The sequence below is a fragment of the Desulfoplanes sp. PS50 genome, from assembly GCF_053851535.1.
On record NZ_JBSPZA010000026.1, the window covers coordinates 1 to 57,313 of the forward strand.

Sequence of the window (57,313 nt, forward strand, 5' to 3'; positions counted from 1 at the left end):
AGAACGTGCCCACATGACCAACGTTGCCCGATCCTCTGGCGTTAATTCTATATGTACTGACCTGCCCATTTCGCCTCCTTGATTTGGAGGCTATGATAGTATAATTATTTAACGGACGCAACACTAGTCGGTTCAAAGGGAATTTTTGCTCCTCACGATTGGCTCCTTTGACCACGAGCATCCCATTTCTTATTCCCAAAAAGTTTCCAAATTCAGCAACAACCAGATGTTTCATTCGGGTTTGTCCACTTCAATGGCGGTTTTGAGAGCACGTTTGCGTAACTTTGTATAACCCTTACTTCCTTTGTACTGAATTATTTCTCCTTGTAACAGATTAAGATAATTATCCTTCCAAAATTCACGCATTACCTCATCTGCGGACAAGGCTGGTCTATCTGGTTGACCATTTTTTCCTTTTTTTGCTTTTCGAGGCCGGAATCCATGACGGCATAGTTCTTCAGTCAACACGTCAGGATTAATCTCAACGGCGTCACGGTCTATTTTAATAGCCACGGAGGGGGCTGTCTTGTCGTCGATTCTCAGCCAAATTTGTGCGATTCCGTCTGGCATTACAAATTCTTCTACGTTGATTTTCCACCAGCTATAAGGGCTTACAGGCCTTCCTTCAGTGTATTGTTCTTTAGAAAGCTTGACTAAGTTTCTAGATTTGGCCCAGTCAGCCAATGTGTACGCAAATTCACCTTGTTCGTTAAATATGAGAGAAATCGGTTTGTTGTTTACACTTGTTGAGTCTGAATCGTTAATTAAGTGGTGGGTAGTAACTCCATTCCACCCCTTTCTTCTTAAAATAAATTTACCTTCTGATGTCGTTACGGGCAACGAAAATGTTTTTCTAGCGCGCTGATGGGATATGTGAGTTTTATTTTTCAAGAAAAAATCATATAGCATTTTATCGAATTTATTGTTTTTGCTTTGTTTTTTTTCTTTCCATAAATTCTGCAGTTTTTTCCAATGTTGAAGATACGGTAATTCAATAGGTTTATTTTTAAATTTAACAAATAATTTGCTTTCGATTTCTGATTCCCATTTGCTGGTTAATAATTCTGGAGTTATTTTCTTTTTTTCGGTTTTGTATCCAAGCTCAGCAAAGCAGAATGTGAAAAATTCATCAAAAGGCTTACCCTCTTTAGTGTTGAAATTTTCTATCCAATAGTTATGTAATGCCTTTCTATCGATAGTCAGGTATATATATCCACGTTGCTTTTCCTGCGTTTGAAAAAAATCTGAGCGAAACAACAATTCATATAGACCCAAATCCGGTCTTTGTAGATCAAAAACGCTCATGTAGTTTTTCGGATAATGTGCAACTTGATTACACAGCGGGAGCATTTCTTTTAGGTTATTAAGCGCTTTTTCATCTTTGATTATCTTCTTATTTCTTTTTTTGAAGAGTGGCCACTGTGCGGAATTCTCCCAGTCAAATCCTGCCCGGAATTCCACTTGGTCGTGCCCCGTTTTTTTGATGAGAACCGGTAAATAACGATCGGCGTAAAAACTATCCCGAGTGAATGACCTGTGCTCTATAAATCCATCGTGGGGTTTTCTGCGTTCCAGATCAACGGGCGTGTCCATTTTTTCAGGCGCTACGTATATATCGTAGAATATTACCTGGGGCGACTTGTGCCCCGATTGTCCTTTTGGAACCGGCAGAAAGGTTCTGTCCTCAGGAATATCCAGCAGAAAAGATCCCTGCTTCTGGTGTTTTTCCAAGGCGATCATGAATGCAAACTGTGCGTCCAAAATATGCGAATAAGGTTTTTGGGGTTCTCCATATTTTTTGATAAACTCAGCAAAGTTAGTGTGGTCTTGTTCATAGATATACCGGTAATCCCTGATGCCGTTTCCTTTGGAGCTGCTTACCGCCTCCACCGCAAAGAAATCGAAATCAATGCGGTCCTGCCATCCTCTGGCCAAGGCTTTTTTGTGCAGTTCATCGGCAAGGGCTTGAGCAAAATAGCGTTGAGTCCCATTAACAAAGGACCGTGTTCGGTTGGTGACGGCCTTGATGACTGCCTGGCGGATTTCCGAACTGCTATCCAAAAACAGGGCATGGCGGAATGCTTTTTGTTCATCTGGCTGTAAATTGATGAAGCTCAAATAGTTTCCGAACTTGAAACGCTTATTCTCTTTGTCCCAAATTGTTTTCTCTATCATATTTGTTATTTCGGTATCGTCGTCTGTTGCAAAATGCTGTTTTTTATAACCTTTTGACAGATTATCAAGGCCGTATGTCTTTTCTCCTTTACGTTCATTTCCATTTTTCGAAGCATAGATCAGATTGGCTTCATCATTGAGTGTACCGTATTGGGATGTTCGCGGGATGATATGGTCGATTTCACCATTCGTTATTGTTTCACCCGTATATGGACATAGCTGTCCACAAGCGTTCTTTATCCGTGTTTTCTTATCCTCAAGAAAGTTTTCAGTTTGGGTATTTTTAACAACCTTTCCAGTTTTCAGTTCCTTGAGCTTTGGCTCGAATTCGAACCTGTTGGACTCCGTAACAATAGGCACACGTACCTGATCTCCACTTTTCAGGGCCGACTCTATAGCCGGCCATCTATCCTGGGTGATACGTTTGGACAGTATCCGAGTCATCTTCTTTACTGCACCGTCGATTATTCGGGTAGGGATTGCCGGCAGACGTTGAGCCTTCGCGCCTTTAAGAATGTCCTCTGTGCTTTCCATGCGACGGCTATTGTCCATGCTGCATATAGGACACGATCGGGCGTTTCCGCTTCTCTCTGTAAAGGCGATGTTGTGTAGCTGGACAAAAGAAAAAACCGTTGCGAATTTTTTTGCCTTTTCCTCGAAATTACCACTAAAGAGCTCCTGGGCAATTTTTTGACTCATTGCTGTTGCTCGCTCTTTCAGCTTGTTCAAATCGTTGTTTTTGCCGGTTTGCAAAAGCAAATTGAGTTGACCTCTGTGATTTTTCTGTTTTGTGGCGGCATCTTTGCACAATGTCTGTAATCCTCTGAAAGTTTTGAGCCATGCAATTATCTGGTCATCCTCATCAGATTGAATTGTGTCGCGCAATACCTTAGGGGATATTTGAAAAATTCCAGCTAGATCATGTAATGATTGGTACTTTTTTTGACGTGTTTTCAAATTACAAAATGTGAGCATCTGATCTTTATCGTCGAAACGTCTGCTGTTTTCAAATCCTCGTAATTTTGTTTTGTTATATTCAGGATGTATAAATATTCTTCCATCACGCGCCCTTTGGCGTAGCTTATAATAGTGACATATCATATGAAGAAAACTTCCATCGGGAAAAATGCCCTCATCGTCAAAATCAGGCTCATTTTTTAACATATCTGGAAGTTTACTTTTATTTAATGTATTTTGAAGAGCAACAATGGTTTCATTGTCATGCCTATCTTTGCATTGTTGGCGAAGTTTTTTTGCATGGCTATAAATTTTATTCAGACATGCGGGATCATAATCTCTCCTGATATCGAGGATAAATTGTAACATGCGGGCATCAAGATGGGCACTGGTCCGTTTCTGGGAATCTGTTTTCAATTCTCCGGTAACTGTCTGATCAAAATATCGATTGCCCTTGCTGCTTGTTAATTTCTTAAAGGCCGTTCTCAGATCACCCAGATATTCCTTATGTAGGTTTTCAAGAATCGCTGTCCATGTTTGCCATTCAGGATAATGGACATCAAGGAATGCGGGATTGAGAACAAGGCTTTGGCACCTGGGAGGGCGACGGTTGTTCTGGCTTTGATAGGGGGGAAGCGTTTGTGCAGGATTTTGTTCAAGCCAGAATTCAATGATCCCTTTTTGGGATTTCCGATGATTTTTCCAGCGAATACGCAATGCAGTGTAATCTTGTTTCCCGTCACGAGCTTTTTCCGGATTTTTTGAATAATCAACCCTCCACTCCTTGCACAGCCAACGGTCGAACAATTTCGTCAACCTTTCTTCATCCCAATAGTCTCCATCGCGGTGCTTTGTGTCATTAAAATATTTTCGAAGAGGCTTGAGTTCCAGATTGGAAATATGGCCGATAAGGCGAGTCAGGTTGTCCGGAGTCAATTTGTCGAATCCCCCTGATTGCAGAGTGGTACAAAAAATTTTCAAGTAGGTGTGTGTATGATCTGTTTTTGTCAAAACATCTGAGACCTGCTCAAAATATTTTTTTCGATGCACGGCTCCTGAAGCAAGCTCTGAGTTGACGCTTTGCAGGGCAAAAACAAGATGGTGTAGGTTGTCGTTGATTGTATCAAATTTGGCATTTTCAAGATCAAATTCTTTCTTTTTGAAAATCCAGGGCGATTGTGTTATTTTTTCTTGTTTTTCCTTGAACTCTATTAAATTATTCAAGATTTGATCTAGCTTAGAGGGGGATTTCGCCCAATCCTGAAGTCTGGCATTCAGATCAGGAGGATAACACCCCCCGGCCTCTTGCTGAAATGCCTTAGGCAGTTCATTCCAGGCGTCTTCAGGAAATGCGGCAAGGATTTCTTGGCTATACGCCCCTGAGAGATAGCTGAATCCCCTGCGGTTCAACAGAAAACCTACAACTTGAGCCGTGTCCTTGTTCCACGGGAGACCAAACTTTTTTTCCCAGATGAGCCGAAATAATCGTTTTGCCATTTGCCTGCGGTCATATCCTCGGCGTTGGTGGCGTTTTGCTGTGCGATCAGTCATCAGCAGGGTATAGCCTTGCTGATCGAGATTATAGACCACGCCGTGGCGTTCTATATTTTCGGGCCTGGAATGAGCTTTATAAAATGCTGCATAAACACCTGTGTGTTTTGCTCCCAGATCAACGGCAATCGGGGATATGAATTGTTGTGTCTTGCCCATTTTCAGGATCTCCTTGTGTGCTGGATATTCTGTTTGTTTTTTATGATGACGGGGGACTCTCAGGGCGTTGGCGAGTGATTGGTTAGAGGTGTTTCCGGTTTGCGAAAGCTGTTTTCTGACACCATAGTATGAATGTATGGTGACAAGGATGTCATCAAATTGAGATTTCGTTACTTCTTTTGGGAGTCACTAACAAGGAAAAAAAAGAAAGATTATTTCGATGGTGGGTAGTTGTCTCTCATTCCAGGAACGGTGAACTCAATACATTCGGGCTGCCAGCAAAAAATACATGCCTTCTTGCACGATGATCTCCTTTCCTGTGACAGGATCTCATGGTCGTACAGGAAGGCACGAATAACGAACATAACGGCTCGTATAAGCAAATATTCCCGCATCCGGGAGTGGATCAGAATCTGACAATCAACTCTCCGAGGCATATTAGTGTATATATATGGTGCCTTGAGTGCGTTTTGGAGGCTCTCTCATTTCTTGTTTGCTATGGCAGGATGTCCTGAGTAAGAGACTCATGGGCTTGGACTCGGCACGTGCTGACCGTGGTCAGCAAATGAGTCCTGCTGCCAGAAGCAGGCTGAAGATCAGGGAGAGTTTGGCGGTTTTTGCCAGGGTCTGGTTGAGGGGGGAGCCGGTCAGGGTGTTCATCTCCCGGATGCAGACAACGGCCAGGGGCAGGGAGAGCAGGGGGAGGAGTGCGGCCCAGAGAGAGACTGCGCCTGCTGCGGCCATGATAACGGGCAGGGCATAGGTCAGGGCCACGAGGATCTTGAATTCCATCCGGGTTTTTTCGGGGCCGAGGATTACGGCCAGGGAGCGTTTTCCCACGGCTGCATCGGTTGTGATATCCCTGTAGTTGTTGACCACCAGAATGGCCGTGATCACGAAGCCCACGGGAAAGGAAAGGAAAAAGACCGTCCATGTCAGGTCCAGGGCCTGGACATAATAGGTCCCGCACACGGCCACGATGCCGAAGAATATGAACACGAAGAAGTCGGCCAGTCCGTGGGAGGCCATGGGAAAGGGGCCGCCGCTGTAGGTCAGGGCCCCCAGGACCGAGGCCACGGCTATCCAGAAGATGGGCCAGCCTCCCACCCACATGAGGTACAGGGCGATCAGACCTGCCAGGATGAGGACAAGAATCATGGCCTTTTTCACGGTCTTTGGCCCCATGAGACCGCTCTGAGTGACCCGGACGGGTCCGACACGGTCCTTGCCGTCGATTCCCTTGATTCCGTCGAAATAGTCGTTGGCCAGATTCACCGCAATCTGGAGTAAAAGGCATCCTGCCAGGGCGCCCAATGCCGGGAACAGGGCAAATACGTTATCGGCAAAGGCCGCGGCTGTGCCGACAATGACCGGCCCACCGGCAGCGGGCAGTGTTTTGGGACGGATGGCCAGCATCCAGGTTTTCAAGGTAATGGCTGACATGGGTGCGTTTTGGTTACGGTGAACAATGGTGGAGCAAAGTACATTTCACGGTCGATGGGATATATCCGGGCACCCCTTGCGGGTGCCCTTGTGTCATGGAGCGAGAGTAAACTTTCGGACAGGAAGGAATATTTCTGCAGCATAGTCCATCCGCAAGAAGTGCCCCTTCCGGTACATCGCAGTTCGGACGAAGGTATCACTCCTGTTGCCGTTTGTCGGCCTCACCCTGCCGACGATCGAATCCCCGCTTTTCTCCGGCCATGTCTGCGGCTATGTTGCCGAGCCTTGCGATTCCTTTTTCCATGGCCTCGCTCCAGATTCCGTCACAGCTCAATCTGATAAAGGAGTTGTAATTGTCCTGGGTGGAAAAGATCGGGCCCGGGGCGATGCCGATGCCTTCTTTTTTGGCCCGGAAGAAATAGTCCACCGCATCGATATTTCCGGGAAGTTCGACCCAGAGCACGGCACCTCCAGAGGGTCGGGTGGCCCGGGTTCCCGAGGGAAAATGGTCGGTTATGGCCATCTGCAGGGTTTGCATCTGACTGGAGATCGCCTGCCTGAGCCGTCGCAGGTGGCGGTCGTACTGTCCTGATTCCAGGTAGCCTGCCACGACCATCTGGGTCGGGGTGGCCGAACAGACGCTCGATGTGGCTTTGATTTCCAGGGCCTGGTCATACCGTTTGCCCGGAATCATCCAGCCCACCCGGTATCCCGGGGCAATGGTCTTGGAAAAGGAGGAGCAGTAGATCACGTTGCCGGTCTGGTCATGTTGTTTGTACGTGCCCGGGCGGATCTTGCCGAAATGGAGTTCTCCCGAGACATCGTCCTCGATGAGCGGGATGGATCGTTTTGCAAAAAGCCGGGCGATTGCCTTTTTTGCCGGTTCAGGGGTCAGACTGCCGTCAGGATTATTGAAATTGGACGATAGAATACCGGCCCTGATATCAAAGGTGTCCAATGCCGTTGCGATATCCTCGGGATCGACGCCGGTTCGGGGATCGGAACCGATCTCAATGGCCCGAAGACCGCAATTTTCCAGGAGCTGCAAAAAACAGAAATAGGTAGGGGATTGAACGAGGACGGTGTCTCCGGGGCGGGTCACGGTGCGCAGCCCGATGCTCAGCGCCTCCATGGCTCCGAAGGTGACCAGGATGTCCTGGGGCAGGACAGAAAAACCGGCGTCTATGGATCGGAAGCAGATCTGACGGCGGAGTTCCACGTCCCCTTCACAGGGAGCATATCCCAGGGATCTGCCGTTGTCGCGCGTCATGATCTCGCGCATGATCCGCGAAAGCGATTTGCAGGGGAGCAGTTCCGTGGCCGGGGAAATGATGGCAAAGGGGAGGAGTGAGGTGTCCCCCACAGCCTCGAGTACCGTTCTGATGAGCTGGTTTCTGTTGACGGACGTTGGCTTGAGGACAGGGCGGGGATTGCCTGCGAATGGAAGAAGTTTTCTGGTTTTTGAGGCCACGAAGAATCCCGATCTGGGCCTGGCCGTGATCACTCCCTGTTCCTCCATCCGGACATAGGCCTGGGAGACCGTGGAGATACTCACCTTCATGTGGGAGCTCAGGGAGCGCAGGGAGGGGAGACGCTCGCCCGGGGCAAGGGCTCCCGAGGCGATCAGACCCTGGAGATGGTCCTGAACGGCCTGGTAACGGAAAATGCGGGATTCCTGATTTTTCATGATGCCGTCAAACTGTTATGGTTTGATTTTTCAAAATCTGTATCTGTACTGGAAACAGATTATCTGATTCACCCTGAAACAGCAACGGATAATCTCAACAGGCAGACGCAGACACGGGTCGTGACCGTGTCACGAACCAGCAAGGAATGGATCATGGAACGAATCATGGAAGCCCGACAGGGAGAGACAATGCAGGTTTTTATTCACGCATTCAGACAGACAGCACCCATTGTCATGGGATATATACCCGTGGGGTTCGCCTACGGGGTTCTGGCCCAGAAGGTGGGGCTCTCTCCGCTGAACACGGTACTCATGTCGGTCATGGTCTTTGCCGGATCGGCCCAGCTCATTGCCGTGGGGCTCATGGCCGCGGGTGTGCCGCCTCTTTCGGTCATTATGACCACCTTTGTGGTCAATCTCCGGCATCTGCTCATGTCCGCGTCCCTGTCCCCGTATCTCAGGACCTGGAAAAAATGGCAGTTGGCCTTGTTCTCCTTTGAACTCACGGACGAGACCTTTGCCCTGCACGCAACCCGGTATGCCGAGGGGGAGCAGCTCAAGAGGGAGACCTTTCTGATCAATGTCATTGCCCAGTCGGCGTGGGTCACGGGTACCGTCCTGGGCATGGTCGCCAGTACCCTGATTTCCGACGTGAAACCCATCGGGCTGGATTATGCCTTGCCGGCCATGTTCATTGCCCTGCTGGTGGCCCAGGTCAAGGAGCGGATGCACGTGCTGGTGGCCATTGTCGCGGGAGGCCTGTCCGTGGGACTGGCCCTGGTCGGAGTCGATCGTTTCAATGTCATTCTGGCAACAATCATTGCCGCAACCATTGGCCTGGGGGTGGAACGATGGATCAGAAGATAATTTTCATGACCATCTGCGGGATGCTCGCGGTCACCTATATCCCCAGGATGCTCCCGGTGGTCGCTCTGGCCTCCAGGAATATGCCGCCTGCCCTGATCCGCTGGCTGGGATTCATCCCCACGGCCGTGCTTTCGGCACTGCTGCTGCCCGACCTGGTAGTACGCGAGGGGGGGCTTGATTTTGGCAAGGAAAATATTTTCCTCTGGGTCGCCCTGCCCACCCTGGTTGTTGCCTGGCGCACCAGGAGTTTTTTCGGGGCCATCTTTACGGGCATGGGGCTTGTGGCCGTGGCCAGGTGGCTGTTTGGGGTTTGAATAAGAAGGATAGGCAAAGAGTGACTATTCAGGTCGAAAAGTAGCTGCTCAACCAGTCGGATCTTCAAGGATACATGCATCCTTTTGATTTTTTAGAATGGCCGTCTAAATACTTACTGCAAAGAGAGCGGAAAAATATGACTGCACAACGGTTTTCACAGCGGATCCAGTCGGTTCCCAGGTCGTTTATCAGGGAAATACTCAAGGTAACGGCCGATCCCTCCATCATCTCTTTTGCCGGGGGGCTTCCCAATCCCGAGCTCTTCCCGGTCCAGGCCTTGAGTCAGGCGGCCGGTGATGTTCTAAGCGATGTCGGGCCTACGGCGTTGCAGTATTCCACAACCGAAGGTTTTCCGGCTTTTCGCGAGGCCATTGCCGCCCGGTATGCGGCCAGGGGGGTGCAGGTCGATCCCGATCATATTCTCGTGACCACCGGATCCCAGCAATGCCTGGATATTCTGGGCAAGATTCTCATCGATCCCGGGGACAAGGTGGTCATGGAGCGACCCGGCTATCTCGGGGCCATCCAGTCCTTTGGCATGTTCGAACCGGTATTCGAGACCATCTCTCTGGAGGATGGCAGGCTGGATATGGGTGAGCTCGAGCGGATTTTTGCAACGTCCCATCCCAAGATATTCTACGCAGTTCCCAATTTTCAGAATCCCTCGGGCATGACCTATGATCTGCAGACCCGCACCGCCCTGGCCGAACTGCTGCAGCGCTACCCGGATGTCGTCTTCGTGGAAGACGATCCGTACGGTGAATTGCGGTTTGCCGGGACATCGCATCCCCCGGTGTTCTCGTTATGTAAAGGGCGGTCGATTCTTTTAGGCTCCTTTTCCAAAACAGTCTCGCCCGGCATGCGTCTGGGATGGATGGTCGTGACCGACGATGCGTTGCGGGACATGGCTGTTCGGGCCAAGCAGACTGCGGATCTGCATACCAGTACATTCACCCAGCAGGTCATGGCCAGGTATCTTGCCGACAACGACATTGACGAACATATCCAGACCATCTGCCAGCGCTACGGGGAACAATGTGCGGTGATGTGTGATACCCTCGATGCCGAAATGCCCAAGGGCATGCGATATACACGGCCGGAAGGCGGCATGTTCGTCTGGATCGAACTTCCCGAGGGATATCGGGCCATGGAACTTTTCGATCTGGCCATAGCGGCCAAGGTCGCTTTTGTTCCGGGCATGCCGTTTTATGTGGACGGTACGGGTGAAAATACCCTGCGTCTGAATTTTTCCAACTCCGAACCCAAACAGATACGAACGGGGGTGGGTCGGTTGGCTGCGTGTATGCAAACCTTTTTGCAAACTCCATAGGCTGTTGCCCGCAATATGGGCGCCTCAAGGCAATAAACCCGAAAAAGGCATTACCAGATAAGCGGTAATGCCTTTTTCGGGTTTATTTGATTTTGATGAAATTTTTTTGTCCCACCCGGGGACAATCATCATCCGGCTCAGGAGAAACCACTCGAACCACCACAGGATCCTCCCGAAGAAAAGGATGATCCCTTGCGGGTAACGATGGTTGCCGAGACAAGTTTTTTGACATCCTTTGATCCGCACTTGGGGCAGGTGATGTCTTTTTGTGTGGTCGATGAGGTGATTTCCTCGAATGTCTCGCCACATGCGTTGCAGGAAAATTCAAAAAGAGGCATGCCTAACTCCTTGGGAAGAATGTTTTAAATGGGTTGTCTGCAGGGTCAATATTTTTTCGAACACTTCAATGATCCCTTTTCTATAATCAGGGAGATGATTTTGTCCATGGCGCCTTCATCTGCTTTAAATTTTACTTGTTTGGGGATGATTTTTAGGCTACCCGGAAATAAAAATGGGTAATGGGCACAGAGTCCTTCTTTTAGCTGGATCACCTACTCATGACGTAGTTAGTTTTTCAAAAAACAAGGAGGTAGTATGGCAGAGATCAAAACAATCCTTTGCGCGGTCGATTTTTCCGAATACAGCGCTGAAGTGGCCTCGTATTCCCAGACCCTGGCCAAGGCCCTTGGGGCGACGGTTAAAGTACTTTATGTGGCCCCATCCCTGACACAATACGTTGGTTTTCATGTCCCCCCGACCTCCATCGAAAGTTTTGTCGGCGAAATTGTTTCCGGTGCGGAAAAGACCATGGATGCCTTTCTGGAAGAACGGTTTTCCGATTGCCCGGCCGAAGGCGCCGTTGTCACGGGTTACGCTGCCGAGGAAATATTGAATTATGCCAAGGAAAATCAGGTCGATATGATTGTGATGGGTACCCACGGACGCAAGGGAATCGACCGGATTCTTTTCGGCTCGGTTGCCGAAAAGGTCGTCCAGACATCCGCAGTTCCGGTTTTGACAATCAGGCCTTCTGCCAAGTAGGTGGTTGTCATACAAATTCCCTGAGTCGTTAGCCGTGAAGCCTCACGGTCAACAAATAATAATCTGACGAGACCGCCACAGGGCCCGCACTCTTTGCAAGGGAGGGGGCCCTGTGTGTCGCTTCCAGCAATCAACGGGTAGGTTGGCCGTGATTCCTTTTCTGCAAAAAAAGACCACTGCATGCGGCCTTGATCTGGGCACGTCATGGCTCAAAATGGTATGTCTGCGCAATGAAAAGCAGGGGATCAGGCTGGAACGGATGGGGCACATGGCACTGCCTTTTCAGTCAAAGGGTGATTCCAAGGCAATAGGGGATGCTGTCAAAACCCTGCAAGCCTCCCTGGCTTTCAAGGACAAAGTCGTCATTTCATCCCTGCGCGGGCACGAGATCATCGTCAAACACATGCAGCTTCCCCTTGCCAAGGATATGCGTGCGGTTGTCGAAAAGGAGGCCAGGGAGCAGATTCCCTTTGATCTGACAGATCTCTATCTCGATTTTCATGCCATCAATCCTGCCGAGAAAAAAGCCAAAAAAGCCGAAGTCATGGTCGTTGCCACCAAGAAGAAGGTGGTCATGAATCTCGAGGCGACCCTGGAACTCGGGGGACTTGCACTTTCCATGGTGGATGTGGATGCCTTCGCCCTGAGCAATTGTTTCGAGTTCAACTATCCGGAACAGACCGAACCGGTCTATCTGCTGGATATCGGGGCCAATCAGGGTATTCTCGGGATTTACGAACCCCGCCGTCCCTTTTATTTCCGCGAACTCGGGTTTGGGGGACAACAGCTCACCCAGTCTCTTGGCAGGCAGTTGGATGTTCCCCACAATGAGGCCGAGGCCCTCAAGCGCAAGGGGCCTGAAGGATTGCCCGTGGATCAACGCCAAGAGGCCGTTCGGGTCGTCAAGGATGTTTGCCGGAATTGGTGCCGGGAAATCCAGCGGATGGAGCAGTTTTTTCAAACCTCCACCACCATCTCCGCCATGCCCAGGAAACTCTGTATTTCAGGAGGTGGGAGTCTTTTGTCCGGACTGATTCCCCTGTTTGCCGAGGAGTTGGAAATGGAGGTGAGCCCTCTTGATCCCTGGCGGAAGATCCTGGTGGATTCGAATCAATTCGACACCCACTACCTCAAGGCGTGTGGTTCGCAATTCGTCGTACCCACGGGTCTGGCCCTGCGGGGATGTCTATGATCACCATCAATCTTCTGCCCCAGAAGCGACGAGCCAGAATCTCGCACATCCATCTGGAACTTTTTTGGGTCGGGGTGTTTTTTGTCTGTCTGTTCGTGGGTATGGGGGGTGGGTATTATTTCGTCAATTCCCACATAGCGAATCTCGAGGCGACCAAAAACCAGCGACAGGCCGTGAAGAGCGCATTGCTGGTCAAAGTCGGCAAGGTGAACAAACTCAAAAAGGAACTCGAGGGGCTGGAGGTCAATGTCGAAGCCATTCGGACAATCCGCGTCCGTCAGGGGTTGCCGGTTCGTTATACCGACGAAGTCGTTTCACATATGCCCGAAGAAAAGATCTGGTTGGAGTCCTTTACCCTGAACGACAAGGGCGGGATCGAGATGAAGGGTGTGGCCCTGGATAATCAGGCTTTTGCGCACTATGTCAATGCGTTGCGGCAATCCCCTTTTATCGCCAGTGTGATCACTCGTCGAACCCAGCTTCGTCCCATTCAGAACCTCGAACTTGTGGAGTTTCAATGTTCGGTCTCGGCCCAGGCTCCTGAAACCAAGGAGAACGGCGATGACTAGACAGGAATTGATCAAGTCATTGGAAAAGCTGACCCTCGTTCACAAAATCCTGATCGTGACCGGGTTGGTCGTCGTGCTTGGAGCCGGGTACTGGTATTTTTTTCTGAGTCCCCAGCTGGACAATATGATCAAACTGCACAAGGACATTGCCACGATCAACAAGGATATCGATCGGTTCACGAAAGTATCTCTGCAGCTGCCAGCACTTGAAAAGAAGGTCCAGGCCAAGCAAACCGAATTTCTCTTTGCCCAGACATTGTTGCCCGAGGATGCCCAGGCCCTGGAGAGTCTGCTGGCATCTTTCGAGATGGTGGCCCAGGAGATGGGCGTAAGCTTCATGTCCTTTACATCGGGAAAGCAAACCGTGACCGAATTGTATGCCTCCAGGAGCGTCAGCCTGCGTCTGCGGGGAAGTTTTCATAATCTGATGCGATTTTTCGATACGTTGTCCCGATTGGATCGTCTGGTCCAACTCGACTCCCTGCGGTTGCAGCCCGTTGGAAAGCAACAGGACAATCAGGTATCGGTGTTGACTGCAGACAGCATTCTGGTTGTTTTCAGGGCCCTGACCCCCCAGGAGCGAGCGGCCAACCAGGCCGGAAAGACAAAAAAATAGGTAACTGTTCAGGTCAAAATTTAGCAGGAGCAACAGGCTGGAATATATCGTTAGATTTGAGTGCCAGCCCGTAAATTTCAGAGATTTAAGGATTTCAGAAATTTTAGAAATTGAGGACCTGGACGCTAACCGCTTGTAATTTCTTAAATCTCTTAAATTTCTTAAATTCGTAATTCTGATTCTTGAGAAATGCACCTGAATAGTTACAAAAATAGATCAGTGAACATCTTTTCAGGGAGTTTATCCTGCCATGGGCAGAACATCGCCATTGCGACATGTAGTGTGGGTGGTACTCACCGTCTGGAGTATGGGGTCCTGGATTCCCGGAGCAGTTACCTGTGCCGGCGCCCAGACTCAAACGTCCGGTCAGGTCCGGGATGGTTCTTCGCAGCGACCGCAATGGATGGAGCCTTCTTCGTATAGATACGATCCCGCGCGTCGATCCGATCCCTTTGTCCCCTTCATCCGCAAGGAAGAGCCTGTCGTCTTTCAAGGCGAGGAGGATCAACCGGATCGCCCTTTGACTCCCTTGGAACAGGTCGAAGTCACCCAGCTCAAGGCCATTGGTATCTTGTGGTATCCCCGCGGGGAGAAGCAGACCATGGCCATGGTCCAACTCCCGGACGGCAAGGGATTTGTTCTGCACAAGGGGATGCGTGTTGGCCGGCATGGCGGGGTCGTGGAGGAGATCACCCCGGAGGCTATCGTTGTTCGGGAACAGGGCCGGGATATCCTGGGTAAGCCGATATCCAGGGATGTGCTCATCAAACTGCACAGAAAACAAGGGGTTCAAAATGATTGATACGCGTCGGGTGACGTGGGTTGTTCTGGGATGCACCCTGTTGATGTGGGCCGGTATCTCCATGATCACGGGATGTACACCCGCCGGCAAGGGGAAACAGCCCGCACAGCCACGTGTCCAGGAAGAACCGTCTTCCCTTGAACCCGTTTTGGTTGCCGACGATCCATCCAGGGAGGTCGTGGTTTCCTGGGTCAAGGAGGATACAACCTATGTCCGAATTCCCCTGGCCGGGAAAACAGACGTCACTCCAGAGCTCGAGGGGAATCGACTCTCTCTTTCCTTTTCTCCGCCTCTTTTGCCGGTTGACCAGCCCAAGACCCCGGTAGGCGTCATTGCCGGATGGACCGATATTTCAGATCCTGCCGGAGGATTGGCCCGGGTGGACCTGGAACTTTCCCAGACGGTTCAGTTTCTTCTTTCCCGCCCCTCTCCGAAGATGCTGCAACTCATGCTCGTTCCTACGACCCAAAAGACCGATCTCCAGCAGGCCCCGGCCGCCACCTCCACCGCTGGGGGCATCGATTTTTCACGGAACAAGAGTGGTAATCTGTTCATCACCCTGGACCTGGGTCCGGATGTTCGGTTCACCCCCAAGGCAGGGGAAGAGGGCAAGATGGTTTTTCTTTTTGAAAAGGCCCGCATTCCGGAACGGTTGGCCCGGCTCTACCGTCTTGAAAAATTTTCCACTGTCATCGATTCCGCCTTGTTTCGTAATGTCGAGGACGGGGTATTGCTGACCATGCTCGCGGCGCAGAGAGTGCCTTTTCAATTGGATACCGGGCCACAGGGAATTGTTCTTCAATTCATGACCCGGGAGATCGATCGAACCGAGCGTGATTTGCGATTGCGCAGCGCCGCTCGTCCTCAAGTCGAATCTGAGGCTGTTGCCGATGAGATCGAGTCCAGGGAACAGGACAATCTTCAGGAAATGAACACCCTGTTTCCCGGAATGAAAAAGGAATATTCCGGGCAGAAGATCTCCGTCGATCTCCAGGATGCCGATGTGGAGCTTGTGCTCCGGCTGATTGCCGAGGTGAGCGCGCACAATCTGATCATCGACGACAATGTCAAAGGGCAGATCTCACTCAAACTCCAGGATATCCCCTGGGATCAGGCCCTGGATCTCGTTCTTTTGCAAAAGGGTCTGGGCGTGGTCGTCAAGGGCAATATCATGCGCATCGCCACGACCCAACAGCTTGAAAGCGAACGGGATCAATTGCGCCGGGCCAGGGAGGCGGCCCTCCAGGCTCGGGAAAGTTTGAGCAATCTGGAGCCGCTGCAGACCAGATACATGCAGGTCAATTACAGCACCGCCGCGGAAATTGAACCCAAGATTCGGGAGTTTTTGTCCTCCCGGGGCAAGATCAGCCAGGATGCCCGAACCAACATGCTCATCATCCGGGATGCCGGGTCCCAGCTGGACAAGATCGAGGCGGTGATCGAACGATTGGATCGCCCCGAGCGTCAGGTCCTGATCGAGGCCAGGATCGTCTACGCCACGGACAATTTTCAACGCAGTCTGGGTATCAATTGGTCGGGTGCCTATAATCACAACGATGTCAATTCCAGATACACCCGGAGATTCAATGTCAATGGCGTGGCCTTGCCGACCCAGGTCGGTGGGATGAATGCCGGCGTGAACTTCGCCAAGATTGCCGGGCTGGATCTTTTCACCCTGGACGCCCAGCTGCGACTGGGTGAACTCAAAAACATCGCCAAGACCATCTCCTCGCCCCGAGTGGTCACCCTGAACAACAACCGGGCCGAGATCAAACAGGGGACCAAGGTGGCCTACCAGGCGGAGTCTGAAAGCGGCGGAACGACCACCGAATACAATGACGCCATTCTTTCACTCTCTGTCCAGCCACAGATCACCCCGGACGACAAACTCATCCTGGATCTGGATATAAGTGATGACGCACCCGCCGGGGACGACATTTCCACCCGGTCCACCAAAACCAAGATGATCGTCAGCAACAACGAGACCATTGTCATCGGCGGGGTCCAAAAGTCCACGGAATCAGAAACCGAAGATCGGATTCCCGGACTCGGTTCCATCCCCGGTATGGGCTGGTTGTTCAAGAACAAGAGCAATCAGGTGCAGAAGGAAGAACTGCTCATCTTTATCAGGCCCAAGATTCTCGATTGAATCGGGACTTGGCATCTGTTGACGGATTTTTTAGTACCTTACTCGTGAAAGTCTGCCATAAAAAACAAGAAAATTCTCTAACCGCTTGAACCTAAAACTCAACACCTAAAACTTAAAACTGCGGCTTGGCCGCATTATGCTATGCAGCTCAAGTGTAACGCACTCAAGGATTTTTCAGCCATCTGGAAGAGCGATTTTCTGGGCCAAAAGGGATTTTTGCTTCCTGGTCCCAAATCCTATGTCATGGGCGAAACCCTGCAGGTGGATGTGCTCGTCACGGGCGAGCACTGGGGGAGTGTCGAGGTGATGCCGGTATGGCACAACCTCTACGGTGTTGAAACCGAATTGACCCCCCGGGGCATCTTTTTGCGCCTTATCAAGAGTGATCAGACCTTTGAGCGAAAGCTCGCCGCCCTGGGCTAGACGGCCACCCCTGCGGTTCACAACGTGATCACCCATATCCGTTTTTGACGGGTATGGGTGTGCCTTTTATGTTCTGTGTTCACCATTTTGCATCAAGGAAAATCATCATCATGAGCAATCTGTGCATCCGTCCCGACATACGGGACTTCGAGCCCTATGTGGCGGGTCGATCCATCGACGAAATCAAGGCGGCCTTCAAACTGACCTCGGTCATCAAAATGGCCAGCAATGAAAATCCCCTGGGAACCTCCCCCCAGGTTCAGGAGGTCATCTGCAAAAACGCAGCCCTGGCCTTCAGATATGCCCAGGCGGGCAATCCTGTGCTGCGTCGTGGTATTGCCAATCATCTCGGCGTTCCGGACGAATGTATCGTCTGCGGCAACGGGTCCGATGAAATCATCGATCTGCTCATCCGGGTGACTGCCCGGCCCGGAACGGACAATGTGGTTGCCTTTGATCCCTGCTTCAGCATGTACAAGGTCCAGTCGAGGCTGTGCGGGGTCGATTTCAGACAGGTACCCCTGAATGAGGATTTTTCTTTTCCCTGGGACGGATTGCTTCGAAGTGTGGATGAGCATACCAGGCTCGTTTTTGTCACCAATCCGGACAACCCCTCGGGCTACGCGGTTCCCGCCGAAGAGATACGTGCCTTTGCCGAGGGTCTTCCCCAGGAAACGATACTGGTCGTGGACGAGGCCTATATCGATTTTGCCGAGCCTTTGGAAACCTATTCCATGCTCCCGCTTTTTGACCAGACACGCAATATCGTTTTGCTGCGAACCTTCTCCAAGATGTACGGACTGGCAGGGTTGCGCCTGGGTTACGGGATTATGCCCGCTCATCTGGCCGATTACCTCATGCGCACCCGGTCGCCCTTTAGCGTGAATATCCTGGCGGAAAAGGCCGGGATGGCGGCCATGAACGATACCTCGTTTGTGGAGGCAACCCGGCAAACCGTACTTGAGGGAAGGCGGCAGCTCGCCCAGGGCATGGAGGCCTGCGGGTGTGAGGTGTATCCTTCCCAGGCCAATTTTCTGCTGGTCAGGCCCCCCATGGACCCGGTCGTTGTGTGTGACACCCTGCTCAAACGGGGGATTATCATCCGATCTCTTGGCAGTTACAATCTGAACGCATGGTTCAGGGTTTCTGTGGGCAGTCCCGAGGAAAACACTATGTTTCTTCAGGCCCTGGCGGAGGTACTTCGTGGGAGCTGAAACCCCGGACCAGATCTTTGTGGTCACTCTCGACGGGCCCGCCGGTGTGGGCAAAACCACCCAGGCCCGGGCCGTGGCTGAAAAACTCGGGGTTGCCTATCTCGATACCGGGGCCATGTACCGCAGCGTTGCCTGGATACTCGGCGAGGGGTCCTGGGATTGGCCGGAGAAAAGATTGGCCCGGGGGCTTGCGGGTGTGTGTTTTTCCATTCGCGGAGCCGGATCTGCAACTCGACTGTTTGTCAATGATCATGAGGTGGGCCAGAATATCCGGACGGAAACCGTGGGATTGTGGGCATCTCATGTGGCCAGGCTGCCCCTGGTGCGGCAGCGGCTGACCGAGGTGCAGCGATCTTTGGGGGAGCATGTTTCCCTGGTTGCCGAAGGGCGGGACATGGGCACGGTGGTTTTTCCGGGGGCACGGTTCAAGTTTTTTCTGGACGCCTCTCCAGAGGTCCGCGCCAAGCGACGCTGGCTGCAGCTTCAGGAGGCCGGGATCACGGAAGATCTGGGCACATTGACCCGACAGATGCGCATTCGGGATGAACAGGACAGAAACCGGTCCCTCGCCCCCCTCAGGCCTGCCGAGGATGCGGTGATCATCGATACCGGGGTGCTTGATCCCGGAGAGGTTCTCGAAGAGATTATTCGACATATCGGATAGAAAGGAGGCTGGAGGCGGGAGACGGGAGGCGGGAGACAGAAAAAGTTTTGTCGTCATCCCGGACTTGATCCGGGATCTTGAGGGAGGAGGCCGATAGCCTGACGTCAGAAACTGCCTTCGTGTCGTTCAAGATCCCGGCCTGCGCCGGGATGACGGTGAAGGTTGATAATTTCTCAACAAAAGCAAAAGAGAAAAGGCCGCATTCCCGGAAAACAGGGAATGCGGCCTTGTGGTGTGGCGGGAATAATCGAGAAACTATTGATCGTCCGTTTTTGCCTCGACCAGGGGTTTGTGGCGGCTCAGGTCGTAGAGTCCTCTGATGGGGAAAGGCAGGGTGTAGTTGGGGATTTTGTCCAATTTGATGGTCCCGATGGTCTTTCCCTCGGAAAAAGAGGACAGGGGGACCAGCCCTTTTGGAATGGGGAATCCCAGAGGCGCGGCCGTGAGTTTGGTCAACCTGGAGGCATAGCGGTTGGCGAGATAGTCGATGACCTGATCCCGCTCTTTCCTGGTGAAGGCCTCCAGGAGAACCTTTTTACTCCCCTCGGGATCGACTGACTGACCGTCCTTACGCTCGATGGTTCCCCCGAGAAGTTTGTCCCATTCGTAATCGTTCATTTCAGCCTTGTCCCAGTTTGAGCGGTACAGATGGACCTCGACATCTCTGCGCCCCTTGAAGGTGCGGATGACCATGGAAAGAACATAGCCGCGTTCAGCGGGCAGTGGCTGGTTGGGTTCGATTGAATCTATGTGCATGATTATTCTCCTGTAGCGTTGGTTTCCAGGGGTTCGATGCCGATAATGTTGGGAATGGGCCACAATCGTTCGCTGATGGTTCCAAGGAGGGGATTTTCATACTGTCCCATCCACGAACGGCGTTTATTTTCCAGGTTCAGGTACATGGCGGCTTCGGGCCCTCCCTCGACATACATAGCCCCTGCCAGGTCCATGGGCAAGTCGAGAAGGGCTTCGTTAAAGGCATGGACTGTCAGGGGAGTCTGGCAATGGATGAAAAGAACATTGCCCGCATTGTCCATGGCTATGGCGGCGATGCTGTGTTCCTTGGCATTTTCAGGCCAGAGATTGGCTCCTGCCGGACTGATCAGCCGAAAATTTTGGATGACCGTATCATATCTGGTGATCAGGGTACGCCAATCATCTTTTTTCCGGTCGATGATCCTGACGGCAGGCAGAGACGGGTCTTTGGGGTCAAAGACGAAAAATGCTCCGAAACGGGGGTTGATATATCCGTTGTTCACCAATCCCCGGGTTTTCATGTACCCGGTGCTTTGCTGTCTGTCCTCCCGGTACATGCTCGCATTGATGGCTGCCACAAGCTGTTTTTCACGACACCATTCTTCGAGTGTGGCGACCTTGGTGAATCGGGTTTTCTGAGTTATCAGCCTGAAGGAAAACAGGGCCGGATCGATCCTGAGCACCGCGATCGTTGGTGGCGGAGAACTGATTGAAGGGACCTCAAACGAGGCTTCCTCCAGTCCCGGAACAAGCGTTTCCCACGCACAGGCCTGGCCAGGGTGAAGGCCGATGAGGATGATGAACAGGACCGCCACGGATCCCTTCCGGGGAATAGTGACGCTGAAGATGGTCATCAAGGAGCGGCAAAACGTGGTCATGGTACATCAATCCCCAATTGATGACCGTACAGGGACCGTTTCCGCTGGGAGAAAACAAAGCTGTCATCGGGAGGAAGTCCCATGGTCACCAGGTACTCTTGAAAGAGTCGATGGTAGGTGGCACTGGTTGCAGTGGACGGATCAAGCCCCAGAAGTTTCGCTGTTTCAAAAATATCCCGACCTGTTCCCTCGATTTCCACAAACGACCCAAAGCAGAGAATATCCAGACATACCCTGGTCTTCGCAACCTGCCAGGTGGATCTGAATTTTTCATATTCCAGGATTTTTTCATATCCCAATCCCTGAAGAATGGCGGCCATGGAATCTTTGTCCTCGACCCTGCATTCACGTTCTTCAAGCTGTTTGAGGCCGGGAATGTTCGTCAGGGTGTCAAGAGGGAGCTTCAGGGTCACGGTGGTGACCAGGGCCTTGCGCAGACGTAAAAGCACGCCCTTGGCGAGCAGATCCCTGTTCTGGGAGTCATGGACCTGATTCGCCTCAAAATACCATGGGGCTATGGGATCACCATGGTGCTGCAGGTTCATTTCCACCAGGGAAAAATCCCGAACCGGGAATTTGGCTTCTGTTTCAAGAGTCATGATCCTGCCCAACCTTCTTGGAAGACGTATTTTTTTTCCGATCCTCTTGTCAATGGTCTGGCCATAGATGGCAGGGCGATGTGTTCTCATGGCCGACTCACCCCGCATGGGCAAGATGTCAGGCAACGGCTCGATAAACGATGCCTGCTTGGTTCAGACAGTCAAGCCGCCTGAAACGGGGCAAACCGGCCATGAGATTTCACTCGCCTGGAAGGGAACGAAACCGCCCTGCAGGCTTCCCTCTTCTTTCTTGTGTTTTTACCCGTGAGAGTATAACTAGCTTTTTTTTCAAAGAGGACATCATGGACTTTTTCAAAAATCGATACAAGCGTGAGGCCGTGGAAGTTGTTTGCCCTGTCTGCAAGCATTCCCAGATTGTCTATTTTCCGGAAGAGGAAATGCCACTTTGTCCCAAATGCAAGAAGAAGATGATTGTCAAGGAAGTGCTTACCGAAGGCAAGTATTGAACACCCAGGAGCTCTCTTGCGTCCAGTGATGCAGGGAATGCCTCGAGGAAGGTCATGCAGCCGGTTCGTCATACAATTGATTTCTCGTCAACTCAATGGAGGAAGATCAGGATGTCTAAAAAGATTATTTTGCTGCTGGTTGGATTGTGTCTGATGCTCACCCAGGGAACGGCCCTTGCCGGCGATTCGGCATTGGATACCATCCAGAAGAACGGTGAGCTCAGGGTTGGATTTGATTCAGGCTACATCCCCTTTGAGATGACCTCCAAAAAGGGGAGGTTCATCGGTTTTGATATCGACCTCGCCAAGGCCATGGCCAAGGCCATGAAGGTCAAATTCGTCCCTGTGAACACGGATTTCGACGGGATCATTCCCGCCCTGCTGACCAACAAGTTCGATATCATCATCAGTGGAATGACCGCAACCCAGGAGCGCAATCTCCAGATCAATTTTGCCGATCCCTATTTTTACGCCGGTCAGGCTGTTCTCATGAACAGCAAGCACAAAGGCACGATCACCTCGTACAGGCAATTCAACGATCCCAAGTTCAAGATCGTTTCCAAGCTCGGAACCACCGGTGAAATGGCCGTGAAGCGTCTTCTGCCCAAGGCTCAGTACAAGAGCTTTGAAAAGGAAGCCGATGCCGCCCTCGAGGTGATGAATGGCAATGCCGACGCCTATATCTATGATTATCCTGTTCTCAAGCAGATCATGCAGAAACAGGGCTCCAACAATCTCGTCATGCTCGAGGAGCGGTTCACCTATGAACCCCTGGCCTTTGGCATCAAACGCGGTGATCCTGATTTTCTGAACTGGCTGAATAATTTCATGCGTCAGATCAGAAACGACGGCACCTACGACCGGATTTTCACCAAGTGGTTTGAAAGCAAGGATTGGTACGAGGACGTTGAATAACTCCATTTCATCGTTGTCCTTGCGCTGAGCGCATGTGAGGTCAGGGATGGGGCAGGCACACTGTCTCGTCCCTGACCCTGTTTTTGATACGGGTGTATTTCCCATAAGCAGCAGGTGGTTTGTATGGCGGTATTTTCCGGGCTCGATCGTCCTCGCGGGAAGGCGTATACATATATCTGGACCGGGGTGTTTTTTTTCCTTCTCGTGACGGGCTGCTGGCTCATGTACGTGGCCTCGCAGTCGGTGGACTATACATGGCGATGGTATAGGGTACCCCAGTATTTCTACTATACAGAAACCGTGGACGTCCGATCGGAAATCGAGGGCGAAGTCGCCTCGATCAGCTCCCAGGGAAGCGATGTGATCATCGAGGTTCAGGGATACGGGGAAACCCTTTCCTATGAACTGCCCCAAGGGGAGCCCCTTTTGGATAAAGGGGATTTCGTGAGCATGGGAGATGTGCTCGGAACCTATGAGCAAGGCAGTCCGGGGGTTCTTCTGACCGGCCTGTGGATGACCCTCAAGGTCAGCTTCCTGGCGATTATCATGGGTATTGTCATCGGGTTGTTGACCGGTCTGGCCCGGATTGCCGAAAATCCGGCCCTGCGATGGTCAGCCATCACCTATATTGAACTCATTCGTGGCTCACCCCTTCTGGTCCAGATCTTTCTCTGGTACTTTGTCATGGGGACGCTCATCAACACGGTGCTGACCAAGAACGGCATTCCCCAGATACCCTCCCTGTGGTTCGGGGTCATTTCCCTGGCTCTTTTTGCCGGGGCCTATATCGCTGAAATCGTTCGTGCCGGTATCCAGTCCGTGCATCATGGCCAGATGGAAGCGGCCCGATCGCTGGGGATGGATTATGCCCAGGCCATGCGCAAGGTCATCCTGCCCCAGGCGTTTCGGCGGATTCTACCTCCCCTGGCCGGGCAGTTCATCAGCCTGATCAAGGATTCCTCCCTGCTTGGGGTCATCGCCATCCGGGAATTGACCAAGGCAACACGGGAAACCGTCTCCACCTCGCTGCAGCCGTTTGAACTCTGGATTGTCTGTGCTGTGCTCTATCTGGTGCTGACATTTACATTGTCCATGTTTGTCCAATATCTTGAGCGCAGGGCCATCTGATTATGATACATGTCAAGAATCTGAATAAATATTTTTATGTCCCCCAGGAAATCCATGCCCTGCAGGATGTGAATGCGCATATCCATGAAGGGGAGGTGGTTGTGGTTATCGGCCCGTCCGGGTCCGGCAAGAGTACCTTTTTGCGCTGCCTGAACCGACTCGAGTATCCCCAGAGCGGAAGCATTGTCATCGACGAAATGGATATCCTGGAAAACAGGTGCAATATCAATCAGGTGCGGGCCGAAGTGGGCATGGTCTTCCAGTCCTTCAACCTTTTTCCCCACAAGACCGTGTTGGACAACCTGACCATGGCCCAGATGACCGTGCGCAAGCGAAGCCGAAACGAGGCGGAAGACAAGGCCATGCAGCTTTTGAAAAAGGTTGGAATAGCCGAAAAATACCATACCAAGCCGGACCAATTGTCCGGAGGTCAACAGCAGCGGGTGGCCATTGCCCGTGCCTTGTGCATGGACCCCAAGGTCATGCTTTTTGATGAACCCACATCGGCTCTCGATCCCGAGATGGTCGGCGAGGTTCTCGATGTCATGAAGACCTTGGCCAAATCCGGAATGACCATGGTCGTGGTCACCCATGAAATGGGATTCGCCCGGGAAGTCGCTGATCGGGTCATCTTCATGGATCAGGGCCAGATTCTGGAGGAGGGTACTCCGGAACATTTTTTTACAAACCCGGAAAACGACCGTACCAAGGATTTTTTGCGACAGATTTTATAATCGTGGAGACCGCATCACAATGCAACGATCATGAATCAAAAGGCCCGATCAGTCCCCGCCCGGGGAGTGCTCGGGCCTTTTGGCTGGTGACCGCGGCCGGCACGTCTGACAAACCTTGAAACACGCTGCTTCCGGGATCCACTCCAACATATTGGGGGATACGTATGAAAAGTCGCATCCACGAGCAACTCGCCCGAACCATCGAGGCCAAGAATGAAGAGGCCAAGGGACTGGCCCTTGAAGAGATCAAGGCCCTGAAAAAAGATCTTCTCGAGCTGGAAAAGGTGCTTGGCGGAAAAAAGAAGCATACCTCCATCGCCCTGATGGATATCACCTGCGGGGCCTTTGAGGTCTATAAAAACGCAGCCTTGATCTTCCAGAACATGGAAATGCTCGAGGCCCTGCAGCAGGGACGAGAAGAAGCCAAGATCGTCGATTACATGGAGAGGAGAGGGGCTCGACTGCTCAAAAAGCCGGAAGGCTGGCATTGGTTTTCTCCCCAGGGAGAGATGATTTTTCTTGGGGAGCCCGATGACCCGGTCAAGGCAGGTAACAAGCTCAAGTCGCTTGTCGCCAGAAAGTCCAGGAATACGTCGCGTCCCGGCAGGAAAAAGGCCGCTGGGGCCACGCCCCCACCCAAGGCTGACGCGGAATTACCCCCCAACGCCTAGGCGCGGGTGGTCGAATCCGGATTCTCTTTTGTGCAGAAAAGAACAATGTTTGTTCCCTGACCATCTTGGTCTATCCACGTACATCTTTTTTTCAGCAGGGCGACCGGTGTTGCTAATTGACACTTTTGTAGATTTCGGGATAACCGACCCTGTGGTTGCATGGACAGTATGAAGGTACGCCACACAAGGCAGGTCCGTCGGTCAATGCCGCGGATCGATGGGATGTATTCACATTCAGTCACATGTTAGGAGGGAGTACAATGAGACGTTCGATTCTGTTGCTGCTGTGCGCGGCTTTGCTTGCCCTTGGAAGCGGTCAGACAGTCCTGGCCGAAGATGTCATCAAGCTCGGCGTTGCCGGCTCTCACAGCGGTGACCTGGCCTCGTATGGTCTTCCAAGTCTCAATGCCGCCAAGCTGGTTGCCAAGAAGTACAACGCCAAGGGCGGCCTGCTCGGCAAGCAGGTTGTGGTCATTGCCCAGGACGACCAATGCAAACCCGAACTGGCCACCAATGCAGCCACCAAGCTGATTTCTGAAGATGTCGACGTGGTCATGGGTCATATCTGCAGTGGGGCCACCAAGGCTGCCATGGGTATCTACAAGGATGCCAATATCATTGCCATGTCACCTTCCGCAACCAACCCTCCCCTGACGCAGAGTGGAGACTATCCCAATTTTTTCAGGACCATCGCCTCGGATGATAACCAGGCTCGCGTGGAAACCGACTATGTCCTGAACGTCCTCGGTGCCAAGAAAATTGCCATCATTCATGACAAGGGCGACTACGGCAAGGGCTTTGCCACCTTTGTGCAGCAGTTTATCGAAGAAAGCGGCAAGGCAGAAGTGGTTCTTTTCGAAGGGGTTACCCCGGGTGCGGTGGACTATTCCGCCGTTGTCCAGAAAATGAGACGTTCCCGGCCGGATGCCGTTGTTTTCGGCGGGTATCACCCCGAGGCCTCCAAGATCGTTTCCACCATGCGCAAGAAGCGGATCGACAGCCCTTTTCTCTCCGAGGACGGAGTCAAGGACGACACCTTCATCAAGGTTGCCGGAAAGTATGCCGAGGGCGCCTATGCAACGGGTAACAAGGATGTTTCCAGCAATCCCCTCTACATAGAGGCCGTTGAAGAGCACCGGGCAGAGTTCGGAACCGATCCTGGTGCCTTTTTCCCCCAGGCCTATGCAGCCTGCGTTGCCTTGCTGAACGCTATTGAAACAGCTGGTTCCACCGACTCGGCAGCCATCGACAAGGCCCTGCGAACCACCTATGTCGACACCCCCATCGGCAAGATCAAGTTCGATGAACGCGGCGATGCAGAAGGGGTTGGCTTTTCGGTGTATCAGGTCCAGGATGGCCAATTCGTCGAGGTGACCAAGTAATCCTGACCTCTGCAAACAGCTTACAAATACGGGACGAACATGGTTCGTCCCGTATTTTACAATCCATGCCCAACGGATCGTGACCGGTTGACCTTCGGCCCGGTTTCACGTTCCACAACCAGCGCGACCGGTACTTATGGACTATTTTTGGGAACTCTTTTTCGGAGGGCTGACCAGAGGAAGCATTTACGCTCTGATTGCTCTTGGCTATACCATGGTCTATGGTATCATAGAGCTGATCAATTTTGCCCATGGCGAAATCTACATGATCGGCGCTTTCACAGGACTCATCGTCGCAGGTGTCCTCTCCATGGCCGGATTCAGCGGACTGTCACTGCTGGTTCTGGCCATTCTCATTGCCATTTTTTACGCGGCTGCCTACGGGTTTACCATCGAGAAGATTGCCTACAAGCCCCTTCGTGGCGCCAATCGTCTCGCACCGCTGATCAGTGCCATCGGCATGTCCATCTTTCTGCAGAATTACGTTCTTCTGGCCCAGACCTCGGACTTTCTTCCCTTTCCCGGTCTCATCCCGGAATTCGAATTCATGGAACCCTATGTCTGGTACCTGGGTTCATCCGATCTGGTGATCATCCTGACGACCATTGTCGTCATGATCGGCCTGACCTTTCTGATCAAGTTCAGCAAGATCGGCAAGGCCATGCGGGCTACCGCCCAGAACAAGAAGATGGCCATGCTCACCGGTGTGAATGTGGACAGGATCATCTCCACGACCTTTATCATCGGCTCGGGGCTAGCGGCCATAGGCGGTGTGCTCATTGCCACGCATATCGGCCAGATCAATTTCTACATCGGATTCATCGCTGGAATCAAGGCGTTCACTGCAGCCGTGCTCGGCGGGATCGGCAGCATTCCTGGTGCCGTGCTCGGCAGTCTGGTTCTCGGGTGGACGGAAAGTTTCGCCACCGGGTATATTTCCAGCGACTACGAGGACGTGTTCGCCTTCTGTCTCCTGGTTCTGATTCTGATTTTTAGACCTGCCGGCATTCTTGGACGATCCACGACCCAGAAAGTCTGATGCAGTCTCACCGTCAAATCCTGAAGGAAGAAGTATGTCCGGCTTGAAAAAATCTTTGCTTGTAGCCATCTGGTTCATGTTCCTGACCTTTCCCTTGATGGTCATCAGGGTGGACACCATTGAGAATACCATCCAATGGCGTTGGTTCAATCTGCTCTACATCGGGATCGGGGCGTTTGCCCTGTCCTTTGCATGGCGATTTATGATGGCCCGTAAGGAGCAGGGTGACGTGGCCGACGCCAATGGGAAAACCAGGACAACCTGGACCCAGCGCATCCTGACCGAACCCAAGATCTATCGTCCTGCCATGGGTGTTCTTTTTGCCTTGAGCGTGATTTTTCCCTTTGTTGGCGATACCTATCAGACCAACATCATGATTTCGGCCCTGATTTACGTTGTTCTCGGTCTTGGGTTGAATATCGTCGTGGGGTTGGCCGGTCTTCTCGATCTGGGATATGTGGCCTTTTACGCCGTCGGGGCCTATTCCTACGCGCTACTCAACTATCATTTCGGGTTTGGTTTCTGGACCGTGCTGCCCATTGGGGCCGGTCTCGGAGCCCTGCTGGGCATCATTCTCGGTTTTCCTGTCCTTCGTCTGCGCGGGGACTATCTGGCCATTGTCACCCTTGGTTTTGGAGAAATCATCCGGCTGGTTCTTGAGAACTGGAATGCATTTTCCTTCGGTCCCAGTGGAATCGCCAACATCCCCCGCCCCGGATTTTTTGGTATGGATCTGAGCATGGATTCGGCAACCCTTTATATCTACTATATCATGGTCGCCATGGTCATCTTTACCATTTTCGTGGTCAACCGGCTTCAGGATTCCCGGATCGGACGTGCCTGGATGGCCCTGCGCGAGGATGAGATCGCCTGTCAGGCCATGGGTATCGATCGGACCAGGACCAAGCTGACCGCCTTTGCCCTGGGTGCTACCTGGGCGGGAATGGTCGGCGTGGTTTTTGCGGCCAAGACCACGTTTATCAATCCGGCCAGTTTCACCTTCATGGAATCGGCGATTATTCTTTCCGTGGTCGTTCTCGGCGGCATGGGCTCCATTGTCGGGGTCATGCTGGCCGCGTTCATCCTCATCCTGTTGCCCGAATATCTGCGGGCCTTTTCCGAGTACAGGATGCTCATTTTCGGTGCGTCCATGGTCCTGATGATGGTTTTCAGACCCCAGGGACTCATTGCCAATGTTCGCAAGAAATATGCATACAAGCATTCATAAACAAACCTTTTTTTTCAAATCAAACATCATCCGACAAGCATGAGCACTCAAGCCTATCCCTTACTCGACGTATCCGATCTGACCATGGATTTTGGTGGATTGCGGGCCTTAAACAGTGTGGATCTCACTGTGGCATCTGGTGAGATCGTCGCCCTTATCGGCCCCAATGGGGCCGGAAAGACGACCTTTTTTAACTGTATCACAGGGATTTACAATCCCACCAAAGGGGACATCCACATCTCCCGCGACGGGGAGCATCGTCGTCGGATCAACGGATTGAAACCCAACAAGGTCACTGAACAGGGAATGGCCAGAACCTTTCAGAATATCAGGCTGTTTCCCAGCATGACCGTTTTGGAAAATGTCATTGTGGGCCGTCACTGCCGAACGCATGCAGGTATTTTAGGCGCGATCATGCGGAACAAAACCACACGCAAAGAGGAACAGGACACGGTTGACAGGAGTTATGAACTCCTGAAAAAGGTCGGCCTGCAGCAGGTTGCCGACGAACTGGCCATGAATCTGCCCTATGGGGCCCAGCGTCGGCTTGAGATTGCCAGGGCCATGGCCACGGACCCTTTTCTGCTCCTGCTCGATGAACCCGCTGCCGGGATGAACCCCCATGAGACATCCCAGCTTGGTGAATTGGTCCTGCGGATCCGGGATCGCGAAAAAATAGCCGTGCTGCTGATCGAACACGACATGAAGGTGGTCATGAGTCTGTCGGACAGAATCTATGTTGTTGAATACGGCCAGGGAATCGCCACGGGTACGCCCGACGAGGTGAGCAAGAATCCCAACGTGATCAAGGCCTATCTCGGGGAGGAGCACGATGCTTAAGATCGAGGGGATCAACACCTTTTACGGGAATATTCAGGCCCTCAAGGATGTGAGCATCGACATTGCCGAAGGTGAGATCATCACCCTGATCGGAGCCAACGGTGCCGGCAAGACCACTACCCTCATGTCCGTGTGCGGCGTGGTTCCAACCCGGTCCGGCCAGATCCTCTTCAATGGCCGGCCCATTCACAAACTCTCCCCTGACCGGATCGTGCCGCTGGGAATCTGCCAGGTTCCTGAGGGCCGGCTCATTTTTCCGTACATGACGGTCATGGAAAATCTGGATATGGGCGCGTATCTTCGCAAGGACAAGGAAGGGATAAAAAAGGATCTCGACTATGTCTTTGATCTTTTTCCCATTCTTTCTCAGCGTAAGAATCAGGCCGGCGGAACCTTGAGCGGTGGCGAGCAGCAGATGCTGGCTATTTCCCGAGCCCTGATGGCCCGTCCCAAACTGCTCCTCCTGGACGAACCTTCCCTGGGCCTGGCACCTCTGATCATCAAGCAGATTTTCGATATTATCGAGAAGATCAATGCTGAAAGCAACACCACTGTTTTTCTGGTCGAGCAGAATGCCAATCAGGCCCTCAAGGTCGCCCATCGAGGATATGTCATGGAAAACGGGGCGATCACATTGACAGATACCGCTTTGTCCCTGATGAACAATAACGAGGTGAAGCGAGCCTATCTCGGATTGTAGCGCGCTTGTTTGACCTTGTCATGTTTGTGGAATCAAACCTCTGGAGGATTTGAAGGTTTTTCGAATCCGTATTGCCAGAGGTTTTTCATAATATATACTATCAAGCAGATGGAGAATGCCCCATGGAAAAAATAGTCGGGACCGGACTCACATTTGATGATGTCCTGTTACTCCCAAAATACTCCGAAGTGCTCCCCGATCAGGTCGATTTGGCCACCTATCTGACTCCCTCCCTCAAGTTGAACATACCCATGATCAGTGCGGCCATGGATACGGTCACCGAGTCACGTATGGCCATTTCCCTGGCCAGAGCCGGTGGAATCGGGATCGTTCACAAGAATATGTCCATCGAGCGCCAGCGTCTCGAGGTGGAGAAGGTCAAGAAGTCGGAAAGCGGGATGATCGTGGATCCCATTGTCGTGGATCCCGATGAGCAGGTGGGCAAGGTACTCGATCTGATGACCGAGTTTCGCATCTCCGGATTGCCTGTTGTCCGGGATGGACAGCTTGTGGGGATCATCACCAACAGGGATGTTCGTTTTGTCACCAATATGACGACCACGGTCAAAGAGGTCATGACCAGCGAGAATTTGATCACTGTTCCCGTGGGCATTTCCCAGGACGAGGCCAAGCGGCTTCTGCACAAGAATCGTATTGAAAAGCTGCTTGTCGTGGATGATCAGAACAAACTCAAAGGGCTTTTGACCATCAAGGATATCGAAAAGGTCCGCAAATATCCCAATGCCTGTAAGGATACCCTTGGAAGACTTCGGGTCGGCGCGGCCATCGGAGTAGGTGCTGATCGCGACGACCGGGCCGCCGCCCTGATGGAGGCCGGTGTGGATGTGCTGGTGCTGGATTCAGCCCATGGTCATTCGGCCAATATCCTCAAGTCCGCTGCAGCCATCAAGACCACGTATCCCCATTGTCAGCTCATCGGCGGGAATATCGCCACCAGTGACGGGGCCAAGGCCCTCATGGATGCAGGGGTGGATGCCGTCAAGGTCGGTATTGGTCCGGGCTCCATCTGCACCACGCGGATGGTTGCCGGTGTGGGTGTTCCCCAGGTGACCGCGATCATGGAGGTTGTGGAGGTGTGTCATGCCCGGGGCACTCGGGTCATTGCAGACGGTGGGGTCAAATTTTCCGGCGACCTGGTCAAGGCCATTGCCTCGGGGGCCGATTCCGTGATGATGGGCAGTCTGTTCGCGGGAACCGACGAGAGTCCCGGCGAGGCCATCTTGTATCAGGGCCGTCGGTACAAGATCTATCGGGGCATGGGCTCCATCGATGCCATGCGCGAAGGCAGCAGCGACCGGTATTTTCAGGACAAGAAGGATTCTCACAAACTGGTTCCCGAGGGTATTGTCGGACGCGTTCCCTACAAGGGATCCGTGGTCGACAATATTGAACAGATGATTGGTGGACTTCGTTCGGGCATGGGATATCTCGGTTGTTCCGGCATACAGGATCTCCAGGAGAAATCACAATTTGTGCGTATCTCTCCAGCCGGTCTGCGGGAAAGTCATGTGCACGATGTGATCATCACCAAGGAAGCCCCGAACTACCGGATAGAATCCTACTGATTGTTGCAAGCGGGATAGGCAGGACTGCGTGCGGGCTCGGATTGTGCCGTGCACGCAGTTCACGAACACGCATAGAGGCGGCAATCTGCCGCGATGAAAGGACATTTAGGTATGGAACGACCAGATACCGTTATCATCCTCGACTTTGGTTCCCAATACACCCAGCTTATCGCCCGCAGGGTCCGTGAAGCAGGGGTTTACTCGGAGATCCATCCATGTACCATGGAATTGGATGCCCTCCGCGAGCTGGACCCCCAGGCGATTATTCTTTCCGGGGGGCCGGCATCGGTCACTGATCCCGATTCCCCGACCATCGATCAGGAAATCTTTGGCTGGGGCATACCCATTCTGGGTATCTGCTATGGGATGCAGCTTGCGGCCAAACTTCTTGGCGGAGAGATCGCCCCTGCCAGGGACCGGGAATACGGCCGCAGCGAAATTGAATTCTGCGAATCCTCTCCGCTTTGGGAGAATCTCGATCTGGACACCAAGCTCAAGGTCTGGATGTCCCACGGTGACAAGGTCCTTATGACCCCACCTGGATTCTCGGTAGTCGGAAAGACCGAGACCGTGGATGTCGCAGCCATGGCTGATGAGAAGCGTCAGATCTATTGTCTGCAATTTCATCCCGAGGTCATGCATACCGAGCGGGGTGACACCATTCTGGGCAACTTTCTTTTCCACATCGCCGGGCTCAAGGCCGAGTGGTCCATGGCCTCGTTTATCGATAGTGTCATTCCGGCCCTGCGCGATCAGATCGGGGACGCCCAGGTTGTCTGCGGCCTGAGTGGCGGCATTGACTCCACTGTGGTTGCGGCCCTGCTTCATCAGGCCATAGGCAAGCGGCTTCATTGTATCTTTGTGGATAACGGCCTGCTTAGAAAGAACGAGGCCGAAGAGGTCATCGGTTTTCTGCAGGAGCATTTCGATCTGAACCTCATCCACGTCAAGGCAGCCGATCTTTTCCTGAACCGCCTTGAAGGAATCAGCGACCCCGAGGAAAAACGCAAGATCATCGGGCACACCTTTATCGAGGTTTTCGACAAAGAGGCCAAGGCCATTCCCGGGGTGTCTTTTCTGGCCCAGGGAACCCTGTATCCCGATGTCATCGAGAGCGAATCCTTCAAAGGTCCCTCGGCAGTCATCAAGAGTCATCACAATGTGGGAGGGCTTCCGGAAACAATGAATCTTTCCCTGGTCGAACCCCTGCGTGAACTCTTCAAGGACGAGGTCCGCAAGGTCGCCCAGCAGCTTGGCATGCCTGACTCCATTGTCTGGCGGCATCCGTTTCCCGGGCCGGGGCTGGCCATCAGGATCATCGGTGAGATCACCAAGGAACGGCTGGATATTCTCAAGGATGCGGACAAGATCGTCACCTCGGAACTCAAGGCCACCAATTGGTATTACAAGGTCTGGCAGGGGTTTGCCGTATTGCTCCCCCTAAAGACCGTCGGGGTCATGGGAGATGAGCGAACCTACGAGAGCGTGATCGCCCTGCGTATCGTGGACAGCGTGGATGCCATGACCGCTGACTGGTCCAGGATTCCCTCGGAGGTGCTGGCCAGGATTTCCAATCGGATCATCAACGAGGTCAGGGGAGTCAATCGCGTGGTTTTGGACATTTCTTCCAAGCCACCGAGCACCATTGAGTGGGAGTAGAAAATCGGGCTGGAAAGACTGGTTTTTTGATCGGTAATTTTGTACACGTCAAAACCGCAGGATGTGGAGCATGCACCAACACCGGCGCAAGCGCCCCGGCCTGCGGTTTTGACGTCAGATTGTCTGATCCGTCCATGAATGGACGGATCTTCGGCCATCCACTTCAGCAACGGTTGGAACATGTTTGGAATAGGTACCACTGAAATACTCATAATTCTGGTCGTGGCCCTCATTGTCATTGGCCCCACGAAGCTTCCCGAGGTCGCCAAAACGCTTGGCAAGGCCCTGGGGGAATTCAAACGGATGAGTTCCGACGTCAAGCGAACCATCGATCTGGAGGCGGAACAGGCCGAAGAAGCCGCACGGACCAAGGCGGCGGACAAAGAGCTTTCTGCCCAAAAAAAGAGTGCTTCCTCAGAAGAAGCTGCGGCCAAGGCCAAGGCCGAGGTCGTTGACGATGAAGATGGTTCCAAGGACGTTGCGGACAGCGGTGCGACCGGCAAGGAGGCCTGATCCCTCATGGCTGAAGAACAAACGACCACAGCTTCCTCTTCGACCTCGACCGCAACGGAATCCGAACCCAAGACCGACAAGGGAGATGAGATGACCTTTACCGGTCATCTCAACGAGCTGAGAAAACGTCTGGTTCGGTGCATCGTTGCCGCGATCATCGGCTTTCTGGCATGTTATGCCTTTGCAGAGAGATTGTTTGATCTGCTCATGGCCCCGCTTATCAAGGTCCTTCCCCCTACAAGCACCCTTATTTTCACCTCCCTGCCCGAGGCCTTTTTCACCTATCTGAAGGTTGCTTTTGTGGCCGGTCTTTTTGCCGTCAGCCCGTATATCTTCTACCAGATATGGAAATTCGTGGCCCCGGGACTCTACGATACAGAACGCCGGTATTTCATCCCCATGGCGTTTTTTTCAGCCCTTTTTTTTGTCAGTGGGGCCCTGTTCGGCTATTTTGTCGTCTTTCCCTTCGGGTTCAAGTTCTTCATGGGCTTTGCCACGGAACTCATCCGGCCCATGCCCACCATCCGTGAATATCTCGGCTTTTCCCTGAAGTTGCTCATCGCCTTCGGGGTCATTTTCGAACTTCCCCTGTTCATCTTTTTTCTGGCCCGACTGGGCATGGTCACGGCCGACGGATTGAGAAAGAAACGCAAGTACGCAATCCTGTGTTCCTTTGTCGTTTCCGCCCTGCTCACCCCTCCGGATATCGTTTCCCAGACACTCATGGCCGGGCCTTTGATCATCCTGTACGAGCTGGGTATCTGGGTGGCCCACTTTTTCGGCAAGAAAAAGAAAAAGCCGGCCGAGGAAGAGGTGGAAGACAAGGATGTGGCCACCCGGGACTAGGGCGATCCCTTGAAAGGGTCTGAACGGCCGGATGGATATCTGCATGTTATCTCTGATTGAGGAAACCGACTATGAATATACGTTACGCGCATGTTGAACGGGTCACCAGCGAGACCACCATTGAAGTCGACTGCACCTTGGACGGATCCGGTAACTCGTCCATCAGAACAGGGTATGGTTTTGCCGACCATATGCTCGAATTGATGGGCTTCTGGGCCGGATTCGATCTGGAGATCCATTGCAAGGGAGATTACCATATCGATGCCCATCACAGCATCGAGGATATCGGTCTGGCCCTGGGAGAGGCCTTTTATGAGGCATTGGGTGACAAATCCGGGATCGTTCGGGTCGGTTGGGCCAAGATTCCCATGGACGAGGCCCTGACCGAGGTGCTGGTTGACATATCCGGCCGTCCCTACCTCGTGTACGAGGAAAAGGACCTGCCCCCCATCATAGCTGGTCAGGAAAAGGATCTCTGGAGGGAATTTTTCAAGTCCTTTGCCATGAAGGCCGGAATCAATCTGCATATTCACATCCTCTACGGAATGAATGGGCATCACATGCTTGAATCCGCGTTCAAAGGGATGGGTATGGCCCTGCGTCAGGGGGTATCTCGGACTGAAGGTGTTATCTTCAGCACCAAGGGGGTTCTGGATTCGTGAAAACTCTTTCAAGGATTGCCTGGGTTCTGACCCTTGTCCTGTTCGTTTGCTCCTGTGCTCCCAAGACGACCACACCGCCGATTCCGCCCGATGTCCGGCTGGCCGTGGCCGGTTCTTTCCAGCCCGCTCATGGCTGGGAACTCATGGCCGGTCATCTGCCGGAAGAAAGCAGTGCGGTTTCTCCCGAGGCGTTTGGTTTCATGGATAGGGAAATCGCCTCGCAATTGGCTCAGCGCAAGGAAGCAGCCCCGTTCATTGCTCCGGGTGTGGTCAGGCAGTGCCGGGAAATTTTACTGGCCAAACAGCAGCGGTCCAGGATTTCGGCCCTGTCTTTTTGGATGGATGTGGCCAGATGCATTCCTGCCGACTACCTGCTGGTGCCGTATGTGTTCCAATGGCAAAAACGACAGGGCAATGAATGGAGTGTCAAGCAGCCCGCAGGGTTGGTTTTTGATCTCTACCTGATCGATGTTGCCAGCGAGACGGTCAGACGGGCCCACTATGAAGAGGTGCAGCATTCCCTGAGCGAAAATATGCTCGATGCGGGAACATTTTTCAAACGCAAGGGCAAGTGGATCACTGCCGAACAGATGGCCAGGGAAGGAGTGGCCAAGTGTCTCGAGGAGCTCGGATTATGATTTTGTTTCCAGCGGTGGATATCAAGGACGGACAATGTGTGCGTCTCAAACAGGGGGTCGAGGATCAGGTCACGGTGTTTTCCCCGAATCCGGCGAGCATGGCCCGTCAATGGGTCGAGATGGGGGCCACGTGGCTCCATGTGATCGATCTGGACGGTGCTTTTAGTGGGCGCCCCAAGAATTTCGAGCTGATCCGAGAGATGTGTTCCCAGGTGGATATTCCGGTCCAGCTTGGTGGGGGGATTCGTGGCCTGGATGTGGCCAGGGCCTATCTGGATGCCGGTGTCACCCGTCTGATCATCGGGACCATGGCCCTTGAGGATCCCGAGATGTTCGAACAGGTCTGCACCGCCTTTCCCGGCAGAATCGGGGTTTCTCTGGACGCCCGTGACGGTGTGCTCAAGACCCGGGGATGGGTGGAGGATGCCGGAATGCGCGTTGCCGAGGTCGTTCCCCGACTGGAGCGTCAGGGTGCCGCTTTTTTCATCTACACGGATATTGCCAGGGATGGGATGCAGTCCGGAGTGAACGTGAAGGCCATGGAGGAACTGGTCGATCTGGCATCGGTTCCCGTGGTCGCTGCCGGGGGCATATCCACCCTTGCGGATGTCCAGGAACTCTATCCTCTTGCCAGACGCGGCTTGCAGGGCGTGATCACCGGCAAGGCCATCTATGCAGGGACCCTGGATGTTCGTGAGACCCTGGCCTGGCTGGCTGCGAGAAAATCAGAAAACGATCCATCGTGACACGGTGACGCAACTCCCGTGACCTTTGCGCTTCACGGTTTCGGGATCACCCGACAGGTTTCATCGCCGCAAGGAGGTTGTGTGAAAGAGAGCTCTCCCCTGATACGTTTTTTAAAGGTGAACGCCTTTGCCTCGTCGCAGAAGTTCAAGCCCTTCGAACTGAAGATGGAGGCCCACGGACTTCCTGATATCGTCATCAACGTGACCAAGTATTTTTATCACCAGCTGCTCAACGGTTCCTTGGGCAAACTGACTGAAGGGGATATTTCACCGGTTACCCCGGAAGAGATTCCGACCTATGAACAGGCCCGGGAATTCAGCGAGATCGGGGAAAAGGCCCTGGGCAAGCTGGCCATCATCAAACTCAATGGCGGTTCCGGGACCTCCATGGGACTTGAAAAAGCAAAAAGTCTCTTGCCGGTTCGCGGTGACCGGACCTTTGTGGACATTATTGTTCGTCAGGTCCTCAGGCTGCGAGAGAAGACCGGCAGAGAAATTCCCCTGGTCTTCATGAACAGCTTCCGGACCCATCTGGATACCATGCTGGCCATCGAGGGGTTTGACAACGGTTCCACTCAGGTCCCCCTGGCCTTTATCCAGCATAAATCTCCCAAGATCATGCAGGATGATCTTTCACCCGCTGTGTGGCCGCAGAATCCTGAACTGGAATGGAATCCGCCCGGACATGGGGATATCTATACCTCCATGGTCACTTCAGGCACTCTGCAAAAGCTCCTGGATGGAGGATTCGAGTACGCCTTCATCGCCAATTCGGACAATCTCGGAGCGGTGGTGGATCCGGCCATTTTCGGGTTCATGGTCAACAATGATCTTCCTTTTCTCATGGAAGTGGCTGACCGCACCATTTCGGACAAGAAGGGCGGGCACCTGTGCCGGATCAGGGAAAATGGTCGTCTGGCCCTGCGCGAGGTGGCCCAATGCCCGAGTGACGGAATGGATGATTTTCAGGATGTGAAAAAATATGGGTTTTTCAATACAAATTCAATCTGGGTCAACCTGAAGGTTCTGGAAAAGGTTTTTGTCTATCACGGGATGATGCCTCTGGATCTGATCGTCAATGAAAAGCATCTCGATCCCCGGGATGACAGTTCTCCCTGGATCTATCAGCTCGAGACCGCCATGGGCTCGGCCATCTCCTCGTTTCGTCATGCCCAGGTTCTGCATGTCCCCAGGACCAGGTTCGCCCCTGTCAAGACCTGCAATGACCTGCTCAATGTCATGTCGGACAATTTTGTGCTCTCGGACGACGAAACCATTGTTCCCAATCCCGAGAGAACCCTGGGCCCCATTTCCATCGATCTGGACAAGCGGTATTTTTTGAAGATCGATGATTTTCTGGACCGCTTTCCGCACGGAGCTCCGTCCCTGCTGCAATGCAGCTCACTCACCGTGGAAGGGGACATTGTCTTTGGCAAGAAAATCGTTCTCAAGGGAGATGTGGTCATTCGTAATCTGACCACGAACCAGATCGTGATCAACCAGGATGAGCTCGAGGACAAGGATTTCAATCTCTGCTTCAAGACCAGATACGTGACTACCTTCTGAAACGATCCGCACGCAATGAGTGTACAAAAAAAGCCCCGTAGATTACGGGGCTTTTTTTTGTACACTCATTGGTCTCAAATCGTTCGATTATTTGCACCATGCCGGAAACATCAGACCTGGAAGCCAACACGGATTGTCTGGTCCCCTTGATAGCTGGCAATCCGTTCTGATCGGGATCTGTTTCAGGTCGCTTGGGAGGGCGTCTGCATCTCTGAAACCCCAAATTTTTTAAGTCCTTCTGCCAGAGCGGCCAGCTTGGCATCCACGGCAAAATTGACGGTATCTTCAGGATAGCCACCGCCTTCTTTGCGTTCACCAGGGGTTTTGCCGGTGAGAATATGCATACCCTCGTCCACATGGGAAACCGCCCAGATGTGAAAATCTCCTTTTTCCACGGCCTCGACCACTTCATGACGGAGCATGAGATCTTTGACATTACTTAGGGGGATGATCACCCCTTGTTCGCCTGTTAGGCCCATATGCCTGCAGCAGGAATAAAAACCCTCGATTTTCTGGTTCACACCGCCTATGGCCTGGATTTCTCCCTTTTGGTTGATGGATCCGGTCACGGCAATGCCCTGGTTGATGGGGATTTCAGCCAGGCTCGAGAGCAGGGCGTATACCTCGGTGGAGGAGGCACTGTCTCCATCCACCCCTGAATAGCTCTGTTCAAAGGCTATGGACGCACTCATGGCCAAGGGCTTGTTCTGGGCATACTTCTCGCGCAGATAGCCGGACAGGATGAGCACCCCCTTGTTGTGGGTGGCACCGGAAAGATCGGCTTCCCGTTCAATATTGATGATCCCGGCCCTGCCCATGGACGTGGTCGCTGTGATCCGGCTCGGTTTGCCGAACATATAGTCTCCAAGGGCGTAAACGGCCAGACCGTTGACCTGGCCGACGACCTGGCCCGTGGTGTCGATCATGATCGATCCGCGATCGATCATCTCCTGAATTTTATTCTCGATCAGGTTGGAACGGTTGATTCGGGCGTCAATGGCTTTATGTACGTGAATGTCCGTGATCGTCTCGGCCTGATCCTGGATAGCGAAGTAATTCGCTTCCTGAATGAGGTCGCCAAGCAGGGGAAAGGTCGTGGCTAGTTTTTCCTGTCGACCGGCCATGCGCACGGCCTGTTCCACCAGGGAGCATACCCCGTTGCGGTCAACGTCCTTGAGATCGTGTCTATCGGTCTGGGAGCGGACAAAGGATGCCAGGGAGAGGATGGCGTTCTCTGTCCGGTCCATGCTTTGATCGAAGTCCGCCCTGACCTTGAAAATCTTGGCCATGTCTTCATCATAGGCCCGCAGCAGGGCATAGACTCGGCTGTTGGAGAGTACGATCACCTTGACATCCATGTCGATGGGCTCGGGTTTGAGTCCGGTGGTGGTGAAGAGATAGAAGGGGTCATAGGTCTCTATCTCCATTTTTCGACTCTTGAGGGCCCGCTTGAGGGCGGGCCAGACACCCGGCTCCATCAATGCGTCCATGAGATTGAAGATGAGATACCCGCCATTGGCCTTGACAAAGGAGCCCGCCTTGATCCTGCTGAAATCGGTTCGCCACATGCCGCTGCGATCCACGACCCGTTCGATGGATCCGAACAGATTCCGGTAGGTGGGATAGTTTTCCACAATGACCGGGACACCCTGCTGGTCCGTATGGTCCGTCAGCACATTGACCGTATACAGGGTGAACGGATCGCCCATGGGCATCATGGCCTGGACCATCAAAGATTCCTTGGAGGCCGGTTGGAAAATGCGCATGTTTTCAAGCATGTCATCAATCATTCCCGACAGATAGTTCTCAAGGATATCGGAATCATAGGACTTGATCAGATGATCCATGTGTTCACGGGCCAGATTGGTGAACATGATCTGATCGACCTTTTTGTTTTTTGCCTGGATTTCCTTTTGCAGCTCCCGGATATCCACAAAGGTGGCATCGATCTGTTGACGGATTTCCTGATAGTCTTTTTTGAGCTTTGCCAATTCATCTTTGGGGAAACGTCCTTTTTCCGCCATCTGTTCCACTTTGACCAGAGGCATGGGCTCGCCGTCTACCAGGGGCATGACGTCAGGAGGGTGTCCCTGTCTTCCCTGAATGGTCACCAGAGCGAACCCGGCCTCTTTGACCTTTTTTTCTAGGTCCATGAAAAAACGGGTTGTTTTTTTCTCATAGGCCTCGCTGATCTCGCTTTTCCGGTTGATATATTCCTGGCTCTCAAAGAGCTGGGGAACCTCTTTTTTCAGGGTTTCGACCAGGTTGCGCATGTCTTTTTTGAGCTGCTGTCCCTTGCCCGGTGCAAGACGGAGCAGGACCGGTGCTTCGGGATGTTCGAAGTTGTGGAGATAGCAGAGGTCATCGGGTACCCTGGGCGCCTTGGCGGCCACATCGTGTACGAGCTGTTTGACCGTATCCATGCGGCCGGTTCCGGCCTGGCCGGTAACAAAAATATTGTAACCGGAATTGCGCATGCCGATACCAAAGGACAATGCCTCCACAGCCCTGTCCTGGCCCAGGATGGTTGTCAGCGGGTCGATTTCACCCGTGTCGGCAAAGGGAAGACTGGCCGGGTCCATGCGCCATCTGAGATCGGAAATGGATAGCTCGAAAGAGGTGGGGTGTTCGCTCATACCGGTTCTCCTTGATGCAATGTCGCTTTGGGTTCCTTGATCGCGTGTCATTCACACGCGACGTGTCTATGACGTGATGCTGACCTGGATTTTTTGTCGTTCCGGTGTTGTTTTTCTGGGCAGGGTAATCATCAGGGTCCCTTCCTGGTAGGTTGCCTTGATGCCATCCTGCAGGATGTTCCCGGAGAGGTTGACCCGGGAGGAAAACTTCTGGGTGGCAGGCCCGTGTAAACTGGATGGCGGCAGATTCTGTTCTCCCTGGATGATCAGATCGTGATTGATCAGAATCACCTCGAGGCTCCGGGTGCACAGGTTGGGAATATCCATCTTGACAATAAAGGATGCCTCGGTCTCAAAGGTGGTTATTCGAGGACTCCTGGCAAGAAGGTCGCGGTAGAAGGGGTGGCTGAAGTCCTGCATGAAGCTGGTCAGCAGCTCGTCCATGTCGTGTTTGATTTTTCGAAGCTCTTGATTTTTCCAAAGGATCAGGTCAGACATGTCGTTCCTCCGTATGACCGGGTCGATGAAAGATGATCTCGATGTTTCCATACACCCTGTTTTCTCTGTTGACCATGATTATGTTTCCCGCAGGCTCCTGTTCATGCCAAGAAAAACGACAGCTACACAACGCGTGCCGGTTGCACCGGTTTTTCCAAAACGATGTGTGGGCTCGCACATGTCTGTTTCCGGAGGGCTCGCCCTTGCCTTTGAACGCATCCGGCAGGTCGGGGGAACCGCGTTGCAGATTTTTTCCCGCAATCAACGGCAATGGAAGATTCCGCCCCTCGACCCCGAGACTGTGGCGGATTTTGCCCGAGAATGGAACGCATGGGGGCCCTACCCGGTTTTCATCCATGATTCCTATCTGATCAACCTTGCAGGCACGGACACGGAGAGGGTTGTGCGGTCCGTGAATAGTTTTGCCACGGAGTTGCAAAGGGCCGAGACCCTGGGGGTCGGCCATGTGATCACCCATCCCGGATCGCACCTGGGCGCGGGGGTGCGCAACGGGCTGGCCACCTATGTGAAGAATCTGGACCAAGCCCTTGAACAAAGCGAAACAGCGCAGGTAAACGTTCTTTTAGAGACCACGGCCGGCCAGGGGACGAACCTGGGTTCCCGTTTCGAAGAACTGGCATGCATCCTTGATGAGTCGAACCACACGGACAGGCTGGGAATCTGCTTTGACACCTGCCATGTGTTTGCCGCAGGATATGATCTGGCTACGCCCGAAGGGTACACGGCCACCTGTGATCGGTTGGATGCATTGGTTGGGCTGGACCGGATCGGCTGTTTTCATTTGAATGATTCGCTGTTTCCCTGTGGCGCCAAGCGTGATCGCCATGAACATATCGGCAGGGGATATATCGGCGAGAAAGGATTTGGTTTACTCATGCTCGATGCCAGGTTCCTCAAGATACCCATGATTCTTGAAACGCCCAAGGACAAGGACCTAACTATGGATCGGGTCAATCTCGCCCTGCTCAAGAGATTGGCTTTGGGAGACGGAGCGTCGACATAGTCGTGTATCCAGGTGGTGTGGCGTTTTTTTCTCGTCTGGATGTACTCAAATCGGAAGTGGTATCGAAAATGATTTTTTGAGGCATGATTGATTTGCAACAACGTAGAAGGGCAACGGGCAAACATGCAGAACAATATGTTCACAGGTCATCCTGTATCTCCGATGATCTTCGAGAAAGTTATCCTGTCCACCCCGTATATGGAGGAGCCATGCGCTTGAATTTTTATCAGAAAATCATCACCGGCATTGTTCTGGTCATGATTGTCCTGGTGGTCGGCATCAGCACGCTCAATTACATGCAATCCCGGGACACCTTGCACACCCTGGGTAAAGGGTCATTGGGTACGGTTTCAGAGACACTTCTCAATACCCTTGCCATGCAGAATCAGGCCCTGATCAAACAGTTCACCGGGCCGGTGGCGACCATGATGAGCGACATTGAGCGGGATGGCGGGATTTTTATCAATCAAAGCCAGCTCATGGAGGTCACGATCCGGGATCAGAATACCCTCGAGCCGGAGACGGTTTTTCTGCCCACCATGTATGTAGGGTTGAACAAGGGGTACGGGGCCACGGATCTGGTGGACAAGATCATGGACATCTCTTCTTCCGCGGCGACCATCTTCCAGGTGGCCGATGGAAAGCTCATCCGGGTGAGCACGAATATCGTGGACAAAGAGGGCGAGCGGGCCGTGGGGACCTATATTCCTTTGTCCAGCCCGGTTTCCCGGACCGTGATGCAGGGAAGGGACTACAAAGGCATTGCCCGGATTCTTGGGGAGGAATACCTGACCCTGTATCATCCCGTGGAGAATCAGCAGGGGGAGGTCATTGCGGTGATTTTTGTAGGCACCAAGGTTCTGAGCCCGGAACTGGAGAAATTTTTCAGCTCGATCAATGTGGCTGGAAATGGCCATGCCTATCTTTTGGATGATCAGGGCAGGTTCCTCATTCACCCGAGCCAGGCAGGCAACTCCCTGGATTCATACGTGCCTGGACTCTGGAACGATATCAAAGCGCATAAAAAGAGCGAATTGGAATATACCCTGAACGGAGAGTCCTGGTTCGCCGATGTCCGTTTGTTCGAGCCCTGGGGATGGTATGTCGGGGTTTCTCTGGATGAAACCGGCATGCTTTTCGGCATGGATACAAGGGCCTTGATCACCGGTGTTGTCGAGGTGATCGTTGCCACGATTCTTTTTACCCTCATAGTCTGGGTCATGCTCCGTTTCCTGATGCGTCCGTTGCTGCACCTGGCTGAAACCGCCAAAAGCATTGCTGCGGGGGATCTCGACGCCAGGACCGAATATGATCGCAGGGACGCCATTGGAGATACCACCCAGGCAGTGAACGCCATGGCGGCAGAGATCAAGAAAAAACTGGGCTTTGCCAAAGGAGTGCTCGAAGGGATCACCCTGCCGGTCGCAGTCATCGATCATCGCAATCAATTCACATTCATCAATCAGGCCATGATTGATATTTTGGGTACCGATCTGACCAGAGAGAACTGCTTGGGCAAGACATCAAAAGAAGTTGTTCAAGGATCCAAGGACGAGAAAACCCTTGCCGAACGAAGTCTCAAGTCCAAAAAGCAGATCCAGGAGGAAATCGTCTACACGAATCCGAGTGGTGAGGCCAGGAACATCTTTGTTTCTGCAACGCCTATTTTTGATCTTGATGGTAATCTGCTGGGAGTTCTCTCTCTCTGGGTCGACCTTACAGAAATCCGCATCCAGCAGGAGCGGATCGAGCAGCAAAACAAGGATATCGCCGAGGTGGCCAGGAAGACCGAGGGTGTGGCCGAGCAGGTTTCCACTGCGGCGGAAGAATTGGCGGCCCAGGTGGAGGAATCCAGCCGGGGAGCTGATGTGCAGTTGACCCAGGCCGAAGAGACCCAGGTGGCCATCGAGCAGATGAGCGCAACGGCTATGGATGTAGCCCGCAACGCTGCCGGGGCTTCGAGTCTGGCCGAGGAAACCAAGAGCAAGGCCGAAGAAGGCGCCCTGGTGGTCAGAGAGATGGTTGGACTTATTGAAACCGTTGCCCAGGTTTCCAAGGAAATGCAACAGGATATGGGCGAGCTTGGTAAACAGGCCCAGGGGATCGGGGATATTCTGGGGGTGATCACGGATATTGCCGATCAGACCAATCTGCTGGCCCTGAACGCTGCCATCGAGGCGGCCCGTGCCGGTGATGCCGGACGGGGTTTCGCGGTCGTGGCCGATGAGGTCCGCAAACTGGCCGAAAAGACCATGGTCGCTACCAAGGAGGTCAGTGCGTCCATCGGATCCATCCAGAAAAGCGCCCAGGCCTCCATCGATGCGACCCAGCGATCGGGTGACTTGATTGAACAGACCACGGGGCTGGCTGATCGTTCCGGCAAATCACTGGATGAAATGGTTGGAAAAATTCAGGAAAACTCGGATCAGGTCACGCGTATCGCTGCTGCTGCCGAAGAGCAATCTGCTGCCACTGAGGAAATCCGTCAGGCCATGGACTCCATCAGAAACGTTTCCGATGAAACGGCCAACGCCATGACCGAATCGGCCCAGGCAATCACCGAATTGGCCCAGCTGGCCTTGGAACTCAAGACGAGCATGCGGGATATGGTGGCAGAAGGGTCCAGTCTTTCAGGGAATAGGCAAAAGGCACTGAAAAGGTAGGAACAATCCTGTCAATGTTGCGATATCCCGGATCTGATCCGGGATATCGCAACATTGGTGGTGGACGTCAGGATATTCATCTCACCGGTCATTGAATGGCCGGGTTTTTCAAAGGCCCCGGAGCTTCCGGGGCCTTTGGTGTTACTGGGAAGGGGTGGCTTTGTCGGAGGCTTCCTTCAAATCCTCGGCAAGGACTCTGCGGACAGCGGCAGTGTATTTGTCGAGTTCCTTGGCATGCAGATGGGTTTCGATTTCCTGGGCATTCTCGATGGCGGAAAAGGGACGATTCAGTGTGCAGAGCAGGTTCACGGACACGGCCTTGCCGTTTTGTTCGACAATGGAGAGGATGTTCGATGTCTTGAACCGTTGCTTCATGTGCTGGGGGAAGGAGCCCATGTTCAGCAGTTCCTGTTTGGGAAAGAACAGATATCTGATGGTCATGACCTGGTTGGAAAAGGCCTGATTCTGGAATCCGGCGTCAAGGTCGAGTCCCTGCTGGCTGGACGTGGTTATCATGGTAAAGATGTCGGCGGCTATGCTCTGGGCATAGGATGTGGTCTCTTTGGAAGATTCCATGTCGTGCGATCCTTATTGCTTGTAATGATGAAACGTGGAAAATGTCGAAAATCGTTGCACCTCTCGTCGATGCAGTGCATAAAGGCAGAAATCCGGAGCGAACATTGGCCTTGATTGTTCAACAGGTCAAGTGATATGATATTTATGGATATTCCCCTTTAATCAGGCCATGTTTCCTCTCTGTCAAGGGGTTCGCAACTTTGTGCAGATTGGATAGTGATGGATTGTCGGCTGTGAGGGTGGATTACAATAATTCAGGGAGCTTGTCATGAAACGACATCGACTCGATCTGGCCATGCGTAAATTTGTGGCCCCGGAGTTTGTCTTTGGACAGGGGGCCTCCGGGCTTGTGGGACAATATGCGACCAACCATGGTGCCAAGCGAGTCTTTGTGGTCACGGATGCGGGAGTCCGGGAACAGCCCTGGTTTGCTGCTGTTACCGATGGCCTTTCCCGATCCGGATTGCATTGTGAAGTATTCTGGAACGTGAGCCCCAATCCCCGTGCTGCCGAGGTCATGGAAGGGGTCAATGTTTACAATGCGTCCAACAGCGATGTCATTGTGGCCATAGGCGGGGGAAGTGTCCTCGATTGTGCCAAGGGGATCGGGATAGCCAGTGCCAACAATCAGATGATCACCGTGTTCGAGGGGGTGGACAAGATTCCCCAGCCGGGTCCACCGTTGATCTGCGTGCCCACGACATCGGGAAGTTCGGCCGATGTTTCCCAATTTGCGATCATCAACGACACGGTGCGCAAGGTCAAAATCGCCATTGTCAGCAAGATGCTCGTGCCCGACGTTTCTCTCATCGATCCGGATCTGACCGTGACCATGGACAGAGATCTCACCGTACATACCGGTCTGGACGCATTGACCCATGCCGTTGAGGCCTATGTCTCCAAGGCCCGGTCGCCGGTTACCGATGTCCACGCCCTGGAAGCGGTCAAACGGGTTGTCGGTTTTTTGCGTGTCGCCCGGGACGAGCCGGACAATATGGAGGCCCGGGGCGAGGTCATGCTCGGGAGTCTGTTCGCCGGACTGGCCTTTTCCAACGCCATCCTGGGCAATGTCCACGCCATGGCCCACAGCCTGGGCGGTTTTCTCGACTTGCCCCACGGGTTGTGCAACGCTATTCTTCTTGATTATGTGGTCGATTATAATTTCGATGCCCAGCCTGATCGGTATGTGGAGCTCGCCGAGGCCATGGGGGCCGCGGACGTGCGTCTCGACCGCCCGGCAGGAGAACAGAAGGATGCGGTTGTGGGGGCCATCAGAAAACTCAAGGCGGATCTGGGCGTGTGTTCCTGTTTGCGGGAAATCGGCGTCAAGGCCGGGGATATTCCTGAACTGGCAGCCACGGCGATCCAGGACGCCTGTACCCTGACCAATCCCAGGGAAACCAGTCTCGAGGAGATGACCGCCATTTTCCAGGCGGCTTTGGAGGGACATGTCTAACACTTTGAAGGATCTTGAAAAGCTCATGGGGCTCGGGGAGCGCTCCACCCGTAAGTCCTATTATCCCGAGCTGCAGGCAAAAATCCGTGAACTCGAACGGTTCAACATGATCCTTAACAGGAGCCATGATATCGTGATCATGGCCCTTTGCGAAGGGGGCCGGATCGTGGACTGCAACCGCACGGCCTGCCGCACCCTGGGATATCGGCGCAGGGAACTCATCGGTCAGTCCGTCGACCGGGTCTTTTCCTCCTTGGTCATGGAGATGGCCCGGACCATGAGCGATCCCAACGGCGTCCGTTTCGCGGATGTGAACGGCGAACTGGTTTCGGTCTCCGGGGAGATCATCCCGGTCGAGGTCAGCCTGCAGCGGATCCTGTACGATGAGACCTGTTACCTGGTTTTCGTGACCCGGGATATCTCCAAACGGGTCCAGGTCCAGAAGGACAAACACCGTCTCGAACAGCAGCTCCTGCAATCTCAGCGCATGGAGACCATAGGGACATTTGCCGGCGGGATAGCTCACGATTTCAACAATCTGCTCCAGATCATCTCGGGCAATATCCAGATGCTCGGGATGAAGAACAAGGATGAAGGGCTCAAGCGGCATGTCCAGGCCATTGATCAGACCACCCTCAAGGCGAGCAATCTGGTCAGGCGGCTTCTGACCATCAGCCGGAAGGTGGAGAGCAGCAAGCGCAGGCTGTGTCTGAACGACATCATCCGGGACACCATGGCCTTGAGTGAGCGGCTCATCCCCCGGATGATCGCCATGGATATCCATCTCGAACCGGATCTTCCGCCGATCATGGCCGATTCGGTGCAAATGGAACAGATCATCCTGAATCTTTCCAGCAATGCCTTTGATGCCCTCGCGGGTAAGGGAAAAATTAGCGTATCGACCCGACGGATTCATCTGCTCCCCGCTGACGCGGACAAGTATCTCGACCTGAGCCCTGGCGACTATGTCCAGTTTGCCTTTTCAGATACGGGTCCGGGCATATCCGAGGAGATCAAGTCCAAGATTTTCGACCCCTTTTTCACCACCAAGGCCGTGGGCAAGGGAACCGGACTCGGATTGTCCACGGTATATGCCATCGTCAAGGAGCACGGGGGACACATCTCCTGCTATTCCACCCTCGGTCAGGGAACCACGTTCAAAATCTATCTCCCCGTGGCCCCTGACGGGGGCAGATCCGGAAACCATGCGCGTCCGATCGCAGCGGAGCGTGAGACGACCGGATTTGCCGAGACCACGGTCCTGGTCATCGATGATGAGGAGATGATCGCCGAGCTGACCAGAGAGGTCCTCGAATCCTTGGGATGCACGGTCATCACGGCGGCCAGCGGAGAGCAAGGGGTTCAGATTTTTGAACAACGCCACACTGAAATCGATCTCGTGCTCCTCGATCTGGGCATGCCGGGAATGGGGGGAGAGCTGTGTCTGCAACGGCTTCGGGAATTGAAACCGGATGGCCGTTTTGTTGTCGCCAGTGGATATCTCGGACATGATATCGCCAGAAAGCCCGAACAATACGGGGCGGCAGCCTTTCTGGAAAAGCCGTTTCAATCGACAGAGCTTGTGGCCACGATCCGAAAGGTTTTGTCCGCATAGATCGAGAAAGACAGCGGGATCGTCTCTGAAGAATCACCACCCCAAGGCACATTAACGAGGAGGACACGATGACAAAGATCATGTATATCAAGGCATCACCTAGGGGCAGCCGATCGCATTCCATGCGTGTTGCCGATTTTTTCGTGGAGGAATGCCTCAGGCTCAGGCCCGGAACCGAGGTGCTGGTCCGGGATCTGTTCACCATGGACCTTCCTCTGTTGGACGGGGCCCTGCTCGAGGCCAAGTACAATATCATGCACGGTCGGGAACATGCTTCAGACCAGCTCGATCGCTGGCGGGTCGTGGAACGGGTTATCGAGGATTTCAAGAGTGCGGATCGCTATGTCTTTGCCGTGCCCATGTGGAATTTCTCCATCCCCTATCCCCTCAAGCATTTTATCGATGTCATTGCCCAGCCGACCTACACCTTCAGTGCCGGCCCCCAGGGATACGAGGGGCTGCTCATGAACAAAAAGGCCTTTATCGCCTATGCCCGGGGCGGGGATTATCCTCCGGGAACAGAGCGCGAACCATTCAATTTCCAGTCCCCGTACCTTGAGTTCATACTCGGGATCATGGGGATCACGGATGTGGCCACGGTGGCCGTCGAGCCGACTCTTGGGGGCATCGATTTGCGGGATGCGGCCCGGGACAGGGCCCTTGCCGCCGCCGCTGAGGCAGCCGCGGTCTTCTAGTTTTCAGATTTTTTTGTCAGGGCAGATCAGATCAAACAAACAGCCTGGGCCACTCCGGTCGATTTGGAGTGGCCCAGGCTGTTTCTGTCCGAGGAACAGGGAGCAAACAGAAGGTAGTGCCGGTCCAAATCAGCACGGGCATGCCCCCTTTTGGGGCGCCGGGCGTGATCATGCCTTTGTACGTTGCAAATCAATGTGAGCATGGCGACCGTCAGGTTACATTTCATGTCTCGGATGGTGGTGCTTTGTGATTCAGGGGAGCAGCACAGTATTTGCAATACACCGCGTCGGGGTCGTGGCCCTCGCTCAGACAGTGGGGGCACACCTGGGTGGTGACGGTTTTTGGGGGGGAACGGACCATTTCCGTGGTCACGATTCCCGTGGGCACGGCCAAGATGCCATAGCCGAGAATCATGATCAGGGAGGCCAGGGTCTGACCGAAACCTGTTTGCGGGGAGATGTCTCCGTAGCCCACGGTGGTCATGGTCACGATGGCCCAATAGATGCTTTTGGGAATGCTGGTGAATCCGTTTTCAGGACCCTCGATGAGATACATGATCGAGCCGAAGATGACCATCAGGGTCAACACGGCGAAAATAAAAACGGTTATCTTGCGCCGACTGGCGGCAATGGCCCGGTTCAGGGTTCGGACCTCACCCAGATAGTGAACCAGTTTGAGTACCCTGAAGATCCGCAGGACCCGCAGAATGCGTATGACCAGCAGATATTGGGTCCCCGGAAAGAAAAGGCTCACGTAGGAGGGGAGAACGGCCAGAAGATCGATGATTCCCAGGACACTGGTCGCATAACGCAGGGGGCGCTGGACGCAGAGGAGACGAAGCACATACTCTACGGAAAAGATCAGGGTGAACAACCATTCTCCGATCAGAAGCCATGTCCCGTAATTTTCGTGCAGCAGGGTCACGCTGTCCATCATGACCACCCCAACGCTGAGCAGGATGGACAGAATCAGCATGACGTCGAACAGCTTCCCGGCCCGGGTGTCGGCCTCGAAAATTACCGTATACAATCGTTCCCTCCATGGAAGGGGATCGCTCTGTTCTGTCAAAGGATTCATGATTGATCCCTGGTCTGGCAGTATGCCTGTTTGTGTCGTTATCCCGTGTTGATATGAACGACTTCCGGGTAGAGTCAAATCCTTTCATCCCAGGGAGTCACGGATGCGTCGGGCAGGGTGGGAACTTCCTCGGACGATGATCTGATCAGGACTTCACGGCTGTGCGGATTTTTCTTGACCTCGGGCCAGGCAGGAGATATCTGTTTATCTCTATATCAATATATCTTGATATATAATTTTGTCATCCTTTCGGTATTCATGGATATTCTCTCTTGCTGTAAGGCCTTCGCCGACTTGACCCGTGCCCGTCTGGTCAATGTGCTCCACCAGTATGAACTCAATGTGGGTGAGCTGGTTGCCGTCATGGGCATGGGGCAGTCCCGTATTTCCCGCCACCTGAAGATTCTGACCGATTGCGGTTTGCTCGTCTCTCGTCGGGATGGATTATGCGTGTTCTACCGCACAGCCTCGCAAGGGCCGGCAGGGAAATTTTTGGGCTGCGTGCTTCCCCTCATGAAACAGGAGAAGATTCTTGGCAACGATTTGGTTCATGCGGCCGAGGTAATCCGGGATCGGATTAACAGGACCCGGCATTTTTTCGATTCCATCGCCATCTCCTGGGACCGGTTAAGCCGGGAGGTCTTCGGGGAAATGGATATTGCCCAGGAGATTCTCAAGCGGATTCCCGCGTGTACAACCATAGCCGATCTCGGGTGCGGTTCCGGCAATCTGCTTACCGTGCTGGGGCAAAAGGCCGACACCGTCATCGGGGTGGACTGTTCCTCCAAGATGCTCGAGCTGGCCGAGCAGCGTATCCCCACGAGTGACAGCGTCAGCCTGCGCATCGGGGAATTGGAGCATCTTCCCCTTCGGGACGGGGAAACGGATTTCGGGATCATGTCCATGGTCCTGCACCATATCGTCCACCCAGAGGCCGCCATCAACGAGGCCGCGCGCATCCTCCGTCCGGGAGGCGGCTTTCTGCTTGTGGATTTTTTGCTCCATGAGAACGAGTCCATGCGCACTGACTATGGTGATCGCTGGCTGGGATTCGCGGATGCCGACGTTGTCTCCTGGCTCGATTCTGCCGGATTTGAGCTGATCAGCAAAGACGCGTTCTCCGTGAACAAAGGGCTGGTGGTCAATATTTTCAAGGCAAAGAAGGGGTAAGGGCAGTGTTAGGTTTTATGTTTTAGGTGTTAGGTAACAGCGACAAGATGCCATCATCTATCTCAATCGTTGTTTGCATGTCCTTACACAAAACATAACACGTAAAATATAACATAACTCAAAAAATACGGAGAAAAATAGATGATGAAAGAATATGACGGCGAATTACAGTACAAGGTTGCGGATCTGGCCCTGGCCGAGTGGGGGCGTAAGGAGATGGATCTCTCCAAAAGAGAGATGCCCGGTCTCATGGCCATCAGGGAGAAGTACGGTAAGGACAAGCCCCTGAAAGGTTTTAAGGTGACCGGCAGTCTGCACATGACCATTCAAACGGCCATGCTCATCGAGACCCTGTACGAGCTGGGTGCGGATATCCGCTGGGCCTCGTGCAATATTTTCTCGACCCAGGATCATGCAGCCGCAGCCGTGGCCAAGGAAGGCCTGGCCAAGGTTTTTGCCTGGAAGGGTGAATCTCTGGAAGACTATTGGTGGTGTACGGAACAGGCCCTGACCTGGCCTGACGGATCCGGCCCCCATCTGATCGTGGATGATGGCGGGGATGCCACTCTGCTTGTGCATCAGGGCGTCAAGGTGGAAAAGGATCCTTCCCTTGTGGAGAAGACCTCTGATGTCAAAGAGTTTCAGATCATCATGGATCGTCTGGCCCACGGGCTGAAGATCGATCCGTCCAAGTGGACCCGAATGGCCAAAGAGATCCACGGCGTGTCCGAAGAGACCACCACCGGCGTTCATCGGTTGTATCACATGGAAAAGAGCGGCGAACTTCTTTTCCCTGCCTACAATGTCAATGATTCCGTGACCAAGTCCAAGTTCGACAACCTTTATGGCTGCAGGGAATCTCTGGCAGACGGAATCAAGCGGGCCACAGACATCATGGTTGCCGGGAAAATCACGGTTGTCTGCGGGTACGGCGATGTCGGCAAGGGATGTGCCCAGGCCATGCGCGGACTTGGTTCCCGGGTGCTGATCACGGAGATCGATCCCATCTGCGCCCTGCAGGCTTCCATGGAAGGGTACGAGCTGGTGACCATGAACGAGGCCGCATCCATGGGTGATATTTTTGTCACGGCTACCGGGAACTACCATGTAATTACCGGCGAACATATGGAAATGATGAAGGACGAGGCCATTGTCTGCAATATCGGCCATTTCGACAGTGAAATCGAGATGAGCTATCTTGAGGACAGTGACGTGTGCACCAAGCAGGAGATCAAGCCCCAGGTGGACAAATGGACCCTCAAGTCCGGCCGATCGATCATTGTTCTGGCCGAGGGGCGGCTGGTCAATCTGGGTTGCGCGACCGGCCATCCCAGCTTTGTCATGAGCAACAGTTTCACCAATCAGGTTCTGGCACAGCTTGATCTGGCCGCGAACCGCTACGAGCCCAAAGTCATGGTGCTGCCCAAGATTCTGGACGAAGAAGTGGCCCGACTCCATCTGGGTCGTCTCGGGATCAAGCTGGATACGCTGACCAAGGAGCAGGCCGACTATATCGGAGTCCCTCTGGAGGGCCCGTACAAGCCTGACTATTACAGATATTAAAACGGCGAAAAGGCGGTGTTAGGTTTTATGTTTTAGGTTTTAGGTAACTGCAACAACTTGGGACCAAACGCTTTGATGAGAAGCAAAATCGTCGCATGCGATGTCTCTAATATGAGTGCCCCTGCCAACCCACGTTCAGAGCAGAGGCCCAATGCCTATGCAAGGCTCAGAAATGGTTTTGGTGCATAACTTAAAACATAAAACCTAACACATAAAACCGTCTTTCCAATGACCATACGAACAAAAAAACCGAAACGCTCCCTGTTCAAGGGCATCCGGGCCTTTTTCAAGGCCAATCTCATCGCCGGGCTGCTTTTTCTGACTCCGCTGGTGGCCACGTTTTTCTTTTTGCGTGTGCTTATCCAGTGGATGGACAGGATTCTTCTCGTCATCCCCAAGGGATATCGGCCCGAAGACCTTCTGCCGTTTCCTGTTCCGGGGTTCGGGCTGATCATCATCGTCCTTCTTTTGCTGGTTACGGGCATTCTGGTCCGCAATTATCTGGGAAGCCGTCTGGTGGCTATATGGGATTATATTGTCTCCCGCATTCCTCTGGTGAACAAGTTCTATATCTCGGTTCAGCAGCTTGTGGAGACGGTCGCCAAGGGGGGCGCCAAGGATTTCAAGCGGGTCGTTCTCGTGGAGTTCCCCAGGAAGGGTATGTATTCTCTGGCCTATGTGACCGGGGTGGCCGTGGGTGAATTGCAGGAAAAGACGAATAAGAAGGTCATCAACCTCTATGTCCCCACCACTCCCAACCCCACCTCCGGCTACTACCTCATTGTCGATGAAAACGAGGTCATCGAGCTGGATATGAGTGTCGAGGATTCGTTTAAATTGCTCATCTCCGGGGGGATCATCAACCCGGATAATTCCACTTTCAATAATACCAAAAATCTCAAGGGCTCTCAGCCCGGAAACAAGCGAGGTTAGAAAAACCATGATCATGACTACAGACCGCTATCTGTTCACATCGGAATCTGTCACCGAAGGCCATCCAGACAAAGTCGCCGACCAGATCTCCGACGCTGTCCTGGATTGCATCCTGGAACAGGACCCCCATGCCCGGGTTGCCTGTGAAACCCTGGTCACGACGGGTATGGCCTTTATTGCAGGTGAAATCAGCACGGATGCCTATGCGGATTTTCCTGCCATTGTCCGGGATACCATTCGGGAAATCGGCTACACAGGATCAGACATGGGGTTTGACGCTGACACCTGCGCGGTTGTCTCGTCCATCGACAAACAGTCTTCGGATATCGCCCAGGGCGTGGATCGCAAGGCCCCCGAAGAGCAGGGTGCCGGCGACCAGGGAATGATGTTCGGGTTCGCTACCAACGAAACCAAGACACTCATGCCTGCGCCCATCTATTACGCGCACAAGCTTTCCAGACGTCTTGCCTATGTGCGCAAGAACAATGTTCTCGATTTTCTGCGTCCCGACGGCAAGACCCAGGTATCCGTGGAATACGCCGGGGGCAAACCCGTGCACATCGATAACGTGGTCGTGGCCTGCCAGCACGATGAAAATATCGCCTATGCCGACCTGGTCGATGCCGTGCGCGAGGAGGTCATTTTCAAGAGCATGCCCGAAGACCTGATGGACAAGGATACACGGATTTTCATCAACACGACAGGTCGTTTCGTTACCGGGGGGCCAGTGGCCGACTGCGGGCTGACCGGCCGAAAGATTATCCAGGACACCTACGGCGGCATGGGCAATCATGGCGGCGGCGCCTTTTCCGGCAAGGATCCGTCCAAGGTGGATCGCTCCGGTGCATACATGGCCCGCTATATTGCCAAAAATGTGGTCGCTGCGGGTCTCGCTCCGACCTGCGAGGTCCAGATCGCCTATGCCATCGGGGTTGCCGAACCCGTTTCCGTCCTGGTGACCACTGGTAACCAGGGCGAGGTCTCGGACGAGGCCCTGAGCAGGGCCGTTCGCGAAGTCTTTGATTTGCGTCCCTATTATATTGTCAAACAACTGGATCTGTTGCGCCCTGTGTATAAGAAAACAGCCTGTTACGGACATTTCGGTCGAGAACGGGTCGAGTTTTCCTGGGAAAAGACCGACAAGACCGATGATTTGAGAACTGCAGTGAAGCTGTAGAGCAGAAAGACAGGTTTCAGATTGGTAATTATTCAGGTCAAAAAATAGCTACTCGAACAGTTTGATATTCAAGGATACGTTTAGGCGTTATACAGTGGATTTAAGAAATGAGAGAATTTAAGAAATTTAAGGAATTGAAGACACGCATTGTAACTGTTTATAATTTCTGAGATATCTTAAATTTCTTAAATTCAGAATTTTGATTTTTGTGAGATGCCCCTGAATAGTTACTCAGATTGTAACACCCCGCTCATCTATAAGGATGGGCGGGGTGTTTTTTTCGTGGTGACCGTGGTGACAACTTTACCGATAGGGTGCGCCAACATCCTACAACCTACCACCTAATGCGGCCAAGCCGCAGTTTTAGGTTTTATGTTTTAAGTTTTAAGTTCAAGCGGTTACGGGATTTTCTTGTTTTTTGTTACAGAATGTTCTGAGTAAGGTACTAAAACTTAAGACCGTTTTTTCCCTTGACATCCAAATCGGGTATGGTATCCGATCTTTCAACTCGAGTTTGAATTTTCTAACAAAGATTGAGGATGTCATGGTAACAGCCGCGAAGAATGGGTCGGATGACCGGCCTCTCACCCCGGCCATGGAAGATTATCTGGAAGCCATCTACGAGATCGGTCTGGAGAAGAAGATCGTTCGGGTCAAGGATATCGCCGCCAGGATGGATGTGAAGATGCCCACCGTGACCAGCATGCTCAAGAATCTCGGGGCTCGGGGATACATCAATTATGAGAAGTACGGATATGTGGATCTCACGAATGAGGGGGAAACCGTCGGCCGGGAGATCTGTCGCAAGCACGGGGTGCTGTACCGGTTTCTCAAGGACATCCTGAATGTCGATCCCCATACTGCGGACGAAGAGGCCTGCAAGATGGAGCATACATTGGGGAGCCCCACCCTGGACAGCCTGATCAAGTTCATGGAATTCATCCAGGCCTGTCCGCGAACCGGGTCCAGCTGGCTGGAGCATTTTCAGGAATTTCGCAAGCATGGACGTACTCCGGAAAAATGCGAAGAGCGAACAGAGAATTTCACCATCGAGTTCAAGGAGCGGGTTGACTCCCTGAAGGATCGCAAATTCCGGACCACCAGGAAGAGGTAATTTTGAGACAGGTTCCGGGATTGGAAGCTTTCCCGGGAGGGTGCAACCGTGACGGCAGGTGTGTTTTTTTCAGGGTCAATGGCTTCGCGCGGATTGATCCTGTATCCCGAACGATGCGGATTTGACGATGGATGATGTTCTCCTGGCACGAAGCTGGCCAGGAGAAAGGGCACGAGGATTTTTTTTTATCAATAAAGTTAGATAAGTAAAAGAAGGGTAGCGAAGGTGAACGAGCTTTGCGCTGGAAATGAAAAATTGATCCATATTGTCAGGGCCAATATCCAGGAACTCCAGGAGGGCATGACCCGGCACTGTGCGCTCCTGGAGGCCATTGTGAATGAGCGCTCCCTCAAGGGGGAGGATATCGGCGACCTAATGGCCCAGTGTCCGCTCCGGGACAGGGAGAAC

53 protein-coding genes (1 of these 53 cut by a window edge) are annotated in these 57,313 nt (G+C 53.0%); 41 read left to right on the plus strand and 12 right to left on the minus strand.

What is annotated here, in order from left to right; genetic code table 11:
- The 4 genes from ACTVJH_RS11635 to ACTVJH_RS11650 form a co-directional block, all read right to left on the minus strand.
- The coding region (locus ACTVJH_RS11635) for a hypothetical protein (RefSeq protein ID WP_455990791.1) at positions 1-235 on the minus strand (235 nt) is incomplete at its 3' end.
- Positions 232-4,842, minus strand: a complete 4,611-nt coding sequence (cas9, locus tag ACTVJH_RS11640; RefSeq protein WP_455990794.1) for a type II-B CRISPR-associated RNA-guided endonuclease Cas9/Csx12 — start codon at positions 4,840-4,842, stop codon at positions 232-234. The genes cas9 and ACTVJH_RS11635, both read right to left, overlap by 4 nt.
- Positions 4,843-5,400: 558 nt before the next feature.
- Positions 5,401-6,285, minus strand: a complete 885-nt coding sequence (locus tag ACTVJH_RS11645; protein WP_455990797.1) for a 1,4-dihydroxy-2-naphthoate polyprenyltransferase — start codon at positions 6,283-6,285, stop codon at positions 5,401-5,403.
- Between the two features lie 196 nt (positions 6,286-6,481).
- Complete coding sequence (locus ACTVJH_RS11650; RefSeq protein ID WP_455990800.1) at positions 6,482-7,972, minus strand: aminotransferase-like domain-containing protein; 1,491 nt, start codon at positions 7,970-7,972, stop codon at positions 6,482-6,484.
- Between the two features lie 153 nt (positions 7,973-8,125).
- Here ACTVJH_RS11650 and ACTVJH_RS11655 point away from each other — a divergent pair, with 153 nt between their 5' ends.
- The 3 genes from ACTVJH_RS11655 (at position 8,126) to ACTVJH_RS11665 (ending at position 10,484) form a co-directional block, all read left to right on the plus strand.
- Positions 8,126-8,839 carry an AzlC family ABC transporter permease gene (locus tag ACTVJH_RS11655; protein ID WP_455990803.1) on the plus strand — a complete coding sequence of 238 codons (714 nt, stop codon included), beginning with the start codon at positions 8,126-8,128 and terminating at the stop codon, positions 8,837-8,839.
- Entirely contained in the window at positions 8,824-9,153 is a 330-nt protein-coding gene (locus ACTVJH_RS11660; protein WP_455990806.1) for an AzlD domain-containing protein, read from the plus strand. The genes ACTVJH_RS11655 and ACTVJH_RS11660 overlap by 16 nt, the downstream gene beginning before the upstream one ends.
- A gap of 137 nt (positions 9,154-9,290) precedes the next feature.
- Positions 9,291-10,484, plus strand: a complete 1,194-nt coding sequence (locus ACTVJH_RS11665; protein WP_455990809.1) for an aminotransferase-like domain-containing protein — start codon at positions 9,291-9,293, stop codon at positions 10,482-10,484.
- 137 nt (positions 10,485-10,621) lie between these two features.
- On the opposite strand, the gene ACTVJH_RS11670 is transcribed toward ACTVJH_RS11665, so the two are convergent.
- Positions 10,622-10,822, minus strand: a complete 201-nt coding sequence (locus tag ACTVJH_RS11670) for an FmdB family zinc ribbon protein (RefSeq protein ID WP_455990812.1) — start codon at positions 10,820-10,822, stop codon at positions 10,622-10,624.
- A gap of 256 nt (positions 10,823-11,078) precedes the next feature.
- On the opposite strand from ACTVJH_RS11670, the gene ACTVJH_RS11675 reads away from it, so the two are divergent.
- The 9 genes from ACTVJH_RS11675 to cmk all read left to right on the plus strand — a co-directional run bounded on the left by ACTVJH_RS11675 (position 11,079) and on the right by cmk (position 19,154).
- Complete coding sequence (locus ACTVJH_RS11675) at positions 11,079-11,525, plus strand: universal stress protein (protein ID WP_455990815.1); 447 nt, start codon at positions 11,079-11,081, stop codon at positions 11,523-11,525.
- Between the two features lie 148 nt (positions 11,526-11,673).
- Positions 11,674-12,717: a type IV pilus assembly protein PilM gene (gene pilM / locus ACTVJH_RS11680; RefSeq protein ID WP_455990818.1), complete on the plus strand. Its 1,044-nt coding sequence runs from the start codon at positions 11,674-11,676 to the stop codon at positions 12,715-12,717.
- Complete coding sequence (locus ACTVJH_RS11685) at positions 12,714-13,286, plus strand: PilN domain-containing protein (RefSeq protein ID WP_455990821.1); 573 nt, start codon at positions 12,714-12,716, stop codon at positions 13,284-13,286. Before pilM ends, ACTVJH_RS11685 begins: the two co-directional genes overlap by 4 nt.
- Positions 13,279-13,902: a type 4a pilus biogenesis protein PilO gene (locus tag ACTVJH_RS11690; RefSeq protein ID WP_455990824.1), complete on the plus strand. Its 624-nt coding sequence runs from the start codon at positions 13,279-13,281 to the stop codon at positions 13,900-13,902. Before ACTVJH_RS11685 ends, ACTVJH_RS11690 begins: the two co-directional genes overlap by 8 nt.
- A 307-nt stretch (positions 13,903-14,209) precedes the next feature.
- A complete protein-coding gene (locus ACTVJH_RS11695) occupies positions 14,210-14,704 on the plus strand; it encodes a pilus assembly protein PilP (RefSeq protein ID WP_455990827.1) in 495 nt (164 codons plus the stop codon).
- Entirely contained in the window at positions 14,697-16,853 is a 2,157-nt protein-coding gene (locus tag ACTVJH_RS11700) for a type IV pilus secretin PilQ (protein ID WP_455990830.1), read from the plus strand. The genes ACTVJH_RS11695 and ACTVJH_RS11700 overlap by 8 nt, the downstream gene beginning before the upstream one ends.
- A gap of 141 nt (positions 16,854-16,994) precedes the next feature.
- Positions 16,995-17,276: a hypothetical protein gene (locus tag ACTVJH_RS11705; RefSeq protein ID WP_455990833.1), complete on the plus strand. Its 282-nt coding sequence runs from the start codon at positions 16,995-16,997 to the stop codon at positions 17,274-17,276.
- Between the two features lie 110 nt (positions 17,277-17,386).
- Positions 17,387-18,490 (plus strand): histidinol-phosphate transaminase, encoded by a 1,104-nt coding sequence (gene hisC / locus ACTVJH_RS11710; protein ID WP_455990836.1) that lies wholly within the window; start codon positions 17,387-17,389, stop codon positions 18,488-18,490.
- On the plus strand, positions 18,480-19,154 hold the full coding sequence (cmk, locus tag ACTVJH_RS11715) for a (d)CMP kinase (protein ID WP_455990839.1): 675 nt from the start codon (positions 18,480-18,482) through the stop codon (positions 19,152-19,154). The genes hisC and cmk overlap by 11 nt, the downstream gene beginning before the upstream one ends.
- A gap of 255 nt (positions 19,155-19,409) precedes the next feature.
- Here the strand turns inward: cmk and ACTVJH_RS11720 are convergent, their stop codons facing one another.
- From ACTVJH_RS11720 to ACTVJH_RS11730, 3 genes are read right to left on the minus strand one after another with little or no spacing between them, the layout of a single operon-like run.
- Complete coding sequence (locus ACTVJH_RS11720) at positions 19,410-19,910, minus strand: hypothetical protein (RefSeq protein WP_455990842.1); 501 nt, start codon at positions 19,908-19,910, stop codon at positions 19,410-19,412.
- Positions 19,911-19,912: 2 nt separating this feature from the next.
- A complete protein-coding gene (locus tag ACTVJH_RS11725; RefSeq protein WP_455990845.1) occupies positions 19,913-20,788 on the minus strand; it encodes a phosphodiester glycosidase family protein in 876 nt (291 codons plus the stop codon).
- Complete coding sequence (locus ACTVJH_RS11730; protein ID WP_455990848.1) at positions 20,785-21,477, minus strand: class IV adenylate cyclase; 693 nt, start codon at positions 21,475-21,477, stop codon at positions 20,785-20,787. The genes ACTVJH_RS11725 and ACTVJH_RS11730 overlap by 4 nt, the downstream gene beginning before the upstream one ends.
- A 212-nt stretch (positions 21,478-21,689) precedes the next feature.
- On the opposite strand from ACTVJH_RS11730, the gene ACTVJH_RS11735 reads away from it, so the two are divergent.
- From ACTVJH_RS11735 to ACTVJH_RS11820, 18 genes are all read left to right on the plus strand, one after another.
- Positions 21,690-21,854 (plus strand): hypothetical protein, encoded by a 165-nt coding sequence (locus tag ACTVJH_RS11735; RefSeq protein WP_455990851.1) that lies wholly within the window; start codon positions 21,690-21,692, stop codon positions 21,852-21,854.
- Between the two features lie 111 nt (positions 21,855-21,965).
- Positions 21,966-22,769: a transporter substrate-binding domain-containing protein gene (locus ACTVJH_RS11740; protein WP_455990854.1), complete on the plus strand. Its 804-nt coding sequence runs from the start codon at positions 21,966-21,968 to the stop codon at positions 22,767-22,769.
- A 123-nt stretch (positions 22,770-22,892) separates the two neighbouring features.
- The gene (locus ACTVJH_RS11745) at positions 22,893-23,897 is read left to right on the plus strand and encodes an amino acid ABC transporter permease (RefSeq protein ID WP_455990857.1); all 1,005 of its coding nucleotides are present in this window, start codon (positions 22,893-22,895) and stop codon (positions 23,895-23,897) included.
- 2 nt (positions 23,898-23,899) lie between these two features.
- Complete coding sequence (locus tag ACTVJH_RS11750) at positions 23,900-24,631, plus strand: amino acid ABC transporter ATP-binding protein (protein WP_455990860.1); 732 nt, start codon at positions 23,900-23,902, stop codon at positions 24,629-24,631.
- Between the two features lie 164 nt (positions 24,632-24,795).
- Positions 24,796-25,302 carry a hypothetical protein gene (locus ACTVJH_RS11755; RefSeq protein WP_455990863.1) on the plus strand — a complete coding sequence of 169 codons (507 nt, stop codon included), beginning with the start codon at positions 24,796-24,798 and terminating at the stop codon, positions 25,300-25,302.
- Between the two features lie 260 nt (positions 25,303-25,562).
- The gene (locus ACTVJH_RS11760) at positions 25,563-26,684 is read left to right on the plus strand and encodes a branched-chain amino acid ABC transporter substrate-binding protein (RefSeq protein WP_455990866.1); all 1,122 of its coding nucleotides are present in this window, start codon (positions 25,563-25,565) and stop codon (positions 26,682-26,684) included.
- A 136-nt stretch (positions 26,685-26,820) separates the two neighbouring features.
- Entirely contained in the window at positions 26,821-27,723 is a 903-nt protein-coding gene (locus ACTVJH_RS11765) for a branched-chain amino acid ABC transporter permease (RefSeq protein WP_455990869.1), read from the plus strand.
- Positions 27,724-27,757: 34 nt separating this feature from the next.
- Positions 27,758-28,951, plus strand: a complete 1,194-nt coding sequence (locus ACTVJH_RS11770) for an ABC transporter permease subunit (RefSeq protein ID WP_455990872.1) — start codon at positions 27,758-27,760, stop codon at positions 28,949-28,951.
- A 39-nt stretch (positions 28,952-28,990) separates the two neighbouring features.
- Positions 28,991-29,791 (plus strand): ABC transporter ATP-binding protein, encoded by an 801-nt coding sequence (locus ACTVJH_RS11775; RefSeq protein WP_455990875.1) that lies wholly within the window; start codon positions 28,991-28,993, stop codon positions 29,789-29,791.
- A complete protein-coding gene (locus tag ACTVJH_RS11780; RefSeq protein ID WP_455990878.1) occupies positions 29,784-30,491 on the plus strand; it encodes an ABC transporter ATP-binding protein in 708 nt (235 codons plus the stop codon). The genes ACTVJH_RS11775 and ACTVJH_RS11780 overlap by 8 nt, the downstream gene beginning before the upstream one ends.
- 122 nt (positions 30,492-30,613) lie before the next feature.
- Positions 30,614-32,077, plus strand: coding sequence for an IMP dehydrogenase (gene guaB, locus ACTVJH_RS11785; RefSeq protein ID WP_455990881.1), 1,464 nt, complete (start codon positions 30,614-30,616; stop codon positions 32,075-32,077).
- A gap of 111 nt (positions 32,078-32,188) precedes the next feature.
- Positions 32,189-33,736: a glutamine-hydrolyzing GMP synthase gene (gene guaA, locus ACTVJH_RS11790; RefSeq protein WP_455990884.1), complete on the plus strand. Its 1,548-nt coding sequence runs from the start codon at positions 32,189-32,191 to the stop codon at positions 33,734-33,736.
- A 180-nt stretch (positions 33,737-33,916) separates the two neighbouring features.
- Complete coding sequence (tatB, locus tag ACTVJH_RS11795) at positions 33,917-34,249, plus strand: Sec-independent protein translocase protein TatB (protein WP_455990887.1); 333 nt, start codon at positions 33,917-33,919, stop codon at positions 34,247-34,249.
- A 90-nt stretch (positions 34,250-34,339) separates the two neighbouring features.
- Positions 34,340-35,095, plus strand: coding sequence for a twin-arginine translocase subunit TatC (gene tatC, locus ACTVJH_RS11800; protein ID WP_455990946.1), 756 nt, complete (start codon positions 34,340-34,342; stop codon positions 35,093-35,095).
- Positions 35,096-35,166: 71 nt separating this feature from the next.
- Positions 35,167-35,757 (plus strand): imidazoleglycerol-phosphate dehydratase HisB, encoded by a 591-nt coding sequence (hisB, locus tag ACTVJH_RS11805; RefSeq protein ID WP_455990890.1) that lies wholly within the window; start codon positions 35,167-35,169, stop codon positions 35,755-35,757.
- Complete coding sequence (locus ACTVJH_RS11810) at positions 35,754-36,395, plus strand: hypothetical protein (RefSeq protein ID WP_455990893.1); 642 nt, start codon at positions 35,754-35,756, stop codon at positions 36,393-36,395. The genes hisB and ACTVJH_RS11810 overlap by 4 nt, the downstream gene beginning before the upstream one ends.
- Complete coding sequence (gene hisA, locus ACTVJH_RS11815) at positions 36,392-37,141, plus strand: 1-(5-phosphoribosyl)-5-[(5-phosphoribosylamino)methylideneamino]imidazole-4-carboxamide isomerase (RefSeq protein WP_455990896.1); 750 nt, start codon at positions 36,392-36,394, stop codon at positions 37,139-37,141. The genes ACTVJH_RS11810 and hisA overlap by 4 nt, the downstream gene beginning before the upstream one ends.
- 81 nt (positions 37,142-37,222) lie before the next feature.
- Positions 37,223-38,707, plus strand: coding sequence for a UTP--glucose-1-phosphate uridylyltransferase (locus tag ACTVJH_RS11820; protein ID WP_455990899.1), 1,485 nt, complete (start codon positions 37,223-37,225; stop codon positions 38,705-38,707).
- A gap of 182 nt (positions 38,708-38,889) precedes the next feature.
- Here ACTVJH_RS11820 and ACTVJH_RS11825 read toward each other — a convergent pair whose 3' ends face one another.
- Positions 38,890-41,343, minus strand: a complete 2,454-nt coding sequence (locus ACTVJH_RS11825; protein ID WP_455990902.1) for a Lon protease family protein — start codon at positions 41,341-41,343, stop codon at positions 38,890-38,892.
- Between the two features lie 66 nt (positions 41,344-41,409).
- Complete coding sequence (locus ACTVJH_RS11830) at positions 41,410-41,841, minus strand: Hsp20/alpha crystallin family protein (RefSeq protein WP_455990905.1); 432 nt, start codon at positions 41,839-41,841, stop codon at positions 41,410-41,412.
- Positions 41,842-41,944: 103 nt separating this feature from the next.
- On the opposite strand from ACTVJH_RS11830, the gene ACTVJH_RS11835 reads away from it, so the two are divergent.
- On the plus strand, positions 41,945-42,865 hold the full coding sequence (locus tag ACTVJH_RS11835) for a deoxyribonuclease IV (RefSeq protein ID WP_455990908.1): 921 nt from the start codon (positions 41,945-41,947) through the stop codon (positions 42,863-42,865).
- Between the two features lie 209 nt (positions 42,866-43,074).
- On the plus strand, positions 43,075-45,528 hold the full coding sequence (locus ACTVJH_RS11840; RefSeq protein WP_455990911.1) for a Cache 3/Cache 2 fusion domain-containing protein: 2,454 nt from the start codon (positions 43,075-43,077) through the stop codon (positions 45,526-45,528).
- Between the two features lie 141 nt (positions 45,529-45,669).
- Here the strand turns inward: ACTVJH_RS11840 and ACTVJH_RS11845 are convergent, their stop codons facing one another.
- On the minus strand, positions 45,670-46,104 hold the full coding sequence (locus ACTVJH_RS11845) for a hypothetical protein (protein WP_455990914.1): 435 nt from the start codon (positions 46,102-46,104) through the stop codon (positions 45,670-45,672).
- Positions 46,105-46,372: 268 nt separating this feature from the next.
- Between ACTVJH_RS11845 and ercA the strand changes: the two genes are divergently transcribed.
- The 3 genes from ercA to ACTVJH_RS11860 all read left to right on the plus strand — a co-directional run bounded on the left by ercA (position 46,373) and on the right by ACTVJH_RS11860 (position 49,870).
- Positions 46,373-47,560, plus strand: a complete 1,188-nt coding sequence (gene ercA / locus ACTVJH_RS11850; protein WP_455990917.1) for an alcohol dehydrogenase-like regulatory protein ErcA — start codon at positions 46,373-46,375, stop codon at positions 47,558-47,560.
- Positions 47,553-49,175 (plus strand): hybrid sensor histidine kinase/response regulator, encoded by a 1,623-nt coding sequence (locus ACTVJH_RS11855; protein ID WP_455990920.1) that lies wholly within the window; start codon positions 47,553-47,555, stop codon positions 49,173-49,175. Before ercA ends, ACTVJH_RS11855 begins: the two co-directional genes overlap by 8 nt.
- Before the next feature lie 68 nt (positions 49,176-49,243).
- On the plus strand, positions 49,244-49,870 hold the full coding sequence (locus tag ACTVJH_RS11860; RefSeq protein ID WP_455990922.1) for an FMN-dependent NADH-azoreductase: 627 nt from the start codon (positions 49,244-49,246) through the stop codon (positions 49,868-49,870).
- 223 nt (positions 49,871-50,093) lie between these two features.
- Here the strand turns inward: ACTVJH_RS11860 and ACTVJH_RS11865 are convergent, their stop codons facing one another.
- Positions 50,094-50,948, minus strand: coding sequence for an ion transporter (locus tag ACTVJH_RS11865; protein ID WP_455990925.1), 855 nt, complete (start codon positions 50,946-50,948; stop codon positions 50,094-50,096).
- 258 nt (positions 50,949-51,206) lie between these two features.
- On the opposite strand from ACTVJH_RS11865, the gene ACTVJH_RS11870 reads away from it, so the two are divergent.
- The 6 genes from ACTVJH_RS11870 to ACTVJH_RS11895 all read left to right on the plus strand — a co-directional run.
- Positions 51,207-52,118 carry an ArsR/SmtB family transcription factor gene (locus ACTVJH_RS11870; protein WP_455990928.1) on the plus strand — a complete coding sequence of 304 codons (912 nt, stop codon included), beginning with the start codon at positions 51,207-51,209 and terminating at the stop codon, positions 52,116-52,118.
- A 144-nt stretch (positions 52,119-52,262) separates the two neighbouring features.
- Entirely contained in the window at positions 52,263-53,681 is a 1,419-nt protein-coding gene (gene ahcY, locus ACTVJH_RS11875) for an adenosylhomocysteinase (RefSeq protein WP_455990949.1), read from the plus strand.
- 228 nt (positions 53,682-53,909) lie between these two features.
- Positions 53,910-54,614, plus strand: a complete 705-nt coding sequence (locus ACTVJH_RS11880) for a DUF502 domain-containing protein (RefSeq protein WP_455990931.1) — start codon at positions 53,910-53,912, stop codon at positions 54,612-54,614.
- A gap of 7 nt (positions 54,615-54,621) precedes the next feature.
- Positions 54,622-55,791: a methionine adenosyltransferase gene (gene metK, locus ACTVJH_RS11885; protein WP_455990934.1), complete on the plus strand. Its 1,170-nt coding sequence runs from the start codon at positions 54,622-54,624 to the stop codon at positions 55,789-55,791.
- A gap of 544 nt (positions 55,792-56,335) precedes the next feature.
- Entirely contained in the window at positions 56,336-56,905 is a 570-nt protein-coding gene (locus ACTVJH_RS11890; RefSeq protein WP_455990937.1) for a metal-dependent transcriptional regulator, read from the plus strand.
- 255 nt (positions 56,906-57,160) lie between these two features.
- Positions 57,161-57,313: the 5' portion of a hypothetical protein gene (locus ACTVJH_RS11895; protein WP_455990940.1), read on the plus strand. It continues 123 nt past the right edge of the window; the window shows 153 of its 276 coding nt (coding positions 1-153); it begins with the start codon at positions 57,161-57,163; its stop codon lies beyond the right edge, outside the window.

Excerpts from the sequence above, each read along its gene's own strand:
- ACTVJH_RS11870 (WP_455990928.1), top strand. The coding sequence starts at position 51,207 with ATGGATATTCTCTCTTGCTGTAAGGCCTTCGCCGACTTGACCCGTGCC.
- ACTVJH_RS11695 (WP_455990827.1), top strand. The coding sequence starts at position 14,210 with ATGGGGTCCTGGATTCCCGGAGCAGTTACCTGTGCCGGCGCCCAGACT.
- ACTVJH_RS11655 (WP_455990803.1), top strand. The coding sequence starts at position 8,126 with ATGGAACGAATCATGGAAGCCCGACAGGGAGAGACAATGCAGGTTTTT.
- ACTVJH_RS11675 (WP_455990815.1), top strand. The coding sequence starts at position 11,079 with ATGGCAGAGATCAAAACAATCCTTTGCGCGGTCGATTTTTCCGAATAC.
- ahcY (WP_455990949.1), top strand. The coding sequence starts at position 52,263 with ATGAAAGAATATGACGGCGAATTACAGTACAAGGTTGCGGATCTGGCC.
- ACTVJH_RS11700 (WP_455990830.1), top strand. The coding sequence starts at position 14,697 with ATGATTGATACGCGTCGGGTGACGTGGGTTGTTCTGGGATGCACCCTG.
- tatB (WP_455990887.1), top strand. The coding sequence starts at position 33,917 with ATGTTTGGAATAGGTACCACTGAAATACTCATAATTCTGGTCGTGGCC.
- ACTVJH_RS11845 (WP_455990914.1), bottom strand. The coding sequence starts at position 46,104 with ATGGAATCTTCCAAAGAGACCACATCCTATGCCCAGAGCATAGCCGCC.
- hisB (WP_455990890.1), top strand. The coding sequence starts at position 35,167 with ATGAATATACGTTACGCGCATGTTGAACGGGTCACCAGCGAGACCACC.
- ACTVJH_RS11865 (WP_455990925.1), bottom strand. The coding sequence starts at position 50,948 with ATGAATCCTTTGACAGAACAGAGCGATCCCCTTCCATGGAGGGAACGA.
- hisC (WP_455990836.1), top strand. The coding sequence starts at position 17,387 with ATGAGCAATCTGTGCATCCGTCCCGACATACGGGACTTCGAGCCCTAT.
- ACTVJH_RS11720 (WP_455990842.1), bottom strand. The coding sequence starts at position 19,910 with ATGCACATAGATTCAATCGAACCCAACCAGCCACTGCCCGCTGAACGC.
- ACTVJH_RS11645 (WP_455990797.1), bottom strand. The coding sequence starts at position 6,285 with ATGTCAGCCATTACCTTGAAAACCTGGATGCTGGCCATCCGTCCCAAA.
- ACTVJH_RS11750 (WP_455990860.1), top strand. The coding sequence starts at position 23,900 with ATGATACATGTCAAGAATCTGAATAAATATTTTTATGTCCCCCAGGAA.
- ACTVJH_RS11825 (WP_455990902.1), bottom strand. The coding sequence starts at position 41,343 with ATGAGCGAACACCCCACCTCTTTCGAGCTATCCATTTCCGATCTCAGA.
- ACTVJH_RS11650 (WP_455990800.1), bottom strand. The coding sequence starts at position 7,972 with ATGAAAAATCAGGAATCCCGCATTTTCCGTTACCAGGCCGTTCAGGAC.
- ACTVJH_RS11760 (WP_455990866.1), top strand. The coding sequence starts at position 25,563 with ATGAGACGTTCGATTCTGTTGCTGCTGTGCGCGGCTTTGCTTGCCCTT.
- guaA (WP_455990884.1), top strand. The coding sequence starts at position 32,189 with ATGGAACGACCAGATACCGTTATCATCCTCGACTTTGGTTCCCAATAC.
- hisA (WP_455990896.1), top strand. The coding sequence starts at position 36,392 with ATGATTTTGTTTCCAGCGGTGGATATCAAGGACGGACAATGTGTGCGT.
- ACTVJH_RS11705 (WP_455990833.1), top strand. The coding sequence starts at position 16,995 with ATGCAGCTCAAGTGTAACGCACTCAAGGATTTTTCAGCCATCTGGAAG.
- tatC (WP_455990946.1), top strand. The coding sequence starts at position 34,340 with ATGACCTTTACCGGTCATCTCAACGAGCTGAGAAAACGTCTGGTTCGG.
- guaB (WP_455990881.1), top strand. The coding sequence starts at position 30,614 with ATGGAAAAAATAGTCGGGACCGGACTCACATTTGATGATGTCCTGTTA.
- metK (WP_455990934.1), top strand. The coding sequence starts at position 54,622 with ATGATCATGACTACAGACCGCTATCTGTTCACATCGGAATCTGTCACC.
- ACTVJH_RS11730 (WP_455990848.1), bottom strand. The coding sequence starts at position 21,477 with ATGAGAACACATCGCCCTGCCATCTATGGCCAGACCATTGACAAGAGG.
- ACTVJH_RS11770 (WP_455990872.1), top strand. The coding sequence starts at position 27,758 with ATGTCCGGCTTGAAAAAATCTTTGCTTGTAGCCATCTGGTTCATGTTC.
- ACTVJH_RS11745 (WP_455990857.1), top strand. The coding sequence starts at position 22,893 with ATGGCGGTATTTTCCGGGCTCGATCGTCCTCGCGGGAAGGCGTATACA.
- ACTVJH_RS11890 (WP_455990937.1), top strand. The coding sequence starts at position 56,336 with ATGGTAACAGCCGCGAAGAATGGGTCGGATGACCGGCCTCTCACCCCG.
- ACTVJH_RS11860 (WP_455990922.1), top strand. The coding sequence starts at position 49,244 with ATGACAAAGATCATGTATATCAAGGCATCACCTAGGGGCAGCCGATCG.
- ACTVJH_RS11840 (WP_455990911.1), top strand. The coding sequence starts at position 43,075 with ATGCGCTTGAATTTTTATCAGAAAATCATCACCGGCATTGTTCTGGTC.
- ACTVJH_RS11765 (WP_455990869.1), top strand. The coding sequence starts at position 26,821 with ATGGACTATTTTTGGGAACTCTTTTTCGGAGGGCTGACCAGAGGAAGC.
- ercA (WP_455990917.1), top strand. The coding sequence starts at position 46,373 with ATGAAACGACATCGACTCGATCTGGCCATGCGTAAATTTGTGGCCCCG.
- ACTVJH_RS11740 (WP_455990854.1), top strand. The coding sequence starts at position 21,966 with ATGTCTAAAAAGATTATTTTGCTGCTGGTTGGATTGTGTCTGATGCTC.
- ACTVJH_RS11835 (WP_455990908.1), top strand. The coding sequence starts at position 41,945 with ATGCCAAGAAAAACGACAGCTACACAACGCGTGCCGGTTGCACCGGTT.
- ACTVJH_RS11855 (WP_455990920.1), top strand. The coding sequence starts at position 47,553 with ATGTCTAACACTTTGAAGGATCTTGAAAAGCTCATGGGGCTCGGGGAG.
- ACTVJH_RS11725 (WP_455990845.1), bottom strand. The coding sequence starts at position 20,788 with ATGACCACGTTTTGCCGCTCCTTGATGACCATCTTCAGCGTCACTATT.
- ACTVJH_RS11685 (WP_455990821.1), top strand. The coding sequence starts at position 12,714 with ATGATCACCATCAATCTTCTGCCCCAGAAGCGACGAGCCAGAATCTCG.
- ACTVJH_RS11880 (WP_455990931.1), top strand. The coding sequence starts at position 53,910 with ATGACCATACGAACAAAAAAACCGAAACGCTCCCTGTTCAAGGGCATC.
- ACTVJH_RS11690 (WP_455990824.1), top strand. The coding sequence starts at position 13,279 with ATGACTAGACAGGAATTGATCAAGTCATTGGAAAAGCTGACCCTCGTT.
- ACTVJH_RS11735 (WP_455990851.1), top strand. The coding sequence starts at position 21,690 with ATGGACTTTTTCAAAAATCGATACAAGCGTGAGGCCGTGGAAGTTGTT.
- ACTVJH_RS11775 (WP_455990875.1), top strand. The coding sequence starts at position 28,991 with ATGAGCACTCAAGCCTATCCCTTACTCGACGTATCCGATCTGACCATG.
- ACTVJH_RS11780 (WP_455990878.1), top strand. The coding sequence starts at position 29,784 with ATGCTTAAGATCGAGGGGATCAACACCTTTTACGGGAATATTCAGGCC.
- ACTVJH_RS11830 (WP_455990905.1), bottom strand. The coding sequence starts at position 41,841 with ATGTCTGACCTGATCCTTTGGAAAAATCAAGAGCTTCGAAAAATCAAA.
- ACTVJH_RS11660 (WP_455990806.1), top strand. The coding sequence starts at position 8,824 with ATGGATCAGAAGATAATTTTCATGACCATCTGCGGGATGCTCGCGGTC.
- cas9 (WP_455990794.1), bottom strand. The coding sequence starts at position 4,842 with ATGGGCAAGACACAACAATTCATATCCCCGATTGCCGTTGATCTGGGA.
- ACTVJH_RS11755 (WP_455990863.1), top strand. The coding sequence starts at position 24,796 with ATGAAAAGTCGCATCCACGAGCAACTCGCCCGAACCATCGAGGCCAAG.
- ACTVJH_RS11670 (WP_455990812.1), bottom strand. The coding sequence starts at position 10,822 with ATGCCTCTTTTTGAATTTTCCTGCAACGCATGTGGCGAGACATTCGAG.
- ACTVJH_RS11665 (WP_455990809.1), top strand. The coding sequence starts at position 9,291 with ATGACTGCACAACGGTTTTCACAGCGGATCCAGTCGGTTCCCAGGTCG.